The following is a 55,025-nucleotide window of genomic DNA, read 5'->3' on the forward strand; positions in this document are numbered from 1 at the left end:
CGCCGCCGTCATCTTTTCCGATATCTTGAGCCTACCGAACATGGTTCCCCCTGTATCTGGTGGAACCCCAGTGATTCATGGTTGCCGCTGGTTGGCAAGCCCCGCCGAGTCAGATCGAGCGTTCGCCGGTATCAGACGCCGCCGGGCTTTGTGGCGTGCCAAATAAAAGCCCGAGCCGCGATTCGTTGCTCCGCCGTCATGCCCGGACTTGATCCGGGCATCCACGCGGCGCCACCTATCCTATTGTTTCAAATGACTTTTGCGTCCCAGCGCGTGGACCCTCGGGTCAAGCCCGAGGGTGACGACAAAGGGAAACGGGGAATCAAGTTCCCCTAACCGGCGGTCGGCCGATAGCGCCCCATATAGCCCGGCAGCACGCTTTCACACGACACCGGCACCACTCCCAGCTCGGCCAGGCCCGGCTTGCCGCCGCGCACCACATTGTCCGAGCGCATCAAGATCAGCTGGTCCTTGGTCAGCGGCGGCGCGATCGGCAGCAGGCTGAACAAGGCGGCCTGCACGGCGCCGACCGCGAAGGGCAGCGGCACCACCAGACGCTCGCGGCCGGTCTGCTCGTTGACCAGATCCATGATCTCTTTCAGGGTATAGCGGCGCGGCCCGCCCAGTTCATAGACCCGCCCGGCCAGACTGGCATCGTTCAGGGGGCGCACGATCGCCTCGGCGACGTCGCCGACATAGACCGGCTGGAAGGTCGGCCCGCCCGAGCCGAACCAATCGACCTGGCAGCCATCCTCGGTGCAGCGGGCGGAAAAGCCGTCGGCGGTGAAGACCGGCAGCACCGGCGAGATTTGCGCCAGCCGGGCGAAGCGATTGAAGAAATCGTCGTCGGGGCCGAACACCACCGAGGGCCGCACGATGGTGACGGTGGGGAAGATCGCCTGCACCGCTTCCTCGCCGGCGGCCTTGCTGCGGGCATAGGCCGAGGCGGAAGACTTGTCGGCCCCCAGGGCCGACATATGGACGATGGCCTTGACCCCGGCCGCCTTGGCCGCCTCGGCGACGTTGGCCGCGCCCTGGCGGTGGACCGCGTCGAAGGTCTTCTTGCCCGACTCGTACAGAATGCCGACCAGATTGACCACCGCGTCGGCGCCGGCCAATGCGGCGGCGACGCTGGCCGGCTTGGTGACGTCGGCCATGACCGGATTGACCTGGCCGGGATCGCCCATCGGCTTCAGGAAGGCCGCCGCCACCGGATCGCGCACGGCGGCGCGGACGATCCAGCCGGTGGCTGCCAATTTGCGCACCACCTGGCGTCCGATGAAACCCGAACCGCCGAAGACCGTGACCACACGCCGGTTCATGCCGACCTCCCCCTGGATTATGTTTGGGCAAAGGCTATTCGTTTCCGGGCCTTGGCGCAACCGTCAGCACCCGCTTGACCGCCTTCGACGAAAACATCGGAAAAAGTCGGTTGACAGCGGACATCGGCTCGGATATCCCTCTCGACCTCGGCGCGGGGGCAACCCTCGCTGACCACCTGCCCAGGTGGCGGAATTGGTAGACGCGCACGGTTCAGGTCCGTGTGGCAGCGATGTCGTGGAAGTTCGAGTCTTCTCCTGGGCACCATCACTTCCCAAGTAACCAAGACTTGGGATCGCCCCCCGAGGGGCCCTTTGCAAACGGCTCCTCAGGGACAACCTGGAGGGGCCGTTCGCATGTCCATCACCTATCACGTCGGCGACCTTCCGGACGGCCTTGACCTGGGCCCGGTCGTCGCCATCGACACCGAAACCATGGGCCTGTCGCTGGTGCGCGACCGCCTGTGCGTGATCCAGCTGTCGGCCGGCGACGGCAATGCCCACGTCGTCCATTTCCCCAAGCCGGAATACGGCAACTCGCCCAATCTGGTCCGGCTGTTCGCCGACCCGGCGGTGGTCAAGCTGTTCCATTTCGGCCGCTTCGACCTGGCGATGATCCGCCGCCATTTCGGCGTCCAATGCGCGCCGGCCTTCTGCACCAAGATCGCCTCCAGGCTGGTGCGCACCAACACCGATCGCCACGGCCTGAAGGATTTGTGCCGCGATCTGCTGGGAATCGAGCTGTCCAAGCAGCAGCAGACCTCGGACTGGGGCGCGGCCGAGTTGAACGCCGACCAGTTGGCCTATGCCGCCTCGGATGTTTTGTACCTGCACCAGCTGAAGGCCAAGCTGGAAGCCCTGATGGACCGCGAAGGCCGCCGCGAGCTGGCCGAGGCCTGCTTCGCCTTCCTGCCGGCGCGCGCCGACCTGGACCTGGCCGGCTGGGACGAGGAAGACATCTTCGCGCATTGATGCCTGTGGCGCGCCCGTGCCGGGCCAGCGGGTTATGCCTTTGGCGCGCCCGTGCCGGGCGGCTCAGTCGCCGCTCGGGCTTTTGGCACAGTGCGAAGCCCCCTATCGTCACCCCCGGGCTTGACCCGGGGGGCCATCTCCCTCCCCCCCCTGAAATCGGAACTCGGCATGCGGATTTACCTTCCGCTGGCCGGCGGGATTCGTATAGTGATGATCCCGCGCCGGCATTTGGCGCGCCGCTTGCAAGTTGGACCCGACCGCCCATGACCATCGTGCTTCGCGACGGCACCGCCGCGCCCGCCGATATCGCCGCCGCCCGCCGCGTTCTTGACACCGAAGCCCAAGCCCTGGCCGCCCTGGGCGATTCGCTGGGGGCTCCCTTCGTCGCCGCCTGCGACGCGCTGGCTGGCGCGTCGGGCCGGGTGGTGGTGTCGGGCATGGGCAAATCCGGACATGTCGGGCGCAAGATCGCCGCCACCCTGGCATCGACCGGCACTCCGGCCTTCTTCGTCCATCCGGCCGAGGCCAGCCACGGCGACCTCGGCATGATCACCAAGGACGACGCCGTCATCGCCCTGTCCAATTCCGGCGAAACGCCCGAACTGTCCGATATCATCGCCTTCACGCGGCGCTTCGCCATCAGCCTGATCGGCATCACCTCGCGGGCCGACAGCGCCCTGGCCCAGTCCAGCGACGTCGCCCTGATCCTGCCGCCGATCCCCGAGGCCTGCCCCAACGGCCTGGCGCCCACCACCTCGACCACCATGATGCTGGCCCTGGGCGATGCCCTGGCCGTGGCACTGCTGGAACGCAAGAACTTCTCGGCCGCCGATTTCCGCGTCTTCCATCCGGGCGGTCAATTGGGCCGCCGGCTGCTGAAGGTCGCCGACCTGATGCATGGCGGCGACGCGATGCCGCTGGTCGGGCTGGACACCCCGATGGCCGAGACCTTGCTGGTGATGACCACCAAAAGCCTGGGCTGCGCCGGCGTCGTCGATGCCGACGGCCGCCTGGCCGGCATCGTCACCGACGGCGACCTGCGCCGCCACATGAGCGGCCAATTGCTGACCGCCACCGCCGGCCAGGTGATGACCCGGAACCCCAAGACCATCGCCCCCAACCTGCTGGCGGCGGAAGCGCTGCGGGTCCTGAACGAGAAATCCATCACCAGCCTGTTCGTGGTCCAGGGCGGAAGGCCGCAAGGGGTGCTGCATGTCCATGACCTGCTGCGCGCCGGGGTGGTCTAGGGCCGCCGATCATGGATCTTCGGGCCGAATCCGATCTGATGCCCCCCACCCTTCGCGGCAAGGTCCATCCGGTGAAGGGGCCGGCGCACCGCCGCTATTCGCGTTTTGTCTATTTCATGAAGGTGGCGCTGCCGGCCAGCACCGTCGCCCTGCTGGCCCTGGTGATGGTCTGGCCGAAACTGGCGCGCGACGTCGAAAGCTTTCAGATCGGCTTCGCCGCCCTGAAGCCCACCGCCGTCGATGCCCTGTCGATGGTCAACGCCCGCTATCAGGGGCTGGACAACACCAACCGGCCTTATACCCTGACCGCCGACCGGGCGACGGAAGACAGTGCCCGCAGCGGGATCGTCATCTTGGACAATCCCAAGGCGGACTTCATGACGCGGTCGGGCGCCAACGTCTATGTCGAGGCCAAGTTGGGAATCTACCATCAGGCGGAAAAGATTCTCGACCTGGAAGGCGAGGTCAATTTGTACCAGGACCAGGGCAACGAGTTGCATACCGAGGCGGCACGCGTCCATCTCGACAGTTCGGTGGTCGAGGGCAACGCCCCGGTGACCGGAATGGGGCCGAACGGACGCTTGTCCGGCTCGGGCTTCAGGATCGGGGAAGGCGGCCGGCAGATTGACCTGACCGGGCGATCGGCGCTGCAGATGAAGGGGGCCAGGCGGAAATGAACGGGGCATCGCGGGCGGGACTGGTCTTGGCGGCCTGGATGCTGGGCGTGGCCCCAGTGTGGGCGCAGGGCTTCAATCTCAGCCGCAACAACAACGAGGAAATCCAGGTCTATGCCGACGGCGGCATCGAATGGATCAGCGAGGCCCAACGGGTGATCGCGCGAACCAACGCCAAGGCGGTGCGCGGAAGGGTGACGGTCACCGCCGACACCCTGACCGCCTATTACCGCAAGGGCGCCAGCGGCGACGAAATCTGGCGCCTGGACGCCGACGGCAACGTCACCATCGCCACGCCGACCGAAACCGCCACCGGCACCAAGGCGACCTATGACCTGGACAAGGCGATCTTCGTGCTGCGCGGCCAACCGGCCCATCTGGTCACCCCCACCGACACCGTGACCGCCAAGGAAACCATCGAATATTGGGAAAAGGAACGGATGGCCGTCGCCCGCGGCGATGCCGTCGCCACCCAGAAGGGCAAGCAGATCCAGGCCGAGGTGCTGACCTCGCACTTCAAGGAAAATCCCAAGGGTGACCTCGAGATGCGCCGGGCCGACGCCTATCGCAGCGTCATCTTGACCACCCCGCAGGAACAGGTGTTCGGCGAACGCGGCGACTACAATCTGGAAACCGGTGTCGCCACCGTCGCCGGTTCGGTTAGGATCGTCCGGGCCGGCAACGAGCTGAACGGTGAATACGCCCACGTCAACCTGAACACCGGAATCAGCAAGTTGTTTGGCACCGGGCCGGGGGGCCAGGGCGAAGGCCGCGTCAGCGGCACCTTCACGCCGGACAAGAAGGACACCAAGGAACGCCGCGCCGTCTTCCGCGGCCCCGGAGCGAAATCCGGCGACAAGACCGAAAAGGGCGGGCAATGAACTCGATCGAACCGGCCGAACCGACGCTTGAAAGCGGGCACTCGCCCGGGCCGCGCCTGGTCGCCGACCATCAAGGCCTGGTCGCCCGCGGCATCGGCAAAAGCTTCAAGCGCCGCACCGTGCTGGCCGACGTCTCGGTCTCGGTGCAGCGGGGCGAGGCGGTCGGCCTGCTGGGCCCCAACGGCGCCGGCAAGACCACCTGCTTTTATTGCATCACCGGCCTGATCAACCCCGACCAGGGCCAGATCCTGCTGGACGGCCACGACATCACCGACCTGCCGATGTATCGCCGCGCTCGGCTGGGCATCGGCTATCTGCCGCAGGAAGCCTCGATCTTTCGCGGGCTGACGGTCGAGGGCAACATCATGGCGGTGCTGGAAGTGGCCGAACCCGACCGTTCCGAGCGCGAGGCCCGGCTGGATTCGCTGCTGGCCGAGTTCGGCATCGAGCATTTGCGCCGGGCTCCGGCCATGGCGCTGTCGGGCGGCGAGCGCCGCCGCGTCGAAATCGCCCGCGCCCTGGCGTCCCGGCCGCATTTCATCTTGCTGGACGAACCGCTGGCCGGCATCGACCCTATCGCGGTGTCGGACATCCGCGATCTGGTCGGCCACCTCAAGGATCGCGGCATCGGCGTGTTGATCACCGACCACAATGTGCGCGAGACCCTGGATCTGATCGACCGCGCCTACATCTTGCATGACGGCCACGTCCTGATGGAGGGCCGCCCCGCCGAGATCGTCGCGCACGAAGGCGTGCGCCGCGTCTATCTCGGCGAACGATTCAGCCTGTAAGGAGCCCCGCCCCCGATGGCTCTTGGCCCCCGTCTGGATCTTCGGCAAAGCCAATCCCTGGTGATGACGCCGCAATTGCAGCAGGCGATCAAGCTGCTGCAATTGTCGAACATGGAGCTGGACACCTTCATCGACCAGGAGCTCGAGCGCAATCCGCTGCTGGAACGCGAGGATTCCGACCGCGCCGACACCCCCGACGCCCCCGAGCCCGAACAGGCCGCGCCGACATCCGAGCCCGAGCCGATGCTGGACGGCCAGACCCAAGGGGCGGCCGAAGACTCGATGGATGTCGATTACGATAACCTCTACAACAATGACAGCGCCTCGGATCAACCGGATTCCGAGGCGTTCGGCCAGTGGAGCGCCTCGGGCGGGCGCCACGATTTCGACGATGGCGACACCAATTTCGACCAGATGATGGCCGAGTCCATCTCGCTGCGCGACCATCTGGTCGCCCAGCTCAACATGGACATCGCCGACCCCGCCGACCGCCTGATCGGCCTGCATCTGATCGAGATGCTGGACGAGACCGGTTATCTTTCCGGCGACATCGCCGAAATCGCCGGCAAGCTGGATTGCCCGGTCGAGACGGTGGAAGGGGTGCTGAAGCGGGTACAGCGTTTCGACCCCGCCGGCATCTTCGCCCGCTCGCTCAAGGAATGCCTGGCGCTGCAACTGATCGAGAAGAACCGCCTGGACCCGGCGATGGCCGCGCTGCTGGACAATCTGGAAATGCTGGCCCGGCGCGACATGGCCGGACTGATCAAGGTGTGCGGCATCGATTCCGAGGATCTGGCCGAGATGATCGGCGAGATCAAGGCGCTGGACCCCAAGCCGGCCCTGCGCTTCGACCACGTCGTCACCCACACCGTGGTCCCCGACGTGCTGATGCGCCGCACCCCCGACGGCGCCTGGCTGGTCGAGCTGAATTCCGACACCTTGCCGCGCGTGCTGGTCAATTCGCGCTATTACGCCAAGGTTTCCGGCCATTCCCTGAGCCGCGAGGAAAAGACCTATCTGTCGGAACGCTATCAGTCGGCCAACTGGCTGGTGAAGTCGCTGCACCAGCGCGCCACCACCATCTTGAAGGTCGCCACCGAACTGGTCCGCCAGCAAGACGCCTTCTTCCGCCTGGGCGTGCAGCATCTGAAGCCCTTGGTGCTGCGCGATATCGCCGGCGCCATCTCGATGCACGAAAGCACCGTCAGCCGGGTGACCTCGAACAAATACATCGCCACGCCGCGCGGCATCTACGAGCTGAAATATTTCTTCACCCAGGCCATCGGCTCGGCCGACGGCGGCGACGCCCATTCGGCCGAATCGGTGCGCCACCGTATCAAGAGCCTGATCGATGCCGAGGGCAAGGACGTGCTGTCCGACGACCGCCTGGTCGAGATCCTGAAAGGCGAAGGAATCGACATCGCCCGGCGCACGGTGGCAAAATATCGCGAGGGCATGAACATCCCGTCGTCGGTGCAACGGCGGCGAGAGAAGGCGCTGGGCGGCTGATTCCGGGTCGCTTGACTTTGGCCGGGCGGCGGGCCTATGGTCCGACGCGCGCCCCGAGGGCGGTCTCACGCAAGGGCCTGGCCGGGACCGCAAGGCAAGGGCCTGCATCGCAAGGTGAGGGTAGGTTTCCATGGACATTGCCGATCTGATTTCGCCGGCGGCCGTCATTCCCAACTTGCGCGCGACCTCGAAGAAGCAGGCGCTGCAAGATCTGGCGAAAAAGGCCGCCGAGCTGACCGGTCTGCACGAGCGGGCGGTGTTCGACGTCCTGCTGGAGCGCGAACGCCTGGGCACCACCGGCGTCGGCAACGGCATCGCCATCCCGCACGGCAAGCTGTCCAGCCTGACCAAGCTGCACGGCCTGTTCGCCCGCCTGGAGCGCCCGATCAATTTCGAATCCATCGACGAGCAGCCGGTCGATCTGATCTTCCTGCTGTTGGCCCCCGAATCGGCCGGCGCCGATCACCTGAAGGCCCTGGCCCGGGTGTCGCGCCTGCTGCGCGACAAAGGCGTGTGCGAGAAGCTGCGCGGCACCGACAAGGCCGAAGGCCTGTACGCGCTGTTGACCGAATCGCCCGCCAGCCGCGCCGCCTGAAGGCGAAGCCGGCCTGATGCGGAGCCTTTACCACCATCCTCTGTGCCCGTTCTCGCGCAAGGTCCGCCTGGTCCTGGCCGAAAAGAAGCTGGAATTCGACGAGCATGTCGAACGGCCGTGGGAATGCCGGCCCGAATTCGCCGCCCTGAACCCGGCCGCCGAGGTTCCTGTGCTGGTCGAGGAAGGCGGCACCGCGCTGGCCGATTCCACCGCCATCTGCGAGTATCTCGACGAAGCCTTCCGCGAGCCGCCGCTTTTGCCGGCCGAACCGATGGCGCGGGCCGAGGTGCGCCGCCTGGTCGGCTGGTTCGATGCCAAGTTCCACCACGAGGTCACCCGCGGCCTGCTGGGCGAGAAGGTCATCAAGCGCCTGTCGCAAAGCCGGGCCGAGCCGGATTCGCGGGCCATCCGCGCCGCTTTTTCCGCCATCCACGAGCATCTGGACTATATCGGCTGGCTGACCGAGCGCCATTCCTTCCTGGCCGGGTCCAGCCTGTCGATGGCCGACATCGCCGCCGCCGCGCAGCTTTCCTGCATCGATTATATCGGCGACGTGCCGTGGGACCGCCACCACGGCGCCAAGGATTGGTACGCCCGCGTCAAGTCGCGCCCGTCCTTCCGCGCCCTGCTGGCCGACCACCTGCCCGGCGTTCCGCCGCCCCGGCATTATGCCGACCTGGATTTCTAGGACCCTCGCCCTGCTGGCGGGCCTGGCGGCGACATGGCCGGTCCGGGCCGACATCGTCACCCACCTGCCGGCGCAACCGGCCAAGGTGATCGCGCTGACCTTCGACGGCTGCGAGGCCAAGGGCCAGCCGGCCTGGCTGGACGAACGCATCGCTGTCTTCCTGGAAGCCCAGCGCATCCCCGCCACCTTGTTCGTCACCGGCCTGTTCGCCAAGCGCAATGCCGATCGACTGGGCCAGCTTTCCCGCACCGGCCTGATCGAGATCGAGAACCATTCCTGGGACCATCCCCGCCATCTCGAGCATCTGGACCAAGGCGCCATCGCCGCCCAACTGGCCGACACCGACGAGGCCATCCGGGCCGTCACCGGCAGCAAGCCCCGTTTCTTCCGCTTCCCCGGCGGCCATTACGATGCCAAGGCGCTGGCGGCGGTCGAGAACAGCGGCCTCAGCGTCGTCCATTGGAGCTGGGAATCGGGCGACCCCGCCCGCGACCTGACGCCCGAGCGCCTGACCAGTTGGGTGTTGTCGAAGACCCGACCCGGTGACGTGCTGATCTTCCACATCAACGGCCGGGCTCCGGCCACGGCGGTGGCGCTGCCGGCGATGGTCGCCGAGCTGAAACGCCGCGGATTTTCTTTCGCCCGCCTGGACGAGGTGCTGAAATGACCACCATCCGACCGCTGACCGGTGCCGAGCCCGACCATTTCGCCGCTCTTCTGATCGATCTCGATCCGTGGCGGCGGCTGGGCTACAACGCCTTGGCGCTGGCCGATTATCTGGACCGTCCCGACCCGACACTGACCCGCATGACCGTGCCGGGCAAGGGCGTGATCGCCGTGCGCTCGCCGTGGCTTCGCGGGCCTTACATCGAATTGCTGGCGGTGCTGCCCGACGCCCAGGGCCAAGGAATCGGCCGGGCCTTGGTCGAATGGGCGGAGTCTCGGGGTGGCGCCAACCTGTGGGCCTGCGTGTCGGATTTCAACAAAGCCGCCCGCGCCTTCTATGGCCGCCTGGGCTTCGTCGAGGTGGCGCCGCTGCCCGGCCTGGTCACCGCCGGCGAGTCCGAAATCCTGCTTAGAAGACCAAACTAAGCAACGCCGCCGCGCCGAACGCCATCAAGGCCGCGCCCGAGATGTGGTTGAACAGCCGCATGCGCTCGGGCGTGAAGCGAGCCCGGGCGGCGATGGTCATTTCCGTCAGCACCGCCCACCACAGGGCCGAGCCGCAACCGACGCCGGCGATCAGCACCACCGCCTGGACCGGACCCTTCGGGCTGGCGTCGGTGCCGAAGGCGGCGAACACCCCCATGACCCCCAGGATGGTGCCGGGATTGGTCATGGTGATAGCGAAGGTCGACAGGAAATCCTTGACCAGGCCCGGCCCCTTGCCGGGCACCCCGTCCAATTCGTGGGCCGCCGCCCGCCAGGCATTGACGCCAAGGGCCAGCATGAACAGCCCGCCCACCAGCTTCAATCCGTTGGTGAACTGGTCCAGGAACTGCGACACCGCGCCCAGGCCCAGCCCGACGATGCCGCCGAAGATGGTGTCGGCCAGCGCCGCGCCCAGCCCGGCCGCCCACGCCGCCGCCCGGCCGTCGCCCAGCGCCTTTCTGATGCACATCAACCCGACCGGACCGATCGGGGCGGCGACGGCGAAGCCGATGACGATGCCGCGCAGGAAAAGGAACAGATCATCCACCCGAGAGTATCCCGGTCAGAGGAGGGGGCGGCGCCCAAGCCCGCGGAAGCGGGCGCTAAGGCAAAGGGGCTTGCAGCGGTCAATCCTATTGACCGCTGGTATTAAGCAGAATCACAAAGCCACGGCAAGGGCGGTGAATTCGTGGACAGGCGCCACCAGCAGGTCCTGCGCCGCCACCACCGCCAGTTCGCGCCGGCCCAGCCGATGGGTTTCGGCCAGCACGCCGAAAAGCTGGGCCATGGCACGGACCAGCGCCGCCGGGATGGCGATACCGTCCAGCAGGGCGGCCAGCAACAGCGCCGACAACAGATCGCCGGTGCCGTGGATCGGCGGCTGGAAATCCAGCCACGGCGTCACCACCGCCCAGGCGGCGTCGGCCTCGACCGCCAGGCAGCCGACCCCGTCGCCCAGCTTCAGCCCGGTCACCACCACCAGACGCGGCCCCTTGGCCAGCAGCAGCCTTGCTGCCACCACCGCCTGGGCCGGCGTGGCGGCCGGCAATCCGGTCAGGATTTCCAGCTCGAAGCGGTTGGGGGTGACGATGTCGGCCGCCGCGACCAGGCCGCCTTCGAACGACGCCACCAACTCGGGCTGGACATAGACCTTGCCGTCATCGCCCATCACCGGGTCGCACAGATAAAGTGCTCCGGGGCGGCGATCGCGGGCGGCCTTCAGCACCACGTCGGCGGTGCCGGGCTCGCCCAGATAGCCCGACAGCACGGCGCGGCAATCGGCCAGGAAGCCGCCGGCCCGCAAGCCATCGACCAGTTCGGCGACATGGGCCGGCGAATGGGCCTGGCCGGTGAAGCTGCCATGGCCGGGATGGTTGGAAAACTGCACGGTATCGACGGCGATCACCTCGTGCCCCAGGCGCTGCAAGGGAAAACACGAGGCCGAATGGCCGACATGGCCGGCCGCCACCGCCGATTGGAACGAAAGAATCGTCATGCGAAACCCGGTCGTTTGATTCATTTGTTGCGCTGCAACTTGCCTATCCTAAGGCAAATTGCTAGGTTCGCCACCCACCCATTCGGAGGAAATGACCATGGCGACCGTCGCCCGCCCCCGCCGCTCTGTGCTGTACATGCCGGGTTCCAACGCCCGCGCCCTGGAAAAGGCCCGCACGCTGGCCGCCGACGGCCTGATCCTCGACCTGGAAGACGCGGTGTCGCCCGATGCCAAGGACGTCGCCCGCCAACAGGTGTGCGACGCGGTCAAGGCCGGCGGCTATGGCGGGCGCGAGCTTTTGGTGCGCGTCAACGGCCTGGCCACGCCGTGGGGCGCGGCCGACGTCGCGGCGGCCGCCACCTGTGGCGCCCACGGCATCTTGATCCCCAAGGTCGAAAGCGCCGACATGGTCCGCCAGGTCGAGGCGCTGATGGTGGCCAACGGTGCGCCCGCCGACATGGCCATCTGGTGCATGATGGAAACCCCGCGCGGCATGCTGAAGGCCGAGGAGATCGCTGGCTCGACGCCCCGCATGGGCGGCTTCGTCATGGGCACCTCGGACCTGGCCAAGGACCTGCATTGCGCCCACACGGCGATGCGCCTGCCGATGATCACCAGCTTAGGGCTTTGCCTGCTGGCGGCGCGCGCCTGGGGCCTGGCCGCGCTGGACGGGGTCTATCTGGACCTCAACGACGATGCCGGCTTCGAGGCCCATTGCCAGCAGGGCCTGGAGCTGGGCTTCGACGGCAAGACCCTGATCCACCCCAAGACCATCGAGACGGCCAACCGGGTGTTCGCGCCGTCGGAAAAAGAGATCACTTGGTCCAAGACCATCATCGCCGCCCATGCCGAAGCCGCCAAGGAAGGCAAGGGCGTGGTGGTGGTCGAGGGCAAGCTGATCGAGAACCTGCATGTCGAAAACGCCCGGCGCATCGTGGCGTTGTCCGACCAGATCGCAGCACTTGCCGCCGCTTCCGCCTAAGGACATCCCGCCATGAGCACCAAGACCAATTCCGGCAATTTCTTCGAGGATTTCCGCATCGGCCAGGAAATCCGTCACGCCACGCCGCGCACGGTGACCGAGGGCGACATCGCCCTTTACACCGCGCTGTACGGCCCGCGCTTCGCCTTCAATTCCTCGGCCGAGTTCGCCCGCAACATGGGCCTGGAATCGGCGCCGCTGGACGATCTGGCCGCCTTCCACGTCGCCTTCGGCAAGACCGTCCCCGACGTATCTTTGAACGCGGTGGCCAATCTGGGCTATGCCGGCGGCCGCTTCGGCGTGCCGGTGTTTCCTGGCGACACCATCTCGACCGCGTCCACCGTCATCGGCCTGAAGGAGAATTCCAACAAGCAGACCGGCGTGGTCTATGTGCGGTCGATCGGCACCAATCAACGGGCCGAGATGGTCGTCGATTACGTCCGCTGGGTGATGGTGCGTAAGCGCGACGTCGAGGCCGTGGTGCCTGAGCAAAAGGTCCCCGAACTGCCCGGTTCGGTGGCGGCTTCCGATCTGGTCATCCCGGCTGGCCTGACCACCGCTGGTTATGATGTGATCGCCGCCGGCAGCCCCTATCTGTGGGACGATTACCAGGTGGGCGAGAAGATCGACCATGTCGACGGCACCACCATCGAGGAAGCCGAGCACATGATGGCCACCCGCCTGTGGCAGAACACCGCCAAGGTCCATTTCAACCAGCACACCGAGGGTCAGGGCCGCTTCGGCCGTCGCCTGATCTATGGCGGCCACATCATCTCGATCGCGCGCGCGCTGTCGTTCAACGGCCTGGCCAACGCCTTCAAGGTTGTCGCCATCAATGGCGGCCGCCACGTCAACCCGACCTTCGCCGGCGACACCATCTATGCCTGGTCGGAAGTGCTGGAAAAGCTGGACATCCCCGGCCGCACCGATGTCGGCGCCCTGCGGTTGCGCCTGGTCGCCCTGAAGAACCAGCCGGCCGCTGGCTTCACCCTGAAGGGCGAAGACGGCAAGGACGATCCGGCCGTGGTGCTGGATTTCGACTACACCGTGCTGATGGCTCGCAAAGGGTAAAGGGAAAAAGGATCACCACAGAGGCACAGAGAGGCCGCGCCAGAATGTGGCGGCGCAGTCTGGTACGATACCTCTGTGCCTCTGTGGTTTCACTTTTTGCCCGTCGGTTTGACGGGCGGGCGCCTTGGCGCCATACTCGCGGGCATCCTCAATCCCGGACGCCCGCCATGCTGACCGGCCTGCATATCCAGAACTTCCGCCAGTTCCGCGACTTCAAGGTCGAAGGACTGAAGCGCTTCAACCTGATCGTCGGCGATAACGGCGTCGGCAAGTCGGCGCTGCTGGAAGCGGTGTGGCTGTTGGTGAATGAGCAGACCCCGGATATTATCCTCGATATTCTTGCTCTCCGGAATGAGATCTGGGCGATTGGAATTGACGCTAATGGACAAGGTGGTTTGGCCCGCTCACCATTTTCTACTCTAACAACCTGGCCGCCACCTGATCACGCGAGCGAACTTTGCTTTACCATTGGCTATGTCAAAGATGAGTCCACGGCTATTTTGATAAACCTCGGGGAGATGCCGGAGCCCCTCACCGTTACCCTCGACGTCCGAAACTTTCGCTCAGGCTCCGTCCGGATGCGCGTCAAACGAGGAGGCGCGACGGCTCACACATTGGATGTTGCTAGTCAGCAGCAGCCCCAGAGACAAGCCCAGCTAAAGCGCGAAGATAATATCCTGATCCCGGCCTCTGGACTGACCCAAGACACCATCCAATCCTTCTGGGACCGCATCACCCTGACCGAGGCCGAGGATGACATCGATCAGGCGCTGCAATTGCTGGACCCGACCATCCAACGCGTCAGCCTGACCTCGACCGGCCCGGTGGTGAAGCTGAAGGGCGCGCCCGCACCCGTGCCGTTGCGGCGTCTGGGCGAGGGCATGGGGCGACTGTTCGCGTTGGCATTGGGCATGGTCAACGCCAAGGGCGGAGTGATGCTGATAGACGAGATCGAGACCGGCCTGCACCGAGACACCCAGGCCCGCATGTGGCCGTTCCTGTTCACCCTGGCGCGGCGGTTGAACGTGCAATTGTTCGCCACCACCCATTCCTGGGATTGCATCGCCACCTTCGCCGAGGCCGCCAAGGAGACCCCTGACGAGGTGGCGCTGGTGCGCCTGGAACGGTTCGAAGACGACATCCGGGCAGTTCGTTATGACGAAGGTGAACTGCTGGTGGCCTCGGCTCAAGGCATCGAGGTGCGGTAATGGCGATCCGCCCGTCTCGTAAAATGGATCAGGTGCTGTTGGTCGAAGGCGATGACGATTTTCACGTTTTGGCAGCGCTGTGCCGGCATCAAGGCATTCCCGAATCCTTCGAAATCATCAAGAAGGGTGGATACGAGGCGTTACGCGACGGACTGAGTAATGAAATCAAATCGCCTGGCCGCCGAACCTTGGGCATCGTCATCGACGCCGACCAGGACATAGCCGCCCGCTGGCAGTCATTGGCCGGCGCCAGCGCCAAGGCGGGCGTCACCCTGCCCGCCACTCCCGATCCCGCCGGCACCATCGTCGAAACACCCGGCAGCCCGCGCGTCGGCGTGTGGCTGATGCCCGATAACCGCACCACCGGAATGCTCGAGGATTTCGTCGCTTTCCTAGTCCCGGAGGGCGATGCGCTTTTTTCTCGCGCCACCGACACGATCACCGCCATTCCGGCTGACCTGCGCCGGTTTTCCGAAATCCATGCCACCAAGGCCACCATCCACACCTGGCTGGCCTGGCAGGACGAGCCAGGGCGCCCGATGGGGCAGGCGGTGACCAAGCGCATTCTTGATCCGGATTGCTCCCAGGCCGCCGCCTTCGCCCTCTGGCTTCGGCGGCTATTCGGCTAGCCCCACCCACCCGGGCAGGGCACGGGTAGCCTGCCCTGCCAGAAAGTGTGGCTTCGGGTGGTTGACTCTGGCTGCGCCAAGGTCTAAACACTTGCCGCATTGCCGCAAACCGGGTTCCACCCGCACCAGGACTTTCGGGGGCATTTCGCCATGACCACGCGCAACCGGCCGCTGTCGCCGCATCTGCAGATCTACCGCCTGCCCTTGCTGGCGCTGATGTCCATCACCCATCGCATCACCGGCGTCGGCCTGGTGATCGGCCTGCTCGGACTGGCTTGGTGGCTGTGTGCCGCAGCAAGCGGCCCGGAAAGCTTCGCCGCCGCTCAAGGCATCATCGGCGGCTTCTTCGGCAAGCTGTTCCTGTTCGGCTTCACCGTCGCCCTGTTCTTCCATCTCTGCCACGGCGTCCGGCACCTGATCTGGGACACCGGCAAGGGCTTCGAGCTGGACAAGGCCTATCTGTCGGCCCGGATCGCGCTGGGCGCCACCGCCATCCTGACCGTGCTGGCCTGGATCATCTAAGGGAGGAATGACCATGACCTTGCGTTCCCCCATCGGCCGCGCCCGCGGCCTTGGTTCCGCCAAGAACGGTCTGGCCCATCATTGGGGCATCATCGTCACCTCGGTCGGCCTGATCCCGCTGTCCTTGTGGTTCGTCGTCTCGGTCAAGGGCCTGGCCGGCATGGACTATGCCGCCTTCAAGGCGTGGATGGGCCAGGGCTCGCACGCCTCGCTGATGATCGTCACGCTGCTGCTGACCGTCTATCACGCGGTGCTGGGCCTCACCATGGTCATCGAGGACTATGTCGCCTGCGAAGCCAAGAAAGTCGTCGGCCTGATCGCCACCAAGCTGATCGGGGCCATTCTCGCCGTCGGGATGACGGTGTCGATCCTCAAAGTCGCCGTCGGAGGCTAGACCCACATGGCTGCCTACAAGATCATCGACCATACCTACGACGTGGTTGTCGTCGGCGCCGGCGGCGCCGGCCTGCGCGCCACCATGGGCATGGGTATGGCGGGCTTCAAGACCGCCTGCATCACCAAGGTTTTCCCCACCCGCTCGCACACCGTCGCCGCCCAGGGCGGTATCGGCGCCAGCCTTGGCAACATGGCCGAGGATAACTGGAAGTGGCACATGTACGACACCGTCAAGGGGTCGGACTGGCTGGGCGACCAAGACGCCATCGAGTATATGTGCCGCGAGGCGGTGCCCGCCGTGCACGAGCTCGAGCATTTCGGCGTGCCCTTCTCGCGCACGCCCGAGGGCAAGATCTATCAGCGTCCGTTCGGCGGCCACATGTCGAATTACGGCGAGAAGCCGGTGCAGCGCGCCTGCGCCGCCGCCGACCGGACCGGCCACGCCATCCTGCACACGCTGTATTCGCAGTCCTTGAAGCATTCGTGCGAATTCTTCGTCGAATATTTCGCCCTGGACCTGATCATGGATGCCGACGGCTCGTGCCGCGGCGTGGTGGCCTGGAACCTGGACGACGGCAGCCTGCACCGGTTCCGCGCCCACAAGGTGGTGCTGGCCTCGGGCGGCTATGGCCGCGCCTTCTTCTCGTGCACCTCGGCGCACACCTGCACCGGCGACGGCCACGGCATGGTCGCCCGCGCCGGCCTGCCGCTGCAGGACATGGAATTCGTGCAGTTCCACCCGACCGGCATCTACGGTTCGGGCTGCCTGATCACCGAGGGTGCCCGCGGTGAAGGCGGTATCCTCTACAACTCGGCCGGCGAGCGCTTCATGGAGCGTTACGCCCCCACCGCCAAGGACCTGGCCAGCCGCGACGTCGTCAGCCGCGCCATGACCATGGAAATCCGCGAAGGAAGGGGCGTGGGCAAGGACAAGGACCACATCTTCCTGCACCTCGACCACCTGCCGCCCGAGACCCTGGAGCTGCGGCTGCCCGGCATTTCCGAGACCGCGAAGATCTTCGCCGGCGTCGACGTCACCAAGCAGCCGATCCCGGTGCTGCCGACCGTCCACTACAACATGGGCGGCATCCCCACCAACGTCCATGGCGAGGTCCTGCGTCCGACCGCCGCCGACCCCGACGCCACCGTGCCCGGCCTGATGGCCATCGGCGAGGCGGCTTGCGTGTCGGTGCACGGCGCCAACCGTCTGGGCACCAACTCGCTGCTGGACATCGTGGTGTTCGGCCGCGCCGCCGCGCTGCGTGCCGCCGAGACCCTGAAGCCGGGCGAAGCCCACAAGCCGCTGCCCAAGGATGGCGGCGACCTGGCGGTGTCGCGCTTCGATCGTCTGCGCAACGCCAACGGCTCGATGCATACCAGCGAGATCCGCAACGCCATGCAGCGCACCATGCAGATGGACGCCGCGGTGTTCCGCACCTCGAAGTCGCTGGCCGAAGGCTGCGCCAAGATGGATCAGGTCGCCTCGACCCTGCCGCAGATCAAGATCAACGACCGTTCCACCGTGTGGAACTCGGATCTGGTCGAGGCCCTGGAGCTCGAGAACCTGATGGATTGCGCGCTGGCGACCATCGTGTCGGCCGAAGCCCGCCACGAATCGCGCGGCGCCCACGCCCACGAGGATTATCCCGAGCGTGACGACGTCAACTGGCAGAAGCACTCGCTGGCATTGGTCAAGGACGGCAAGGTGAGCCTGGATTATCGTCCGGTCCACACCTACACCCTGACCGACGAAGTCGAGTACATCAAGCCGCAGAAGCGCGTGTACTAAGGCACGGGGGAAGGAGAGAAAACCATGGTCGAATTCGCCCTGCCCGCCAATTCCCGCGTTCAGCCCGGCAAGAGCCACAAGGCCCCGGCCGGCGCCAAGAACGTCAAGGTGTTCAAGATCTATCGCTATGATCCCGACTCGGGTGCCAACCCGCGGCTGGATTCCTACGAGATCGATCTGGATGCCTGCGGACCGATGGTCCTGGACGCCCTGCTGAAGATCAAGAACGAGATCGACTCGAGCCTGACCTTCCGCCGCTCGTGCCGTGAAGGCATCTGCGGTTCGTGCGCCATGAACATCGACGGCACCAACACGCTGGCCTGCCTGAAGCCCATCGAGGACATCAAGGGCGAGGCGGCGATCTATCCGCTGCCGCACATGCCGGTGGTCAAGGATCTGATCCCCGACCTGACCCTGCCTTATGCCCAGTTGGCCTCGGTCAAGCCGTGGATGCAGACCCAGTCGCCGACGCCGCCCGATGGCGAGCGCCTGCAATCGCCGGAAGAGCGCGAAAAGCTCGACGGCCTGTGGGAATGCATCCTGTGCTTCTGCTGCCAGACCAGCTGCCCCAGCTATTGGTGGAACGGCGATCGTTATCTCGGCCCGGCCGTGCTGCTGCAAGCCGCCCGCTGGATCCACGACAGCCGCGACGAGATGACCGGCGAGCGCCTGGACGCGTTGGAAGACTCGTTCAAGCTTTATCGCTGCCACACCATCATGAACTGCACCAAGACCTGCCCCAAGGGCCTGAACCCGGCCAAGGCCATCGGGTCGATCAAGCAAAAGCTGCTGGAACGCAGCGTCTAACCGGTTCTTTCCGGTTATTGCCTTCACGCGGACGGGGTGACCCGTCCGCGTTTTTCTTTTGGGCCGGACAGACGGCGATCATTCCTCGAAATGTTCGCCCCAGCCCTTGGGGGTCAGGGTGAAGCCGTTGGTCGGATAGGCGCCCTGGACCGGTGCCGGTGCGACGTTCATGGGCGCCGCCGACCAATCCGGCTTGCCGGCAATGTCGGCCGGGCTGAGCGGCCGGGAGGATGGTACCATCATGGGGGCGGGCGCCACGGCCTGGGGGGCGGCCCCCTGGGGTGCGACGACATCGGGCGACGGCGCCGTCTTGGCGGCCTTGTCCGCTTGCGCCTTCTTCCAGGCCATGAAGGCCTTCTTGTTGGCCGGGTTGATCGGGACGCCGTCCTTGCCGGCATACCCGGGAACGAAACACTGGAAGGTCGCGATATGGGGAGCCGACATCCGGCATTGCCATTTCAGCGACTTATAAAGGGTCGCCTGCCAGCCCAACCGTCCGCATTCCTCGTCGGCCAGCCCCTGAACCTCGCTCCACGGCGTGTCGGTGGCGTAGCAGATCTCGACCATGCCGAACTTGGCGACCTTGTCTTCGCCCTTGTCGATGCTGACACCGATCTCGCGATCGACGAAGACGGACTGGGCACAGCCGCCCAGCAGCAGGACCAGCGACAGCAAGCTACGGCGAATCATGACCAACCCTCGACAAACCGGCGACGCGATCCCACCTGTTTAACCCAGCGACCTGCAATCCGGAAGCGGCATCAAGTGAAGGCCCGTTGTCGGAACTCAATTCCACATATAAGATTGCCGTCCTTGGTTCGGGTGGGTAGGAGGCCAGTATGTCCGAGAACAAGAAATTTCGCCTGGTGACTCGCAGCGATTTCGACGGCCTGGTGTGCGCCGTGCTGCTGAAGCAGTTGGATATCATCGACGACATCAAGTTCGTGCATCCCAAGGACATGCAGGACGGCGTGATCGACATCGGCCCCAACGACATCACCACCAACGTGCCCTATGTCGAGGGCGTTCACATCGCCTTCGACCACCACCTGTCGGAAACCATCCGCGTCGGCAAGAAGGACAACCACATCATCCATCCCGACGCGCCGTCGGCGGCCCGCGTGGTCTATGACTATTACGGCGGCGCGGTGCGCTTCCCGGCCGCCTGGGACAAGATGATGGAAGAGGTCGACAAGGCCGACAGCGCCCAGTACTCGCTGGACGACATCATCTCGCCGACCGGCTGGACCGTGCTGAACTACATCATGGACGCCCGCACCGGCCTGGGTCGCTTCCGCGAGTTCCGCATCTCGAATTACCAGTTGATGATGAATCTCATCGACTATTGCCGCAACCACACCATCGACGACATCCTGGCCCTGCCCGACGTCAAGGAGCGCACCGACCTGTTCTTCGAGCACGAGGAAAAGGCCAAGGACCAGATCAAGCGCTGCTCGACCGTCTATGGCAACGTGGTGGTCCTCAACCTCAAGGACGAGGAAACCATCTGGGCCTGCAACCGCTTCATGATCTATGCGCTCTATCCGCAGTGCAACATCTCGATCCACGTGATGTGGGGCCTGAAGCAGCAGAACACCGTGTTCGCCATCGGCCATTCCATCGTCAACCGCACCTCGAAGACCAGTGTCGGCGCCCTGTGCCTGACCTATGGCGGCGGCGGTCACGAAAAGGCCGGCACCTGCCAGGTCGAGAATGCCACTTGGCAGGATTCGCTGAAGGAAGTCGTCGGCAAGCTGAACGCCGACGGCTGATTGCCGTAAGACGCATCAAGCCCCGAGCGGCAAGATCGCCGCTCGGGGCTTTTTTTGCCTGTGGCGCGCCCGATCCCGGGCGGCTCAATCGCCGCTCGGGCTTTCTGGCACGGCGCCAAATTCTGACACACAACAAAGCCCGGCGGCGTCTGAGCCGGCCCGGCACGGGCGCGCTTCGCGCATAACACCCCGGCACGGGCGCGCTTCGCGCATAACACCCCGGCACGGGCTACGCCTCGCGCATAAACCACAGATGCTTTTCCCGCGCCCCTGTTTCGTTTATGTTGCGCCGCCATGAGCAAAGGCCCCCTGTTCGTCTACCGCGAGCGGCTGAACGCCGGTGAACTGCGCCCTGATCCGGCGCAGGAACTGGCGATCGAGAAGCTGCAAAGCCTGCACAACGCCCTGGCCCGCTATCGCCCGTCCCAGGGTGAAAGCGGCTGGCTGGCGCGGTTCGGCCTGGGCGGCAAGACCACCAAGGCGATGCTGGACTGGACGCCGGGCGACGCGGTCGGCACCACGCCCCGCCACGGCCTTTACATCTTCGGCGAGGTCGGCCGCGGCAAGTCGATGATGATGGACCTGTTCTTCGAGGCCGCCGACATCGCCGCCAAGAAGCGGGTCCACTTCCACGAATTCATGCGCGACATCCACGCCGAGATCCATCGCTGGCGCCAGGCGGCGCACCGCAAGGAAAGCGACCCGATCCCCAAGCTGGCCCGCACCATCGCCTCGGAAGCCTGGCTGTTGTGCCTGGACGAGTTGCAGGTCACCGACATCGCCGACGCCATGATCGTCGGCCGGCTGTTCCAGTGCCTGATGGATGATGGCGTGGTGGTGGTGATCACCTCGAACCGGGCACCCAAGGACCTTTACAAGGACGGCCTGCAGCGCGAACGCTTCCTGCCCTTCATCGGCCTGATCGAGCAGCAGCTGGATCTTCTAGAGCTCAATTCGGAACGCGACTACCGGCTGGGCCGCAAGCGCGGCCTGCAGGTTTATCACAGCCCGCTGAACGAAGAAGCCGACATGGCGCTGGAACTGGCCTTTTCCCGCCTGACCGAGGGCGCCACTCCGATGCCGCACAGCATCGACGTCAACGGCCGCCAGGTCCGCGTGCCGCTGGCCGCCGTCGGCGTCGCCCGTTTCTCGTTCGGGCAATTGTGCGCCACCGCGCTGGGGCCGTCGGACTATCTGGAACTGGCGGCGCGCTATCACACCCTGGTCCTGTCCGACATCCCGCTGCTGGGTCCCGAGAACAAGGACCAGGCCCGGCGCTTCGTCACCCTGGTTGACGCCCTGTACGAGAAGAAGGTCACCCTGATCTGCTCGGCCGAGGCCCCGCCCGAGACGCTGTACCCCACCGGCATCGGCGCCTTCGAGTTCCAGCGCACGGTGTCGCGCCTGATGGAGATGCAGGCGGAAGATTACGTGCTGAAGCAGCATTTGATTTAGGCGCGAAGCGCGCCCGTGCCGGGCCGGCTCAGACGCCGCCGGGCTTTGTATTATGCCGGTACTTGGCGCTGTGCCAAAAAGCCCGAGCGGCAATTGAGCCGCCCGGGATCGGGCGCGCCACAGGCATAACCCGCGAAGCGCGCCCGTGCCGGGCCGGCTCAGACGCCGCCGGGCTTTGTATTATGCCGGTACTTGGCGCTGTGCCAAAAAGCCCGAGCGGCAATTGAGCCGCCCGGGATCGGGCGCGCCACAGGCATAACCCCTAAACCTCGCCCGGCGCCTTGGTCACCAGGGCCAGGGCGTGGACCGGACCGGTCAGTTCGTCGGCCAGCAGGGAATTGACCAGACGGTGGCGCTCGATTCGGCTCTTGCCGGCGAAGGCGGCCGAAACAACCTGGACGTTGAAATGGGTTTCCCCACCCGGCTTGTGGCCGGCATGGCCGACATGGCGGTTCGATTCATCGACCACCACCAGGATTTCCGGGGAAAGACCCTCGGTCAGCTTACGTTCGATGCTGGCCTTGACCGTCATGTTGACTCCTTGCGCGACAGACAATTGACCCCAATTGGGGGCCAAACCGGCCACCGTCAAGACCGGACCGACATCAGGAACGAATTGACCTCGGCACGCAAGCGCTCGCTTTGCTCACCCAGGGCGTGGGCGGCGGCCAGCAACCCTTCGGCGGCGGCGGCGGTCTGGTCCGAGGCGCCGCGCACCGCGCCGACGCTTTGCGATACCTGATCGGTCCCGGCCGAGGCCAACTGGATGTTGCGGCTGATTTCGCGGGTGGCGGCGGTCTGTTCCTCGACGGCGGCGGCGATCGCCGCCGAAATCTGGCTGATGTCGCCGATGGTGCCGCCCATGGCGCGGATGGTGACCACGGTCTGCTTGGTCTCGCCCTGGATGGCCGATACCTGCTGGCCGATCTCGTCGGTCGCCTTGGATGTCTGGGTGGCCAGGGTCTTGACCTCGTTGGCGACGACGGCGAAGCCCTTGCCGGCGTCGCCGGCCCGGGCGGCCTCGATGGTGGCGTTCAAGGCCAGAAGATTGGTCTGCTGGGCGATGGTGTTGATCAATTGCACCACCTCGCCGATCCGTTCGGCGGCGTGGGCCAGCTTGCCGACCATCTCGTTGGTCCGTTCCGCCTCGTTCACCGCCGCCTGGCTGATGTCGGCCGAGCGCGCCACCTGTGAGCCGATCTCGTCGATCGAGGCGGTCAGTTCCTCGCTGGCCGAAGCCACCGTCTGGACGTTGACCGAGGCCTCCTCGGCGGCCTGGGCGACGCTGGCGGCGCTGGCCGAGCCGTCGGCGGCGGCCGCGCGCATCTCCTCGGCCAGCCGGCGCAATCCCTGGGCGGCTTCGACCACGCCGGCGACGATGTCGCCGACCTTGGCCTCGAACCCATCGGCGATCTTGCGCAATTCCGCCTGACGTTCGACCTGGGCACGTTCTTCGGCGGCATGCCGCTCGGCCTCCATCTGGGTCTTCTGAACGGCATGGTCGCGAAACACCGCCAACGCCTTGACCATCGCCCCGATTTCGTCGCCGCGGTCGCCGTCGGCCACCTCGACGGCAAGGTCGCCGTTGGCCAGCCGATGCATGCGCCCGATCACCGAGGCCAACGGCACCGTGATCTGGCGGATCACCAGAATGGCGATGGCCACGGTGACGGCGATCACCAGCGCGGCAATCCCCGCCAGCCGGGTCATCAGGGCCCGGACCCGCACCGCGACGTCGTCCATATAGATGCCGGTCCCGACCATGATTCCCCATTCGGCCGACTTGCCGGCATAGGACAGTTTGGGCTGGGGCTGATCGGCACCGGGCCGGGGCCACAGATAATTGACGAAGCCGCCGCCGGCATTGGCGGCATCGACCAGTTCCTTGATCGGGCGCCGGCCGCTGGGGTCCTTCATCTCGAGCAGACTCTTGCCGATGATCTCGGCCTTGGGATGGACCAAGGTGGTGCCGTCGCCATCGAACACGAACACGTATTCGGTGCCGTCATAGCGCATGGCCCCGATGGCGGCGAAGGCGCGGGCACGGGCCTCGTCCATGCTGACCCGGCCGGCCTGGGCGTCCTTGTGGAAGGTCGCCAGAATTCCCAAGGCGGTGGTGGTGATGCTTTTGACCTTGGCCTCGCGTTCCTCGATCACCGTCTTTTCGATCAGATCGTGGCTGACCCAGCCCAGGGCCAGGAACGCGACCGTCGAAACGACAATGGGAAGCCAGATCTTGATGGCGATGGGAATGTTGCGAGCTGAGAGCATGAACCCCTCCCGCTGGATGCGGGCCTGTCTGGCCCGTTCGGCATAGAGAAGGAAAGTCTAGCACAAACCGCCAGCCGGGATAATTCTTACGTATTGGCCGTGCGCCGATTCGGCCCGGTTTCGGGCACGTCCGCCGCTCCGTCTGCCCCGCCTTGAAACCATTCGCGCCAACCCTCATTATGGGCGGATGCGCTCAACCAGCACCAAACGCTCCTGGCGGCAAATCCACGACCGGCCCGAGGAGCGGCCCCAGACCAAGGCCTGCGATCACCCCGGATGCGCCCATGTCGGCGAGTACCGGGCGCCGAAGGGGCGCGACCAGTTGGACCAGTATTACTGGTTCTGCCTGGACCATGTGCGGGCCTACAACGCTTCGTGGGATTTCTACAAGGGCATGAGCCCCGACGAGATCGAGGACGAAATCCGCCGCTCGACCACCTGGCAGCGTCCGACCTGGCCGCTGGGGACCAAGACCGGCAATCGCCGCTTCAATTTCGGCATCCACGACCCGCTGGGCGTGTTCGACGATGTCGCCGAGGATTTGGAAAAGGCCCGCACCCGCCCGCCGACACCCGAAGAACTGGCCCTGGCCGAGCTGGAACTGACCGGCCCGGTCACCATCGCCGAGATCAAGGCCGCCTATAAGGTCCTGGTCAAACGCCACCATCCCGACGCCAACAATGGCGACAAGGAATCCGAAGAACGCTTCAAACGCATCAGCCAGGCCTATAAGCTGCTGATGACCGCACTTTCCGCCTGACGCCCCGACCGACAAGGGTAATCCCGATATGACCGCTTCTTCCGCCAGCCCGCTCGCCTCGGACCATCCGCTGGCCGTTCCCGACACCAAGGTCAACGTGCGCGACGCCTTCGGGCTCGACGTCGACCTGGACGTGCCGGCCTTCTCGGTCGGCTCCGAGCATGTGCCCGACCCCGACCCCGCCTATCGCTTCGACCGCGACACCACGCTGGCCATCGTGGCCGGCTTCGCCTTCAACCGCCGCGTCATGGTCCAGGGCTATCACGGCACCGGCAAATCGACCCACATCGAACAGGTGGCGTCGCGGCTGAACTGGCCGTGCATCCGCGTCAACCTGGACAGCCATGTCAGCCGCATCGACCTGATCGGCAAGGACGCCATCGTCTTGAAGGACGGCCAGCAGATCACCGAATTCCGCGAGGGTATCCTGCCGTGGGCGCTGCAGCACCCCTGCGCGCTGGTGTTCGACGAATACGACGCCGGCCGCCCCGACGTGATGTTCGTCATCCAGCGCGTCCTGGAAGTCGAGGGCAAGCTGACGCTGTTGGACCAGAACCGGGTGATCCGGCCGCATCCGGCCTTCCGGCTGTTCGCCACCACCAACACCGTCGGCCTGGGCGACACCACCGGCCTTTATCACGGCACCCAGCAGATCAACCAGGGCCAGATGGACCGCTGGAACATCGTCGCCACCTTGAACTATCTGGAACACGACGCCGAGGTGGCCATCGTCGCCGCCAAGCTGCCGGTTTACCAGACCCCCGAGGGAATGGAGACCGTCAACCGCATGGTGTCGCTGGCCGACCTGACCCGCCAGGGCTTCATGAACGGCGACATCTCGACGGTGATGAGCCCGCGCACGGTGATCACCTGGGCCGAGAACGCCAAGATTTTCGGCGACCTCGCCTTTGCCTTCCGCCTGACCTTCCTCAACAAATGCGACGAGGTCGAGCGGCCGGTGGTGGCCGAATATTTCCAGCGCGCCTTCAATATCGAACTGCCGCAATCGCCCGCCCGGGTGGTGATGTAAGGACCAAACCCGGTGGCGCCAGACCGCACCCATCCCAACAGCGGTCACGACCGCGAGGAAAGCCCGGTCGAGCTGATGAAGCGCTGCACCGCCGGCGTGCTGCGCGCCGTCGCCGGCCGCGCCGACCTGGAAGTGTCCTATGCCGCCGCCGGCTCGTCGGTGCGGGGCGTCGAGGTGCGGCTGCCGGCGCCGCCGCGTACCATGGCGCCGGCCGATCTGGTGCGGCTGCGCGGCACCGCCGACGCCGTGGCGCTTCGCTTTCGCTATCACGACGAGGCCTTGCACGCCGCCCGTATGCCGCCCGGGTCCGAGGCCCGCAAGGTCTATGACGCCGTCGAGCAGGCCCGCATCGAGGCGCTGGGCGCCCGGCGCATGGCCGGCGTCGCCGCCAACATCGAAGGGGTGCTGGAACAGCGCGCGCGCTCGGAAGGGCTGGACCGGGTGACCCGGCGCGAAGAGGTGCCGCTGGCCGATGCCATGCGCCTGATCGCGCGCCAGCATTTCCTGGGTGCCCCGCCTCCGCCCTCGGCGGCGAAGGCCGTCGAGCTGTGGCGGAGCTATGTCGAGGACAAGGTCGGCGCCAGCCTGGACCATTTGAAGGCACTGATCGATTCCGAGGCCGATTTCGCCGGCGGCCTGAAAAGCCTCCTGACCCAGCTGGAATTGTTCGCCGACAACGAGCTGGAAGACGAGCGCCAGGAAAGCGAGGACGACACCCAGGAAGCCCGCGAGGGCCAGTCCGCCGGCCAGTCCGACCAGGACAAGGAGTCCGAGGGCCAGGGCTCGCAAGCGGAAGGCCAGCCGCAGGCCGCCCCCGGCGCCGCCGAGGGCGACGGCCAGCAAGACGGGCTGGAAAGCGGTGAAGAGCTGACCATGGCCGGCGCCGGCACCGAAGAGCCGGGCGGCCCCAGCCGGCGCAATTCGATGTTCGCCGATGGCGGCCGCGATCCGGCCAACCGGCCCTATCGCCCCTTCACCACCAAGTTCGACCAGGTGGTCGCCGCCGAGGATCTGTGCGAGCCCGAGGAACTGACCCGCCTGCGCGCCCAGCTCGACAACCAGTTGGCCCATCTGCAGGGCGTGGTCTCGAAGCTGGCCAACCGGCTGCAGCGCAAATTGATGGCCCAGCAGACCCGGTCGTGGGATTTCGACCTGGAAGAAGGCATCCTGGACACCGGCCGCCTGGCCCGCATCGTCGCCAACCCCACCCATTCGCTGTCCTTCAAGTTCGAGAAGGAAACCGAGTTCCGCGACACCGTGGTCACCTTGCTGATCGACAATTCCGGCTCGATGCGCGGCCGCCCGATCACCGTGGCGGCGATGAGCGCCGAGATTCTGGCCCGCACCCTGGAACGCTGCGGCGTCAAGGTCGAGGTGCTGGGCTTCACCACCCGGGCGTGGAAGGGCGGCCAGGCCCGCGAGATGTGGCAGGCCGAGGGCAAGCCGGTCCATCCCGGCCGCCTGAACGATCTGCGCCACATCGTCTACAAGGCGGCCGACGCGCCGTGGCGGCGCGCCCGGCGCAACATGGGCCTGATGCTGCGCGAAGGCATCTTGAAGGAGAACATCGACGGCGAGGCGCTGCTGTGGGCGCACGATCGCCTGCTGGGCCGACCCGAGCAGCGGCGGATCCTGATGGTGATCTCGGACGGCGCCCCGGTCGATGATTCGACCCTTTCGGTCAATCCCGGCAATTTCCTGGAAAAGCACCTGCGCGAGGTGATCGAGTTCATCGAGACCCGCTCGGGCGTCGAACTGATCGCCATCGGCATCGGCCACGACGTCACCCGCTATTACCGCCGCGCCGTCACCATCATGGATGCCGAGGAACTGGGCGGCGCCGTCATGCGCCAGTTGACGGCGCTGTTCGACGAGGGCGAGCCGAGCAAAGCCCGCCTTGGCGGGCGCCTGGGCCGTTGAGGCCCCGCGAGCTTATGCGAGCGAAAGCCAAGCCGCCAGCGGCGGCGCCCGGCGACTGAGGGCACGAACAAATCTAAAGCCCGCCTTGGCGGGCGCGGCTGGACATCGGCGCCGCGCGTCCCTATAAACTTGACTGAATTACGGTATGACCGCCTCGGGTCCGCCAGCCTTCCGGTTGGCGGGCTTTTTTTCGCCCCACTCCGTCAATCCCAAGTCCCGCACGATCGCCCGGGCCTCGGCCACTTCGTGGGCGTTGGCCGGCCGCCTGAGTTTGGCGTGCTGCCCGGCCCGGTGGGCGGGTTCGTAATCATCCAGAAGCTGGACCGGAACCCCGGCCGGCAGCCAGCCCAGGGCGTCCCGGGTGGCGGCCAGGCCGTCGGGCAACACCCGGTGGCGGACCAGCACGCCATGGTCGGGATCGGACGGCGCCATCGGCCCGACCTGATCCAGCATCGCCGCCACCGCCGCCCGCGAGGCCGCGACATAACCGTTGATCCCGGCCAATTGGCGGGCGGTGCGGTCACAGCCGAACTTGATTTCCGGGCGGAAACTGGCGATGCGCCCGGCCAGCGCCGCCAAGGCCTCGGGCCCGTCGAAGGCGGTCGAGACCCAGGCCAGCCTGGTGGTCAGGCCGGGCGACAGGTCCAGCGCCTCGGCCAATTGCTCGGCGACATGGGCGGGATGGACCAGGTCCAGCCGCCAGATCCCCGCCGCCTGCTGATCGGCCAGGATGGCGGCCAGTTGGGCCGCATCGACCGCGCGCCCCACCCCGTCTCGGTTGGCCACCGGCGTCGGGCAGAACAGGCAGGCCAGCGAGCAGCCGGCGAACACCAGCCGGCCCGGCCCCAACTCGGCGATGCGGACCAGCCGGCCGACCCGGCAGCCGGGCTTGGTGGTTTCCCGGGTGCGATCGGCGCCGCAGCGGCGGGCGCAGGTGGTGCAGCGGGTGAAGCTCATGGCCGCACCATAGCACGAATCGCTTTACAGCATCGCCCGCCCCGGCCAATAGTCAGGGCGCGTCAGGGGGAAAAGCGCACGTGATCGACGTTCGGCCGGTCATCTATGTCAATGGCATCCTGCTGCTGGTTCTGGCCGGGGCAATGGGCCTGCCTGCCCTGATCGATTGGGTCGGCGGCGACAATGATTGGCGGGGTTTCGCCATTTCCGCCGCCCTGACCATGCTGGTGGGAGCGGCGATGATGCTGGCCACCTATAGCAGCGAGCGGCCCAAATTCACCACCCGCCAGGCCTTCTTGCTGACCACCACCGCCTGGTTCGGCATGGCCCTGTTCGGGGCGCTGCCCTTCACCTTCTCCAGCCTGAAGATGAGCTATACCGACGGCTTCTTCGAGGTGGTGTCGGGCCTGACCACCACCGGGGCGACGGTGATCGTCGGGCTGGACCAGGCCCCCAAGGGCATCTTGCTGTGGCGCGCTTTGGTCAACTGGCTGGGCGGCGTCGGCATCATCGTCATGGCCGTCGCCGTGCTGCCGTTCCTGGGCATCGGCGGCATGCAGCTGTTCAAGATGGAAAGTTCGGACAAGTCCGACAAGGTCCGCGCCCGCACCTCGCAGGTGGCCGGCGGCATCGTCCAGGTCTATGCCGTGCTGACCCTGATCTGCACCGGGCTGCTGTGGCTGGCCGGCATGAACTTCTTCGATTCGGTCTGCCACGCCATGTCGGCCCTGGCCACCGGCGGCTTTTCCACCTCGGACGCCTCGCTGGCCACCTGGGACATCCCGGCGGTCCACTGGATCCTGACCCTGTTCATGGCCCTGGGCGGCGCCACCTTGGCCCTGTTCGTGGCGCCGTGGCAGCGGCCGGGCTGGAACCCGCTGAAAGACAGCCAGACCCAGTGGTACATGACCTTCCTGGCCTTCTTCTCGGCCCTGTTGACCCTGTGGCAATGGGGAATCAACGACATGGAGCCGGGTGACGCCCTGCGTCACGCCACCTTCAACGTGGTGTCGATCACCACCACCACCGGCTTCGTCTCGACCGATTACAGCCTGTGGGGCGGCTTTCCCCAGGTGGTGTTCTTCTTCCTGTGCTTCATCGGCGGCTGCACCGGCTCGACATCCGGGGCGGTCAAGGTGTTCCGCTGGGAAGTGCTGTTCGGCATGGCCGGCATCCATCTGCGCCGCCTGCTGCATCCGCACGGAGTGTTCGTCATCAATTTCAATCGCCGCCTGATTTCCGAGGCGGTGGTCGATTCGGTGCTGGGTTTCGTGGTGATGTATTTCCTGACCTACGCCGTCTTCACCTTCCTGCTGGCGGTGGCCGGCCTGGACTTCGTCACCGCCCTGACCGGCTCGGCGGCGGCGCTGGGCAATATCGGCCCCGGCCTGGGCGATGTGATCGGCCCGGCCGGCACCTACAAGCCGCTGCCCGATATCGCCAAGTGGCTGCTGTCCATCGAGATGATCATGGGCCGCCTGGAGCTGTTCACCGTCATCGCCTTGTTCTCGCGTTCGTTCTGGCGAGGCTAGCGGCCGATGATCGTCGATCCCCGCCCCGTCCTGACCCTGGTTGGCAAGATCCTGTGCGGTCTGGCCGCCACCATGCTGATCCCCGCCGCCTTCGACTGGAAGGCCGGCCATGCCGAATGGCAGGCCTTCACCACCGCCGCCTTCGTCACATTGCTGTGTGGCCTGGCCCTGGCGCTGGGCATGCGGACGCCACGCCGGAGCTTGTCGATCCGCCAGGCCTATCTGACCGCCGCGGCCTGCTGGCTGGTGCCGACCTTCTTCGCCGCCCTGCCCTTCCTGTGGGGCGAGGCGCAATTGCCGGTGGTCGATGGCTGGTTCGAGGCGGTCAGCGGCATTACCGGCACCGCCTCGACGGTGCTGGTCGGCCTGGATCGCCTGCCGCCCGGCCTGCTGCTGTGGCGCGGGCTGCTGCAATGGATGGGCGGCATCGGCATGATCGTCATGGCGGTGGCGGTGCTGCCGGGCTTGAATGTCGGCGGCATGCAGATGTTCCGTATCGAGGTGCTGTCCGGCCAGGACCGCGCCACCCCGCGCGCCGCCCGGATCGGCAGCACCATCGTCGGCGTCTATGTGCTTCTGACCGTGACCTTGTACCTGGCCCTGTGGGCCGCCGGCATGGGCCGGTTCGAGGCGCTGGTCCACGCCATGACCACCCTGTCGACCGGCGGCTTTTCCACCCGCGACGCCCAATTGGCCCATTTCGATCGCGCCTCGATCGACCTGATCGTCGCCATCGGCATGGTGGTGGGCGGCCTGCCGTTCCTGATGTTCTCGACCCTGGCCCAGGGCGACTGGCGCCGGGCGATGCGCAACCAGCAGGTCCACTGGTATCTGGGGCTACTGCTGCTGGGCGGGCTGGCGGTGACCCTGTGGCTGGTCAACAGTCGCGGCTATGGAATCGGCTCGGCCATACGCTACGGCTTCTTCACCGTCGCCTCGGTGATGACCGGCACCGGGCTGACCACCATCGATTTCAGCGACTGGGCCGGCATGCCGGTGGCCATCTTGTTCCTGCTGACCTTCGTCGGCGGCTGTTCGGGCTCGACGGCGGCCGGCATCAAGGTGTTCCGCTTCCAGTTCCTGTTCGCCAACGCGCTGATGCAGGTGCGCCAGTTGCTGCGGCCCCACGCCGTGCTGGTGCCCACCTTCAACAAGAAGCCCATCGCCAAGGACGTGCTGGGCTCGGTGATGGGTTTCCTGTTCGTCTATGCCCTGTCGTTCGCCGTGCTGGCCATGCTGCTGGCCCTGCTGGGGCTGGATTTCGTCACTGCGCTGTCGGCCTCGGCCTCGGCCATATCCAATCTGGGCCTGGGCCTGGGCGAGGTGATCGGCCCCGGCGGCACCTATGCGCCGCTGGACGATCTGGCCAAGCTGTTGCTGGCCGGCGGCATGCTGCTGGGCCGCCTGGAAATGTTCATCCTGCTGGTCCTGGTGGTCCCGGCCTTCTGGGAGGATTAGTTTTGCGCGAAGCGCGGCCCGTGCCGGCCCCCCTCAGACGCCGGGCGGGCTTGGCGCGAGGCGCCTAAACCCCCATCATACGGTCCGGCCCCAGCACCGAATCCGACAGCACCGGATAGCGGCCGCGCGGGCTGAACAGCTGATAATGCCACCATTCATTCCGGTAAAAATCCCAGCCGGCACTGGTCATGATGCCCAACAGCAGATGGCGGTTGCGCTGGGCGTCCGGCCCGATGTCCTGATTGCCGTGATGCGACAGGGCCGAGAATTCGTCGAAGCCGGTGCCCATGTCCAGCTCGGCGCCGCTGGCATCGTCCACCAGGGTCAGATCGACCGCCGCCCCCATGGAATGGGGCGAGCCCCGGCGCGGATCGGCCAGGAAACCCGGCAGCGGCGTGTGGTTCCACAGCACCCATTGCGCTTCCGACGGCCGGAAGGCATCCAGCACCTTGACCCGCAGGCCCAGCGGCCGGGCCAGTTGGCAGACGCGGGCCAACAGCGGGGCGGCGTCGGCATGCAGGAAGCAGCCGGCATCGGCCAGATAGACCGGGCGACGGGTGAAATTGTCGGGCGTCGCATAGGCCAGGGCGATGTCCAGCCCCAGCGCTTCGGCATCGACGCGCACCAGCGGCAGCATGGGTTTTCCTTTCAACTGACGGCGCGGACGGGCAGTATAGCCGCCCCGTTCACTGCCCGCGACGCCCATGCTGGTCCTTGCCTTCGATTCCGCGACGTCCGCCTGCTCCGCCGCCCTGTGGGCCGACGGCGCCGTGCTGGCCCGGCGTTTCTCCGCCATGGCCCGCGGCCAGTCGGAAGCGCTGGTGCCGATGATCGCCGAGGTGCTGGCCGAGGCCGGCAAGACCATGGCGGACATCGACCTGGTGGCGGTGACGGTGGGGCCGGGCGCCTTCACCGGCATCCGCATCGGCCTGGCTACCGCCCGCGCCCTGGCCCTGGCCGCGGCCAAGCCGGTAGCCGGCATCACCACCCCCGAGGCGGTGGCCGCCGCCGTTCCCACCCCCTTGCGTGACGGACGCACCATCCTGGTGGTGCTGGATTCCCGGCGCGAGGAATTGTGGATCCAGCCCTTCGCCCCCGACCTGACGGCCTTGGAATCCCCCAGCGCGGCCAATCCGGCCCAGATCGCCGCACGTTTCGCTGGCGTGCCTTTGGTGCTGGCCGGCGATGGCGCTGACCTGGTGCGCGACCTGCTGCCGGGGGCGATCGTCGCCGAAGGCGCCGGCGCCCCCGACGCCGCCATCGTCGCTGTATTGGCCGCCGGCCATTGGGCCGCCGGCACCCATTTGGCCGCCGAGCCGCTCTATCTGCGTCCCCCCGACGTCACCATGCCCGCCGGTTGCCTGCCGGCATGAATATCGAGCTGATCCCCGCCGCCCTGGTCCATGCCGAATTGCTGGCCGGCATGCACGCCATCTGCTTCGCCGAGCCGTGGTCGGCCGGCTCGATGGCCGAGATTTTGGCGATGCCCGGTGCGAGCGGCCTGATCGCCGTCGAGGGCGGATCATTGTTGCCGTCCACCGAGCCCCCAGGCCCGGCCGGCTATGTCTTGTGGCGGGTGACGGCGGACGAGGCCGAGATATTGTCGATCGCCGTGCTGCCGCCGTGGCGCCAGGCCGGCCTGGGCTCGCGCCTGGTGCGCGTAGCCATCGACGATTCCCGCGCCCGCCAAGCCGAGAAGATGTTCCTGGAAGTGGCCGCCAACAACCAATCGGGTCTGGCCCTTTACGACCGGATGGGGTTCCAGCGGGTCGGCATCCGCAAGAAATATTACGGTGATCTTGACGCGGTGGTGATGCGCCGTGATCTGGATGCGCCCTAGGTATTAATACGCATCATTTCTTGCGAATGATCAATTGATGGACACCTTCCGGGCCTTCGCCGTCTTCGGCGACCATCGCGACGATTTCGTGTCCCAGTTCCGCGACCGATCGTGGAACATTGCCCAAAGGCTCTTTTCCCCTCAGCCTGACTTCGACCAATTCGCCCGACACCATCCGTTCGACCAGCAACTTGGTCCGGACGAAGGTCATGGGGCAGACCTCGCCAGTGATGTCAAGATAGTAGTTGATCTTCTCAGTCATGCGAGAACCGCCATTTATATTTCAGCAATGGTTATTGCGTGGACAGGGCAAAACAACTATATACCTCGACAATCTAGTTCCAGGAGGCGTCTTCTCTCATGTCAGAACGTTCCCCCTCCAGCGATTTGCTGGGTCTGACCACCGAAATCGTTGCCGCTCACGTCGCCAACAACACCGTGGCGGTGTCCGATTTGCCGCAGTTGATTCACGAAGTTTACCGCACGCTGGCCTCGGTGGGTAGCGCGCCGTCGGTGCCCGAACGCCCGCAGCCGGCGGTGGCGGTGAAGAAGTCGGTGAACCCCGACTTCATCATCTGCCTGGAAGACGGCAAGAAGCTGAAGATGCTGAAGCGTCACCTGAAGACCGCCTACAACATGACGCCCGAGGATTACCGCGAGCGTTGGGGCCTGCCGGCCGACTATCCGATGGTGGCGCCGAACTATGCCGCGCACCGCTCGACCCTGGCCAAGAAGATCGGCCTGGGCACCAAGCCGCGCAAGCGCCCGGCTCGTCGCGCCTAGTGTCCTGCCCGCGAAGTATTCGCGGACAAGCAGGCCTCCCGGTGGCGGCCTGAGGTGACAAAACGATGTCGGCGCCGCGGGCGGTTTCGCTCGCGGCGCCTTTCGTCTATCATGCGCCCCGGGACCGTCTTACGCCCGGAACCGCCCATGAAGGACCGCCATGATTTCGCGAATTGAACAGCGCTGCATCGACAAGGGCATGAAGATGACCGACCAGCGTCGGATCATCGCCCGCGTTCTGTCGGAATCGGCCGACCATCCCGATGTCGAGGAGGTTTATCGCCGCTCGACCGAGATCGACCCGCACATCTCGATTGCCACCGTCTACCGCACCGTCCGCCTGTTCGAAGAGGCCGCGATCCTGGAGCGCCACGATTTCGGCGACGGCCGCGCCCGTTACGAGGAAGCGGCCAACGAGCATCACGACCACCTGATCGATATGCAATCGGGCAAGGTGATCGAGTTCACCAGCCCCGAGATCGAGGCCTTGCAGCGCGAGATCGCGCGGCGCCACGGCTACAAGCTGGTCGGCCACCGTCTCGAACTTTACGGCGTGGTCACCCCGGCCGACAAAGAACCGTCATGACCGAGACCGACGCCGAATCCTCGCGCCTGGAAGTCCGCCTGGCCGCCAACCAGGAAGAGATCGCCGCCGCCCAGGCGCTGCGCTACCGCATCTTCTATGACGAGATGGGGGCCAAGCCGACCGCCGAGATGGCGGCCAGGGGCTCGGATTTCGACGATTTCGACGACATCTGCGACCATCTGCTGGTGCTGGACCCGGCCCGCGGGTCGGGCGGGCGCGCGGTGGTCGGCACCTACCGGCTGATCCGCCGCGAGGTGGGCGAGGCCAATGGCCGCTTCTATACCGCCGGCGAGTACGACATTTCCAAGATCCTGGCCAAGGGCGGCAAGTTCATGGAGCTGGGCCGCTCGTGCGTCGATATCGATTACCGCACCGGCACCACCATGCAGGTCATGTGGGCCGGCATCGCCAATTATGTCTGGGACCGTGGGATCGAGTTGATGTTCGGCTGCGCCTCGCTGCCCGGCACCGACCCCAGCCAATTGGCCACCCAGCTGTCTTATCTGCACCATTTCCACCTGGCCCCCGACGACATCCGCCCGCGCGCCCTGCCCGAGCTTTATGTCGACATGAACCTGGTCGACAAGGACAGTCTGAACCCGCGCCGGGCGCTGGCCTCGCTGCCGCCGCTGGTCAAGGGCTATCTGCGCCTGGGCGGCTTCGTCGGCGACGGCGCGGTGATCGACCACCAATTCAACACCACCGACGTCTGCGTCATGGTCAAGACAGAGCTGGTCACTGCCAAATACGCCAAGCATTACGATCGTACCGCCCGCGACGTCATGGCGCCTTCGTGATCGGACAACGATGACCAGTACCTTCCTGTCGGTCTGCCGCCTGCTGGCCTTCGTCGCCTGGACGCTGCTGCTGCTGCCGCCCTATCTGGTGCTGCTGGCGGTGGGCTGGCGCGGCTATATCCGCTATGTCCGCGCCTATTTCCGCATGGTCAACCGCCTGGTCGGCTTCGACATCGTGGTGCGCGGCCGCATCGAGACGACCCGGCCGGCGCTGTTCATCGCCAACCATGCCAGCTATCTCGACATCATCGTGCTGGGCTCGCTGATCGACGCCAATTTCGTCGCCAAAAGCGAAGTGGCCAACTGGCCGGGCTTCGGCTTCCTGTCGCGCATCGCCCAGACGGTGTTCGTCGACCGCAAGCGCGGCGGCACCGCGCGCGAGCGCGACCTGCTGCAATCCTGCCTGAATGCCGGCCGCTCGCTGATCTTGTTCCCCGAGGGCACCTCGAACGACGGCAACCGGGTGCTGCCGTTCAAAAGCTCGCTGTTCGCGGTGGCCGAGGACGCGGCGCGCACCGGCCAGATCCTGCCGGTGCAGCCGGTGTCGGTGGCCTATACCCGCCTGGACGGGCTGCCGCTGACCCGGGCGATGCGGCAATTCTATGCCTGGTACGGCGACATGACCCTGGCCGGCCACCTGCCGGCCGCCCTGGGCCTGGGCCGGGTGACCATCGAGGTGACCTTCCACCCGGTGGTGACCATCGCCGATTTCCCCGACCGCAAGGCCCTGGCCAACCATTGCCACGATGTCATCTCGCACGGGCTGGTCACCGCACTGGCCGGACGCGTCGAGGCGTGACCATGGACCAGTGGATTCTTGACTCGATGGCCGGCGATGCTGTTTCCTAACCTGCAGATGGGGCCGCATTCCGCGGCCGAACGGCTGTGACCAAGAAGCTTTTCGTCAAGACCTACGGCTGCCAGATGAACGTCTACGATTCCGCCCGCATGGCGGACGTGTTGGCGCCGCTGGGTTATGCCCCGACCGACGGCCCGGAACAGGCCGACATGGTCATCCTCAATACCTGCCACATCCGCGAGAAGGCATCCGAGAAGGTATTCTCGGAACTGGGCCGTTTGCGTCTTTTGCGGGCCGAGCGCGGCCAGCCGATGATCATCGCCGTCGCCGGCTGCGTCGCCCAGGCCGAGGGCGAGGAGATCCTGCGCCGCGCCCCCTTCGTTGACATCGTGCTGGGGCCGCAGACTTATCACCGCCTGCCCGAGATGGTGGCGCAAGCTGCGCGCGCCGGGGGCGCGGTGCTGGATACCGAATTCCCGCCCGAGCCGAAATTCGACTTCCTGCCCGCCCCCCAGGCCGACGGCGCCGCCGCCTTCTTGTCGGTGCAGGAAGGCTGCGACAAGTTCTGCACCTTCTGCGTGGTGCCCTATACACGGGGCGGCGAATATTCGCGCCCCGCCAGCGCCATCCTGGACGAGGCCCGCGAATTGGCCCGGCAAGGGGTGGTCGAGCTGACCCTGTTGGGCCAGAACGTCAATGCCTGGACCTCGGACGGCTGGGGCCTGGGCCGGCTGATCCGCGAGGTCGCCGCCATCGACGGCATCAGCCGGCTTCGTTACACCACCTCGCATCCGCGCGACATGGATGACGACCTGATCTTGGCCCATGCCGAAGTGGACGCGCTGATGCCGTTCCTGCATCTGCCGCTGCAATCGGGTTCGAACCGCATCCTGGAGGCGATGAACCGCCGCCACGACCGCGACACCTACCTGCGCCTGGCCGAGCGGCTGAAGATTGCCCGGCCCGACCTGGCGCTGGCCTCCGACTTCATCGTCGGCTTCCCCGGCGAGACCGATGCCGATTTCGCCGATACCCTGGACATCGTCCGCCGGATCGGTTTCGTGCAGACCTATTCCTTCAAATATTCGGCCCGCCCCGGCACCCCGGCCGCCAACCTGCCGAACCAGGTCCCCGAGCCGGTCAAGGAAGAGCGGTTGGCCGAACTGCAGGCCCTGCTGCTCGAACAGACCAAGGCCTTCAACCAGGCCTGCGTCGGCAAGCGGATGAGCGTGCTGCTGGACCGCCCCGGCCGCCGCCCCGGCCAGTTGGTCGGCCGCAGCCCCTATATGCAGCCGGTCCATGTCGACGATGTCGGCGATCGCCGCGGCCAGGTGGTCGAGGTCGAAATCGCCGAGGTCCACCCCAACTCGCTGAAGGCGGTCGCAATCGCCGCGGAAAGGAAACGGGCGTGACCAAGCCAGCCATCGCCCCGCCCGCCTTGGTGCTGCGCGAATTCGCCGACAACGCCCTGCTGCAGATTCTGTTCGGCCCCCACAATGCCAATCTCGGCCGCATCGAGCAGGTGCTGGGCGTCGCCGTCAACACGCGGGGCAACAGTGTCGAACTGTCCGGCCCGCCCGAGGTCGCCGCCGAGGCGGCCCGCGCGCTGGACGATCTGTACGCCCTGGCCGGGCGCCAGGGCCACCTGGAAACCGCCGACGTCGATGCCGCCCTCAGGATGACCCGGCGCGCCGCCGCCTCGTCCGCCCCCGATCTGGTCCTGCGCACCAGGAAGCGCCACATCGCGCCGCGCACCCCGGTCCAGGCCGATTATCTGGAAGCGCTGGGCCGCGATTCGCTGGTGTTCGGCCTGGGCCCGGCCGGCACCGGCAAGACCTATCTGGCGGTGGCCAAGGCGGTGTCGATGATGCTGGAAGGCCAGGTCGATCGCATCGTGCTGTCACGCCCGGCGGTCGAGGCCGGCGAGCGGCTGGGCTTCCTGCCCGGCGACCTGAAGGACAAGGTCGATCCCTATCTGCGCCCGCTGTACGACGCCCTGCACGACATGCTGCCGGGCGACCAGGTGATGAAGAAGCTGACCACCGGCGATATCGAGGTGGCGCCGCTGGCCTTCATGCGCGGGCGCACCCTGGCCAATTCCTTCGTCATCCTGGACGAGGCGCAAAACACCACCACCATGCAGATGAAGATGTTCCTGACCCGCATGGGCGAGCATTCGCGCATGGTGGTGACCGGCGACCTGTCGCAGACCGACCTGCCGCCCGGCACCAAGTCGGGCCTGAAGGACGCCCTGGAAATCCTGGACGGCGTGCCCGGCGTGTCGTTCGTCACCTTCACCGACCGTGACGTGGTGCGCCACGATCTGGTCACCCGCATCGTGCGCGCCTATGACCGCGCCGAACGCAAGCGCAAGGACCCCAAGGCATGAGCGAAACCGCCATCGACGTCGCGGTGAGCATCGAGGACGAAGGCTGGAGCGAGGCCCTGCCCGGGGCGGTGGAACTGTGCCGCACCATGGCCGCCGCCGCCCTGCAGGAAGGCGCCGGCGAGCTGGACGGCCCGGCGGTCGAGATCAGCATCGTGCTGACCGACGATGCCCAGGTGCAGGAACTGAACCGCGACTGGCGCGGCCAGGACAAGCCGACCAATGTGCTGAGCTTCGCGGCGCTGGACGACCTTGACGCACCGCCGGCTCCGATCGGCGCGCCGATCCTGTTGGGCGACGTGGTGCTGGCGCTCGAGACCTGCCGGCGCGAAGCGGACGAACAGGGCAAAAGCCTGGCCCATCACACCGCCCATCTGGTGGTGCATGGCGTGCTGCACCTGTTGGGCTGGGACCACGAGGAGGACGAGGTGGAGGCCAACGAGATGGAGCGCCTGGAAACCAAGGTCCTGGCCGCGTTCGGCATCGCTGACCCTTATGCGCAGGCCGAGGGCGAACGGCGATGAACGACCCGCACCCTCCGCAGCCCCGGAATGGCGGGGCGCACGAGACCAATCCGGCCGCGACCTCGGCGGTCGATGACAGCCTGTTCCAGACCTTCCGCGCCTGGGTGCGCCAGTTGCGCCGCTCGAAGGGCGCCGAGACGGTGCGCGAGGCGCTCGAGGAACTGATCGAGGACCGCGACGATTCCGGCGTTCCCATCGACGACCACGAACGGGTCCTGTTGGGCAACATCCTGCATCTTCGGGACGTCACCGCCTATGACGTCATGGTGCCGCGCGCCGACATCGTCGCCGTCGAGGCCGAAAGCGGGCTGGCCGAACTGACCGAATTGTTCACCCGCTGCGGCCATTCGCGCCTGCCGGTCTATCGCGGCACCCTGGACGACGTCATCGGCATGGTCCACCTGAAGGACCTGATGGCGGTGATGCGGGTCGACAAGCCGTTCGAACTGCACCGCATCGTCAGGCGCGTGCTGTTCGTGTCGCCGGCCATGCGCGCCACCGACCTTTTGCTGGAAATGCGCCTGAAGCGCACCCACATGGCGCTGGTGGTCGATGAATATGGCGGCATCGACGGCCTGGCCACCATCGAGGACGTGGTCGAACAGATCGTCGGCGAGATCGAGGACGAACACGACCGCGCCACCGACCCCGACATGGTGGTCCGCCCCGACGGGGTGATCGAGGCCGACGCCCGCACGCCGCTGGCCGAGTTCGAGGACGTGGTCGGCCAGGTGCTGACCGACGAGGAACGCGACGACGTCGATACATTGGGCGGCCTGGTGTTCTTCATCGCCGGCCGGGTGCCGGCGCGCGGCGAGTTGATCAACCATCCGTCGGGGCTGGAATTCGAGGTCACCGACGCCGACCCGCGCCGGGTCAAGTGGCTGAGGGTGCGCCGCATCGTCGCCGCCGACGCGACCGAGGAATCCTGATGAATACCGCCGCCTGCGCCCTGGCTCGCGCCACCCCTGGCGGGTTCGGCTGGGCCGGGGCGGGGGCGGCCTGGCTGTCGGCCCTGACCGGCTGGCGTCGGCGCGGCCTGACCCTGGCCTTGGGTTTGCTCGCCACCTTGTCGCTGCCGCCCCTGGGCCTGTGGCCGGTCTTGCTGCCGTCCTTGTGCGGCCTGGTCTGGCTGCTGGCCGGCGCCCGCTCGCGCTTCGCCGCCTTCGGCACCGGGTGGTGGTGGGCCTGGGGCTTCTATTCCGTCGGCTTCTATTGGATCGGCAACGCCATGCTGATCGAGGCCGACCGCTTCGCCTGGATGATCCCGTTCGCCACCATCGGGCTGGCCGGGGTGCAGGCGCTGGCCATCGGATCAGCCACCTGGGCGGTGCATCTGTTGAAGCTGGCCGGCCTGGCCCGCATCCTGGCCCTGGCCGGTACCTGGACCTTGGCCGAATGGCTGCGCACCTGGGTCGGCACCGGATTTCCGTGGAATCCCATCGGCTCGATCTGGGACGCGGTGCCGGCGGTGGCCCAGGCCGCCTCGGTGCTGGGCGTGCTGGGGCTGGGGACGCTTTCGCTCCTGATCTTCACCCTGCCGGCCTTGGCCGCCGATTTCCGCCCGACCCGCCACAAGCTGGCGGCGCTGATCGCGGCAGGCCTGCTGCTGGCCGGCCTGTGGGCGGCCGGCGGGGCGCGTCTGGCGGCCAATCCCACCGAAGCGGTCGATGGCATCCGGTTGCGCCTGGTCCAGGCGGCCATCTCCCAAAGCCACAAATGGAAGGACGAGCTGCGCGAGGCGCATCTGCTCGACCATCTGAACCTGTCGCGCGGGCCGGGCTTCGACCAGGTCACCCATGTCGTCTGGCCGGAAACGGCCGCGCCTTACTTCCTGGATCTCGACGACCGTCACCGGGCGCTGGTGGCCAGCGCGGCGCCGCTGGGCGGCATGGTCCTGACCGGGGCGCCGCGTGTCACCCCCCGGGGCGTCGAGCCGGTGACCCTGTGGAACAGTCTGATGGCCATCGACGCCGCCGGCCAGGTCCTGGGACTTTACGACAAGGTCCATCTGGTGCCGTTCGGCGAATACGTGCCGCTGCGCGCCGTGCTGCCCATCGCCAAGATTACCCATGGCGGCATCGACTTCTCGCCCGGGACGGGGCCGGTGACCTTGTCGCTGCCCGGTCTTCCGCCGTTCGCGCCGTTCATCTGCTACGAATCGGTGTTTCCCGGCGCGATCGCCGACCGCGGCGGCACGCGGCCGCTCTGGCTGCTGACCGTCACCAACGACGCCTGGTTCGGACGCTCGGCCGGCCCGTACCAGCATCTGGCCGCCGGTCGCATGCGCGCCATCGAGGAAGGCGCACCGCTGGTGCGCGCCGCCAATACCGGCATCTCGGCGGTGATCGACCCGGTGGGTCGCACCGTCGCCCGTCTCGACCTCGGCCAGCGCGGTATCGTCGATTCCATCCTGCCCCAGGCCGCCGCCCCTACTTTGTTCTCGCGGTGGGGAAACGGCGCCGCGTTGGCTTTGGCCCTATCTTTGGTCATAATTGGCTTTTTCCTGCGGCGCATGGAATCTATAGAGCGCTAACAATCGGCTGACGGGTCTGTTCCCGCCGCCCTCTCCCGGTTGACTTGCATACAAATTGGTCCGTATTGTATGGTCATCGCCTCGCGGCACAATATTTCATCAAGTCAGGGATTGAGAACCGATGGTCACAGCTCCGCGCAATGCAAAGACAGGCCCGCGCAAGGGCGGCAATCGCGGCCGCACACCCTCGGGCAAGCCGAACCCGATCGACGTCCATGTCGGCGCCCGCGTCCGGCTGCGCCGCACCCTTCTCGGCATGAGCCAGGAAAAGTTGGGCGAGGCCCTGGGCCTGACCTTCCAGCAGGTCCAGAAGTACGAGCGTGGCGCCAACCGCGTCGGCGCCAGCCGTCTGTTCGACCTGTCTCGCGTCCTCGACGTGCCGGTCAGCTTCTTCTTCGACGACATGGACGACCAGTTGAAGGAGCAAAGCCCGGCGCTGATCGCCGGCATCGGCGAACTGGCCGAGTTGCCGGCCCATTTCGAGCACGATCCCATGGCCAAGCGCGAAACGCTTGAGCTGGTCAGGGCCTATTACCGCATCACCGACCCGCAGGTCAGGAAGCGGGTTTACGAGCTGGCCAAGGCGCTGGCCGAGGTCGCCGGAGCCTGAACCGGGCATCGAGGGCGGGGCCGACACCCCGCCCTTTTCGATAAGGCTTGACGAAGCCTCTCCCCGCCTGCCACAAGAGCGACCCTGGGGTGCGTGCCGCGCGTCCCACGTGGAGATTTGTGACCGCTTGCCGCCACGAAAAACACCGGCTAAGTGGGTGCATCGCTGATGTCGGTCAAGGCGGCCGGTCCGGTGCCCCTGGTCCAATACACTGGAACTAGGAGGGCTTGCCCCGTGTCGAAGAAGAATTTCCTGTTCACGTCCGAATCCGTTTCTGAAGGCCATCCCGACAAGGTGTCCGACCGCATCTCCGACGCCGTCGTCGATGCCTTCTTGGCCGCCGACCCCTTTTCGCGCGTCGCCGTCGAGACCTTGACCACCACCAACCTGATCGTGCTGGCCGGCGAAGTGCGCGGCCCGGCCTCGGTCAATGCCGCCCTGATGGAAGATATCGCCCGTCACGCCGTCAAGGATATCGGCTACGAGCAGGACGGCTTCCACTGGAAGAACGCCCAGGTCCAGGTCCATGTCCACCAGCAATCCGCCGACATCGCCGTCGGCGTCGATTCGGCCGGCGACAAGGATGAAGGCGCCGGCGACCAGGGCATCATGTTCGGCTATGCCTGCAACGAGACCCCGGTCTTGATGCCGGCCCCGATCTATTACGCCCACGAGATCCTGAAGAGCCTGGCCGAGGCCCGTCACTCGGGCGCCCAGCCGCTGCTGGGTCCGGACTCGAAGTCGCAGGTCACCTTGGAATATCGCGACGGCAAGCCGGTGCGCGCCACCTCGGTGGTGGTGTCGACCCAGCACGATGCCAGCCTGTCCCAGGCCGACGTCCGCGAGATCGTCCGCCCGCACGTCCTGGACGTGCTGCCGGAAGGCTGGATGTGCCCGGAAGAGACCTTCTACGTCAACCCGACCGGCCGTTTCGTCATCGGCGGCCCGGACGGCGATTGCGGCCTCACGGGGCGTAAGATCATCGTCGACACCTACGGCGGCGCGGCCCCCCATGGCGGCGGCGCCTTCTCGGGCAAGGATCCGACCAAGGTCGATCGTTCGGCCGCATATGCGTCGCGCTATCTGGCCAAGAACGTCGTCGGCGCCGGCCTGGCCGACAAGTGCGTCATCCAGCTCAGCTACGCCATCGGCGTGTCCAAGCCCCTGTCGGTCTATGTCGATACCTACGGCACTGGCCGCGTCGACGAGGACAAGCTGTCCAAGGTTCTGCAGGAACTGATGGATCTCAGCCCGCGCGGCATCCGTACCCATCTGGCCCTCAACAAGCCGATCTACGCCCGCACCTCGGCTTACGGCCATTTCGGCCGCAATCCGGACGCCGACGGCGGCTTCTCGTGGGAGAAGCTGGATCTGGTCGATCAGTTGAAGCGCGCCTTCTGACGCCTGATGAGCGATCATCCTGAAAATGCGCGGGTCCCCACCAAGGACCCGCGTTTTTTTGGCCGACGCAGCGGCAAGCGCCTGCGTCCGGCGGCGCTTGACCTGTTGGCCAACCTGCTGCCTCGCCTGGCTGTCACCGCGCCGACCGAAGGCCAGACCGTCGACCCCAAGGCCCTGTTCGACCCGGCCCCGGCCCAGCTGTGGCTGGAAGTCGGCTTCGGCGGCGGCGAGCATGTCGCCGCCCAGGCGCGGGCCTATCCAGGAATCGGCATCATCGGCTGCGAGCCGTTCAAGAACGGCATCGCCAGCCTGCTGACCCACATCAAGACCGGCGAGATCACCAATGTCCGCATCTTCGCCGACGATGCGCGCCGCCTGTTGCCGTCCTTCCCCGATGCCTGCCTGAACCGGGTGTTCGTGCTGTTCCCCGACCCCTGGCCCAAGACCCGCCATGCCGAGCGCCGCTTCATCGGCCCGGACAATCTGGACCTGTTGGCCCGCCTGATGGAAGACGGCGCCGAGCTGCGCGTCGCCTCGGACGACCCGGTCTACCAGGATTGGGCCACCCACCAATTGCGAGCCCACCCGGCCTTCACCGAACTGCAGGTGACCACCGACCGTTCGCTGCTGCCGCCCGATTGGCCAGCGACCCGTTACGAGCAGAAATGCCTGGCCGGCCGGCCGCCGGTCTTCTTCCGCTTCGCCAGGAAGGCGCGGGTGTAGAGAATCCTTGCAATCGATCCCGACTCCCCCGATATTCCCGCCGGGAGATCGGCGCGGACGGACCCGTCGCCAACCCGGTCAGGTCCGGAAGGAAGCAGCCGTAACGATTTCCGGTCCGGGTCGTGTCCGGTCTCCCACCTGAAAAGCCGCCCCCCTCGGGGCGGCTTTTCGGGTTTTTTGCGCGAGGCGCATGCCCGTGCCGGGCCGGCTCAGTCGTATTATGCGCGGGGCGCTGCCCGTGCCGGGCCGGCTCAAACGCCGCCGGGCTTAAAAGAAATGGCGACTAGCGTTCGGCCAGCAGGGCCTTGACCGTCGCCACCGCTTCCTCGCCCACCCAATCATAGGCCCCCTCGCCGCGCCACACCTCGCGGCCCTCGGCATCGATCAGGATCGAGGTCGGCAGCAGCGCGCCGGCGAAGTCGCCGGGCGGAGCATTATAGATCGCCAGCGCACTCAGCCCGGCATGGTCGAACCAGCGTTTGACGATGGCCGCGCCGCCCTTGTCCAGCGAGATCGCCACCACCTGGAAGCCGTCGCCGCCCAGCTTGGCCTGCAGCCGATCCAGCGACGGCATCTCGGCCACACAGGGCGGGCACCAGGTCGCCCACAGATTGACCAGCACCACCCGACCCTTGAAGCGGGCGAGGTCAAGCCGCGCCCCGGTGTGGTCGGTGAAGGCGAACCGGGGCGCTGCCTTGCGCTTGCCCGGCGGTGCCGCCGCGATCAATGCTTCCGAGACGCTTGGGTTGCTTGGCCGTTCGGTGTAGCTTGTGCCCAGCACGGCCACCGCCACGCCCGCAGCCACCGCCAGCAACAGCGCCAGGGCGGCCCAGGGGAGGCCAATGCCCGAATTGCCCGACTTCATCGTTTCAAGGTCCTTGCATGTCCACTGAAAAGCCCAACCAGCCCGCCGCGTCCTCGATGTGGGGCGGCCGCTTCGCCGTCGGCCCGGCGGCGATCATGAGCCGAATCAACGCCTCGATCGATTTCGACAAGCGTCTTTACGCCCAAGACATCCGGGGCTCGCAGGCCCATTGCCGGATGCTGGTGCGCCAGAAGATCCTGACCGAAGCCGATGGCGACGCCATTGTGCAGGGCTTGGAACAGGTTCGGCAAGAGATCGAAAGCGGCCAGTTCCGTTTCAGCCACGAGTTGGAAGACATCCACATGAATGTCGAGGCCCGCCTGGCCGAGCTGATCGGCGAGGCGGCCGGCCGGCTGCACACCGCGCGCTCGCGCAACGATCAGGTCGCCACCGACTTCCGCCTGTGGGTCAGGGACGCCATCGACGGCATGGACGGCGCCCTGAAAGGCCTGCAGCAGGCCCTGATCACCCGGGCCGAGGAACATGCCGCCACCGTGATGCCCGGCTTCACCCACCTGCAGGCGGCCCAGCCAGTCACCTTCGGCCATCACATGCTGGCCTATGTCGAGATGATCGGCCGCGATCGCGGCCGCCTGGCCGACGCCCGCGTCCGCCTCAATGAATGCCCGCTGGGCTCGGCGGCGCTGGCCGGCACCTCGTTCCCGATCGACCGCCATTTCACCGCCGCCCAGCTGGATTTCGCCGCCCCCATGAACAATTCGCTGGACGGCGTGTCCGACCGCGATTTCGCGCTGGAATTCATGGCGGCCTGCTCGATCTGCGCCGTCCACCTGTCGCGCCTGGCGGAAGAGTTGGTGATCTGGACCTCGGCCCAGTTCCGCTTCGTCACCCTGTCCGACGCCTTCACCACCGGCTCGTCGATCATGCCGCAAAAGCGCAACCCCGACGCCGCCGAGCTGATCCGCGCCAAGACCGGACGGGTGATCGGCGACCTCAACGCCCTGCTGATCGTCATGAAGGGCCTGCCGCTGGCTTATTCCAAGGACATGCAGGACGACAAGGAACCGGTGTTCGAGGTGGCCGACACCATGGAACTGTCCATCGCCGCCATGACCGGCATGATCGGCGACATGAAGGTCAACACCCTTATCCTGAAGGCCGCCGCCGGGGCCGGCTTCACCACCGCCACCGACATCGCCGATTGGTGCGTGCGCGAATTGAAAATGCCGTTCCGCCGCGCCCACCATGTCGCCGGATCGCTGGTCAAGCTGGCGGAATCCAAGGGCTGCGACATCGACCAGCTGTCCCTGGACGAGATGCAATCGGTCGAGCCCGGCATCACCGAACAGGCCCGCGCCGTGCTGGCGGTCGATCATTCGGTGGCCAGCCGCGTCTCGTTCGGCGGCACCGCGCCGCTGCGCGTGCGCGAACAGGTGGCCGCCGCCCGGGCCAAGTGGCTGGAAGGCGGCGCCCGATGAACCGCCGCACCCTGCTGGCCGCCCTGGCCGGTGCCCTGGCCTGTGCCCCCCTCGCCGCCTGCGGCCGGCGCGGTTCGGTGATCCCGCCCGAGGGCTCGACCTATCCGCGCCACTATCCTAACGTCAGGTTCCCCAGCGAGAAGAAGACAGAACAACCGTCCGAGAACGAGCCCGAGGACCAAAAATGAACCATTTCGACTATATCAACGGCCGCCTGCATGCCGAGGGCGTGCCGCTGGACACCATCGCCGCCCAGGTGGGGACGCCGTTCTATTGCTATTCCACCGCGACCCTGGTCCGCCATTACACGGTGTTCGCCGAGGCCCTGTCCAAGGCCGGCCTGGACGCCACCATCTGCTTCGCCCTGAAGTCGAACCCCAACATCGCCGTGGTGCGCACCCTGGCCGAGCTGGGCGCCGGCGCCGACGTGGTGTCGGAAGGGGAATTGCGCCAGGCCCTGGCCGCCGGCGTGCCGCCGTCGCGCATCGTCTTCTCGGGCGTCGGCAAGACCCGGCGCGAGCTGGAATTCGCCGTCGCCAAGGGCATCATGCAGATCAACGTCGAGTCCGAACCCGAACTCGAGGCGCTGTCCGACATCGCCGCGGCGCGCGGCGTCCGCATGCCGATCGCGCTGCGCGTCAACCCGGACGTTGACGCCGGCACCCATGCCAAGATCACCACCGGCAAGAAGGAAAACAAGTTCGGCATCGAATGGACCCGCGCCCACGAGGTCTATCGCAAGGCCCAGTCCCTGCCGGGGATCGAGGTGGTGGGCATCGCCTGCCATATCGGCTCGCAATTGACCGATGTCGCGCCCTTCCGCGAGGCCTTCCTGCGGGTGCGCGACCTGGTGGCGATCCTTCGGGCCGACGGCATCGACATCCGCCGCCTGGATTTGGGCGGCGGCCTGGGCGTGCCCTACGAGAACGAGACCCCGCCCCATCCCGACCTTTATGCCGAGGCGATCCGCGCCACCCTGGGCGACCTGGGCTGCCGCATCGTGTTGGAACCGGGCCGCCTGCTGGTCGGCAATGCCGGCATCATGGTGTCGCGGGTGGTCTATATGAAGGAAGGGGCGACCCGGACCTTCGCCATCGTCGATGCCGCCATGAACGATTTGATGCGCCCGGCCCTTTACGACGCCCACCATGCCATCTTGCCGGTGGTCCAGCCCGACCCCAAGGCCGGCATCATCGCCGTCGATGTGGTCGGCCCGGTGTGCGAGACCGGCGACACCTTCGCCCGCCAGCGCCCGTTGCCGCCCTTGGCCGAGGGCGACCTGCTGGTGTTTCGCACCGCCGGCGCCTATGGCGCGGCGATGTCGTCGACCTATAATTCCCGGCCGCTGATCCCCGAGGTGCTGGTCAAGGGCGATCAGTTCGCCATCGTCCGCGCCCGGCCGTCCTATGAAGAGATGCTGGCGCTGGAAAGCCTGCCCGACTGGTTCGGCTAAGGGCTGATGAAGGCGGCGACCACGGACCTTGCCGCTCCGACCCGCTGGCTGGCGGCGGCGCGGCTGGTCCTGTGGCTGGAAGCGGTATGGCCGCGCCTGGTGGCCCTGGCCTCGCTGGCGGCCGCCTTCGCCGCGCTGGTCCTGTTCGACGCCTTGCCGCGTCTGCCCGGCGGGGTCCATCTGGCGGTGCTGGTTTCCTTCGCCGTCACCGCCGCCTGGATCAAGCTTGATCTGATCCGTCACTGGCCACGCCCGACCCTGGACCAGGCGGCGCGACGCCTGGAACAAGACAGCGGCCTGCCCCACCGCCCGCTGGCGGCGCTGACCGACCGGCCGGTCGGCGGCGATTGCCTGCTTTGGGCCGATCATCGCCGCCGCGCCGCCCACGCCCTAACCGCCTTGCGGCTGGCGCCCCCTCGGTCCGACATGGCGGCGCGCGACCCCTATGGCTGGCGGGCCGGCGCCCTGCTGCTGCTGGTCGTCGCCCTGGCCGGCGGCACCGGCGAGGTTTGGGCCCGCCTGGGCCGGGCGGTGTCGCCGCCGGTCCTGCCCGGCACCCTGGCCCCCGAGCGCCTCGATGTCTGGCTGACCCCGCCGGCCCATACCGGCATTGCCCCACTGTCGCTTGGCCCCGGCCAGCGGGTGACGGTCCCGGCCGGCAGCCGGGTGATGGCCAGCGCCACCGGCGGCTGGGGCGGCCTGAGCCTGGCGGCCGACGGCCATCGCCTGGATTTCGAGCCGATGGGCGACGGTGAAAGCCGGGCCGAGACGGCGCTGACCCACAGCGGGCGGCTAATGATCCGGCAATGGGGCTTCGAGCTGGCCGGCTGGCAGGTCGATACCGTCGCCGACGCCCTTCCCTCCATTTCCTTCACCGAACCGCCGCAGGCGGCCGAGCGCGGCCGGCTGCGGGTGGCGGTGTCGGCGTCGGACGATTACGGGCTGGGCCGGATATGGCTGGAAATCCGCCGCGCCGGGCTGGACCACCAGGCCGAACCGCTGCTGGTGCCGCTGCCGCTGGCCGGCACCCAGCCCAGAAATGTGCAGATGGACAGCTGGCACGATTTGTCGGCCCATCCGTGGGCCGGCCTGCCGGTGACCCTGCGCCCGCTGGCCGCCGATTCCGTCGGCCAGACCAGCGGCGGCGAATGGGTGGCGATGACCCTGCCGGAACGCGCCTTTCGCCATCCCGGCGCCCGCGCGGTGATCGAGCAGCGCCGCCAATTGACCCTGTCGACCGTGCGGGTGCTGGACGTGGTGGTGGCCCTGGACGCCATCAGTGCCGATCCCGCCCGGTTCGGCGATGACGTTGTGGCCTTCCTGGCCCTGCGCGTCGCCCGCCACGCCCTGCTGGACGAGAATCACGACCCGGCCGAGTTGCAGGACCTGTTGTGGAACGCCGCGCTGCGCATCGAGGATGGCGACCTGGCCGCCGCCGAGCGCAGCCTGGAAGAGGCGCGGCGCGCCGTCGAGCAGGCGGTCGCCGAAGGCGCGCCCTCCGGGCGGATCGATCAATTGCTGAGCGCCTTCCAGGCGGCGATGGAGCGCTGGCTGCGGGCGATGACGGCCCGCAGCCCCCAGGGCGGCGGCCCCATGGACGATGCCGCGCGGGTGGTCGATGCCGAAGACCTGGCGGCGATGCTGGAGGCTGCGCGCGAGATGGCCCGCAACGGCGCCCACGAGGCGCTGGCGGCGTTACTGAAGGACCTGTCCGATCTGCTGCAATCCATCGAGCGCGGCGACGACACCGCCCCGCCGGTCGAGGGCATGGCCGAGCTGCAGGCGGTAATCCGCCGCCAGCAGGCCCTGCTGGATTACAGCCACCGCCAAAGCCAGGCGCCGGCAGCGGCGTCCGGGGCGGCCTCGGCCCAGGGCCAGGAGCAGGTGGCCCGCGCCCTGGCCGAGGCGGCCTCCAAGCTGGCCGGATCGCTGGGCCAAGCGATGCCCGGCCTGGACCAGGCCGGCGAGTCCATGGGCCTGGCCGCCCAGGCCTTGCGCGCCGACGATTGGAAGCAGGCCGCCCAGGCGCAGAACCAGGCGCTTGACCTGTTGCGTCAGGGGGCGGCGGCGGCAGAGCGGATGGCCATGGGCGGCGCCCGGCCCGGCGGCCGCGATCCGCTGGGCCGCCCGGCCCCCGGCCATGCCGACGACGGCACCACCCGGGTTCCCCACCGCGCCGAGCTCAACAAGTCGCAGCGCATCCTGGATGAATTGCGCCGGCGCTCGGCCGACCCCGCCCGCCCGCCGGGCGAGCGCGACTATCTGCGCCGCCTGCTGCGGCAATTCTGACACCTCTGCCCTGAACCCTTGTCGAAACTGGCCGGCCCGCCCATGTGCTAGGGTGTTGACATGATGGCACGACGACCTGGGGGCGGTCGGGGAGGGGCGAGATGTTCCACCACCTATGGTCACGGTTGTTCGGCGGTGCCGGACACCGCAAATCGTCGTCGGCGGGCGCACCCGCTTCCGACGGTGCCGGTTCCGCCAAGCCCGAGAAACAAAGGCGCCTGTCCCCGTTCGAGCAGGCGGTCCAGGCGCTGGCGGCGCGGCCCGATGGCGGTGCCGGCCGGGTCCGCGCGGTGTCGCTGGGCGATTTCCGCGAAGCCGTCGGCGACAAATGGCCGCGGCTGGCCGACAAGGTGGCGATCATCGTCGACAACCTGATCCGTCGCTATATCGGGGCCGGCAACGCTTGGCAGCGCCACGGCGAAGATTCCTGGCTGCTGGCCTTCACCGCGATCGATGCCGACGAGGCCCGGCGGATCGTCACCCTGATCGCCCAGGAAATCAGCCGCCACCTGCTGGGCGAGGGCTGCGTCGGCGGCGAACGTCCGCTGGCGTCGGCGGCCTGTCTGTCGGCCGGCAAGACATTGTCCGCCGACGGCCGCGTCGATGGCCGGGTGGTCCAGACCGCCCTGGCCGAAACCCACGCCTTCGTCGAGCATCTGGACCCCAATGCCGCCGACCCCGGCTGGCAACGGATGGAGGCGCCGGCCCATCGGGTGGTCGATGCCCAGCCCTGGACGCCGATCGTGGTGGCCAAGAAGCATCTGGTCCCGTCACCCTGGCAGAGTGTCGGCGCCCTGACCGGCGAGACCCGCCTGTCGCTGTTGTGGCGGCCGACCTGGGTGGCCTCGAGCGAGGCGATTTCCGCCTATTGCGCCCGGGTGGTCCGCGTCGATGGCCCGGCAAGCCCCCCGCTGGAAGGCGGCCAGGCCTACCCCGAGGGCGACGATGCCACCGCCTTCGCGATCGACCGCTTCGTCACCGCCAACGCCATGCGCGACCTCAAGACCGCGCTGGCGGCCGGCCGCGCCGGCACGGTGATCGTGCCGCTGTGCTGGAGCTCGTTGCGGCTGGATCGCCGCGCCGCCCTGCTGCCCCTGTTCGCCGAGCTTCAGGCCGACGAACGCCAGCGCCACCTGTCGCTGGAAGTGTTCCGCATTCCCGACGACGCCGAACCCCAAGCGGTGGCGGAAGTCACCCGCTTCCTGCAGGGCCTGTGCGGCGACGTGCTGTTAAGGGTGCGGGTGTCGTCGGACCTGCTGTGCCGGGTCGATGAATTGGGCGGGGCCAAGGTCGGGCTGGACCTGTCCGAACTGCGCGACGAGGAACGGATGAACGACCAGCGCCTGCTGCAGACCCTGGAAAGCCTGCAATGCAGCGCGACCCAGGCCGGCGCCGGCTGCTATCTGTGGAGCGCCAGGCGCCGCAACGTCGTCGGCGAGGTGGTCGGCTCGGGCTTCGACATGGTCAACGGCCCCGGCCTGATGAAGGATGTCGGCCGACCGGCTGCGGTGGTGCCGGCCCCGCGCCAGCGCTTCGTCAACTCCGATTGACGGGGCGGACCAGAAGCAGGAAAACCACCAGCGCGCCGCAGGCCATCACCGCCGCCAGGCTGGTCAAGGCCCGGGTCGAATGGTCGAACAAGGCGGCATGCAGCCAGCCGGCGGTGCCGCCCAGCACCATCTGGACGAAGCCGACCAGGGCCGAGGCCGACCCGGCCATGCGCGGATGCGGCGCGATGGCCCCGGCGGTGCTGTTGGGCAGCACCAGGGCGGCGGCCAGGAACAGCACCATCATCGGCAGCAGCACCGCCTGGAAGGTCTGGACGTTGCTCCAGGACAGCCCGGCCGCCACCAGCCCGGCGGCGGCACACAGGATTGCGCCGATCAGCACGGTGCGGTCCAGACCGATCCGCCCGGTCCAGCGCCCGGCGACGAAGCCGCCGACGATATAGCCCGAGATGACGATGGCGAAGCCGAAGCCGAAGAAGGCCGGGGCCAGACCCATGACGTCGATCAGCACGAAGGACGAGGCCGAGATGAAGGTGAACATCGCCCCGAAGGTGAAGGCCACCGTCAGGGTGTAGCCCAGCACCAGCCGATCGGTCAGCAGGGCGCGGTAATTGCCCAGCATGCGGATCGGCGAAAGCGCGTGCGGGTCCTTGTGGGCGTTGGTCTCGTCCAGCCAGCGCCACACGCCCGCCAACAGCACCAGGCCGAACACGGTCAGCAGCACGAAATTCGAGCGCCAGCCGAACAAGGTGTGGAACCAGCCGCCGGCGATGGGGGCGGCGAACGGGGCCAGCGCCATGGCCGAGGCCATGTAGGACAGCACCTTGGCCGCCTGTTCGCGCGGATAGACGTCGCGCACCACGGCGCGGCCGACCACCGGGCCGCAGCAGGCGCCCAAGGCCTGCAGGAAGCGTGAGGCGATCAGCGCCTCGATCGAGGGTGCCAGCATGCAGGCCAGCGAGCCGGCCAGATAGATCACCACGCCGGCCATCAGCACCGGCCGGCGACCGAAGCGGTCGGACAGCGGGCCATAGATCAGCATCGCCGTGGCGAAACCGGCCAGGAACACCGACAGCGTCAGCTGCACCATCTCGACGCTGGTGTGGAAATCGCGCGCCATGTCGGGCAGCGAGGCCAGATAAAGATCGGTCGAGATCGGCCCGAAGGCGACCAGCCCGGTCAACAATGCGGCGACGGGAAACGAGGTCGGGGCCGGGCGGCCGGTGTTGATGGTCATGGAACCGGGATCTGAATGTCTGACTTGGTGAGTGGCACATTAGGTCCGTGCAAAAGTCCCTCGCTTCGCTCGGTGTACTTTTGCACGTTGATTCAAAGGGAGAAAAGTACACCGAGGCGAAGCCGAGGGACTTTTTCACGGGGACACATTACCCGATCAGGTGCAGCCCCGCACCGTGTCTTTTCAGCCAGCCGCGCGCGCGGGCCGCATCGGGAGTCAAGGACGCCACCACATTCCAGAAGGCCGGCGAGTGGTTCATCTCGACCAGATGGGCCAATTCGTGCGCCACCACATAGGCCAGCACCCATTCCGGCGCCATCACCAGCCGCCAGGAAAAGGACAGATCGCCACGGCTCGAACAGCTGCCCCAACGTGACCTGGTGTCGCGGATGGTCAGCCGCCCGGCCCGACGTCCCAGCCGGGCCGAAAGTTCGCCGACATGGCGGGCGATGATTGCTTTGGCCTGATTGCGCAGGAAGGCGGTGACCCGGCGCGGCACCTGTTCGGCCAGGCCCGACACGCACAGCTCGGCCGTTTCGATCCACACGCCGCGGCGGGCGGCGGGGCAATGGCGGATGAGATGGGGTTCGCCCAGGATGTCCACGGATTGGCCGGGCTCGAGCGACTGGCTGGCCGGTAGCCGGGCCAGGCGTTCGGCCACCCAGGCCCGATGGGCCAGCAGGAAGCGTTCGGCGTCGGCGCGAGACGCGCGGGGCGGCAGCACCAGCACCACGCCGCGCAGCGGGTCGATGCGGATGGCGGTGCGCTTGGCCAGGGCCGAGCGGCGCACGGTCACCGCAACCACCCGGCCGCCCAGATCCAGCGCGATGGTGGCGCTTTCGGCTATTCGGGCCACGTCACGATGTGCCGCGACAAGGGTCCGGCGCGGTTTTCCGCCACCGCCCGGCCGCGCACCGAAATGCCGGCGCGGTGCACGGTTTCCGGGTCGCCCGACACCAAAGGGTGCCACCAGGGCAGGCTTTTGCCCTCGCTCAGCAGGCGATAGGCGCAGGTGGACGGCAGCCAGCGCAGCTTCAGGACCTCGTTGGCCGACAGCTTGACGCAATCGGGAACGTGTTCCTTGCGGTGCGGGTAGTTGCCGCACCGGCAGGTGCCCAGATTCAACAGGCGACAGGCGACTTCGGTGTAATGGATGTCGCCCGTATCCTCGTCTTCCAGCTTATGCAGGCAGCACTTACCGCACCCGTCACACAGGGACTCCCACTCGGTCCTGCTCATCAAGTTCATGGGCTTTGTCCGCCAGAACGGTGAGCTTGTCATGCGTCCGGATGAAGTCGCGGACATGGGGATAGATCTCCTCGCGCCAGCGGCGCCCGTTGAACACACCGTAATGGCCGACCTTGGCC

The 55,025-nt window shown here is 66.9% G+C and carries 58 protein-coding genes, 1 tRNA gene and 1 other RNA gene (1 of these 60 running past the window's edge); 46 read left to right on the forward strand and 14 right to left on the reverse strand.

Going from position 1 to position 55,025, the window contains the following annotated elements:
- Positions 1–332: 332 nt before the first annotated feature.
- Positions 333–1,322, reverse strand: a complete 990-nt coding sequence (locus A6A05_RS01165) for a complex I NDUFA9 subunit family protein (protein ID WP_068496647.1) — start codon at positions 1,320–1,322, stop codon at positions 333–335.
- Between the two features lie 178 nt (positions 1,323–1,500).
- Between A6A05_RS01165 and A6A05_RS01170 the strand changes: the two genes are divergently transcribed.
- From A6A05_RS01170 to A6A05_RS01220, 11 genes are all read left to right on the forward strand, one after another.
- Positions 1,501–1,587: transfer RNA gene (locus A6A05_RS01170), tRNA-Leu, on the forward strand.
- Between the two features lie 89 nt (positions 1,588–1,676).
- Positions 1,677–2,291 (forward strand): ribonuclease D, encoded by a 615-nt coding sequence (locus tag A6A05_RS01175; protein ID WP_068496649.1) that lies wholly within the window; start codon positions 1,677–1,679, stop codon positions 2,289–2,291.
- 263 nt (positions 2,292–2,554) lie between these two features.
- Positions 2,555–3,538 (forward strand): KpsF/GutQ family sugar-phosphate isomerase, encoded by a 984-nt coding sequence (locus A6A05_RS01180; protein WP_068496652.1) that lies wholly within the window; start codon positions 2,555–2,557, stop codon positions 3,536–3,538.
- A gap of 11 nt (positions 3,539–3,549) precedes the next feature.
- Positions 3,550–4,215, forward strand: coding sequence for an LPS export ABC transporter periplasmic protein LptC (gene lptC, locus A6A05_RS01185; RefSeq protein WP_068496654.1), 666 nt, complete (start codon positions 3,550–3,552; stop codon positions 4,213–4,215).
- Positions 4,212–5,093 carry an LptA/OstA family protein gene (locus A6A05_RS01190; protein ID WP_068496655.1) on the forward strand — a complete coding sequence of 294 codons (882 nt, stop codon included), beginning with the start codon at positions 4,212–4,214 and terminating at the stop codon, positions 5,091–5,093. The genes lptC and A6A05_RS01190 overlap by 4 nt, the downstream gene beginning before the upstream one ends.
- Positions 5,090–5,884, forward strand: coding sequence for an LPS export ABC transporter ATP-binding protein (lptB, locus tag A6A05_RS01195; RefSeq protein ID WP_068496657.1), 795 nt, complete (start codon positions 5,090–5,092; stop codon positions 5,882–5,884). The genes A6A05_RS01190 and lptB overlap by 4 nt, the downstream gene beginning before the upstream one ends.
- Before the next feature lie 15 nt (positions 5,885–5,899).
- On the forward strand, positions 5,900–7,393 hold the full coding sequence (gene rpoN, locus A6A05_RS01200) for an RNA polymerase factor sigma-54 (RefSeq protein ID WP_068496658.1): 1,494 nt from the start codon (positions 5,900–5,902) through the stop codon (positions 7,391–7,393).
- A 130-nt stretch (positions 7,394–7,523) separates the two neighbouring features.
- Positions 7,524–7,988, forward strand: a complete 465-nt coding sequence (ptsN, locus tag A6A05_RS01205) for a PTS IIA-like nitrogen regulatory protein PtsN (protein ID WP_068496661.1) — start codon at positions 7,524–7,526, stop codon at positions 7,986–7,988.
- 16 nt (positions 7,989–8,004) lie between these two features.
- Positions 8,005–8,676: a glutathione S-transferase family protein gene (locus A6A05_RS01210; RefSeq protein WP_068496663.1), complete on the forward strand. Its 672-nt coding sequence runs from the start codon at positions 8,005–8,007 to the stop codon at positions 8,674–8,676.
- Entirely contained in the window at positions 8,657–9,343 is a 687-nt protein-coding gene (locus A6A05_RS01215) for a polysaccharide deacetylase family protein (RefSeq protein WP_068496665.1), read from the forward strand. The genes A6A05_RS01210 and A6A05_RS01215 overlap by 20 nt, the downstream gene beginning before the upstream one ends.
- Positions 9,340–9,768, forward strand: coding sequence for a GNAT family N-acetyltransferase (locus A6A05_RS01220; RefSeq protein ID WP_068496667.1), 429 nt, complete (start codon positions 9,340–9,342; stop codon positions 9,766–9,768). Before A6A05_RS01215 ends, A6A05_RS01220 begins: the two co-directional genes overlap by 4 nt.
- On the opposite strand, the gene A6A05_RS01225 is transcribed toward A6A05_RS01220, so the two are convergent.
- Together A6A05_RS01225 and pdxY are read right to left on the reverse strand one after the other, a co-directional pair.
- Complete coding sequence (locus tag A6A05_RS01225; RefSeq protein ID WP_082910595.1) at positions 9,752–10,375, reverse strand: LysE family translocator; 624 nt, start codon at positions 10,373–10,375, stop codon at positions 9,752–9,754. The genes A6A05_RS01220 and A6A05_RS01225 overlap by 17 nt on opposite strands.
- A 111-nt stretch (positions 10,376–10,486) precedes the next feature.
- Positions 10,487–11,323 (reverse strand): pyridoxal kinase PdxY, encoded by an 837-nt coding sequence (pdxY, locus tag A6A05_RS01230; protein ID WP_068496780.1) that lies wholly within the window; start codon positions 11,321–11,323, stop codon positions 10,487–10,489.
- Positions 11,324–11,420: 97 nt separating this feature from the next.
- Between pdxY and A6A05_RS01235 the strand changes: the two genes are divergently transcribed.
- The 8 genes from A6A05_RS01235 to A6A05_RS01275 all read left to right on the forward strand — a co-directional run bounded on the left by A6A05_RS01235 (position 11,421) and on the right by A6A05_RS01275 (position 18,727).
- Positions 11,421–12,305: an HpcH/HpaI aldolase/citrate lyase family protein gene (locus A6A05_RS01235; RefSeq protein ID WP_068496782.1), complete on the forward strand. Its 885-nt coding sequence runs from the start codon at positions 11,421–11,423 to the stop codon at positions 12,303–12,305.
- Positions 12,306–12,317: 12 nt separating this feature from the next.
- Positions 12,318–13,376: a MaoC family dehydratase gene (locus tag A6A05_RS01240; protein ID WP_068496669.1), complete on the forward strand. Its 1,059-nt coding sequence runs from the start codon at positions 12,318–12,320 to the stop codon at positions 13,374–13,376.
- A 167-nt stretch (positions 13,377–13,543) separates the two neighbouring features.
- On the forward strand, positions 13,544–14,584 hold the full coding sequence (locus A6A05_RS19820; protein ID WP_172822155.1) for an AAA family ATPase: 1,041 nt from the start codon (positions 13,544–13,546) through the stop codon (positions 14,582–14,584).
- The gene (locus tag A6A05_RS01255) at positions 14,584–15,213 is read left to right on the forward strand and encodes a DUF3226 domain-containing protein (protein WP_068496674.1); all 630 of its coding nucleotides are present in this window, start codon (positions 14,584–14,586) and stop codon (positions 15,211–15,213) included. Before A6A05_RS19820 ends, A6A05_RS01255 begins: the two co-directional genes overlap by 1 nt.
- Positions 15,214–15,363: 150 nt before the next feature.
- Positions 15,364–15,735, forward strand: coding sequence for a succinate dehydrogenase, cytochrome b556 subunit (gene sdhC, locus A6A05_RS01260; RefSeq protein WP_068496676.1), 372 nt, complete (start codon positions 15,364–15,366; stop codon positions 15,733–15,735).
- 13 nt (positions 15,736–15,748) lie between these two features.
- Positions 15,749–16,129: a succinate dehydrogenase, hydrophobic membrane anchor protein gene (gene sdhD / locus A6A05_RS01265; RefSeq protein ID WP_068496784.1), complete on the forward strand. Its 381-nt coding sequence runs from the start codon at positions 15,749–15,751 to the stop codon at positions 16,127–16,129.
- A 6-nt stretch (positions 16,130–16,135) separates the two neighbouring features.
- A complete protein-coding gene (gene sdhA, locus A6A05_RS01270; RefSeq protein ID WP_068496678.1) occupies positions 16,136–17,920 on the forward strand; it encodes a succinate dehydrogenase flavoprotein subunit in 1,785 nt (594 codons plus the stop codon).
- 24 nt (positions 17,921–17,944) lie between these two features.
- Positions 17,945–18,727: a succinate dehydrogenase iron-sulfur subunit gene (locus tag A6A05_RS01275; RefSeq protein ID WP_068496679.1), complete on the forward strand. Its 783-nt coding sequence runs from the start codon at positions 17,945–17,947 to the stop codon at positions 18,725–18,727.
- Between the two features lie 78 nt (positions 18,728–18,805).
- Here the strand turns inward: A6A05_RS01275 and A6A05_RS01280 are convergent, their stop codons facing one another.
- On the reverse strand, positions 18,806–19,417 hold the full coding sequence (locus A6A05_RS01280) for a hypothetical protein (RefSeq protein ID WP_068496682.1): 612 nt from the start codon (positions 19,415–19,417) through the stop codon (positions 18,806–18,808).
- A gap of 149 nt (positions 19,418–19,566) precedes the next feature.
- On the opposite strand from A6A05_RS01280, the gene A6A05_RS01285 reads away from it, so the two are divergent.
- Both A6A05_RS01285 and zapE read left to right on the forward strand, forming a co-directional pair.
- Positions 19,567–20,499, forward strand: coding sequence for an exopolyphosphatase (locus A6A05_RS01285; protein WP_068496684.1), 933 nt, complete (start codon positions 19,567–19,569; stop codon positions 20,497–20,499).
- A 294-nt stretch (positions 20,500–20,793) separates the two neighbouring features.
- Positions 20,794–21,954 (forward strand): cell division protein ZapE, encoded by a 1,161-nt coding sequence (zapE, locus tag A6A05_RS01290; RefSeq protein ID WP_068496687.1) that lies wholly within the window; start codon positions 20,794–20,796, stop codon positions 21,952–21,954.
- 262 nt (positions 21,955–22,216) lie between these two features.
- Here zapE and A6A05_RS01295 read toward each other — a convergent pair whose 3' ends face one another.
- Both A6A05_RS01295 and A6A05_RS01300 read right to left on the reverse strand, forming a co-directional pair.
- On the reverse strand, positions 22,217–22,486 hold the full coding sequence (locus A6A05_RS01295) for a BolA family protein (protein ID WP_068496689.1): 270 nt from the start codon (positions 22,484–22,486) through the stop codon (positions 22,217–22,219).
- Positions 22,487–22,542: 56 nt separating this feature from the next.
- Complete coding sequence (locus A6A05_RS01300; RefSeq protein ID WP_068496691.1) at positions 22,543–24,225, reverse strand: methyl-accepting chemotaxis protein; 1,683 nt, start codon at positions 24,223–24,225, stop codon at positions 22,543–22,545.
- Positions 24,226–24,412: 187 nt separating this feature from the next.
- On the opposite strand from A6A05_RS01300, the gene A6A05_RS01305 reads away from it, so the two are divergent.
- Genes A6A05_RS01305 through cobT form a run of 3 tightly spaced genes read left to right on the forward strand, consistent with a single transcriptional unit; the run spans position 24,413 to position 27,935 of the window.
- A complete protein-coding gene (locus tag A6A05_RS01305) occupies positions 24,413–24,985 on the forward strand; it encodes a J domain-containing protein (protein WP_068496693.1) in 573 nt (190 codons plus the stop codon).
- A gap of 28 nt (positions 24,986–25,013) precedes the next feature.
- Positions 25,014–26,015: a cobaltochelatase subunit CobS gene (gene cobS / locus A6A05_RS01310; RefSeq protein WP_068496695.1), complete on the forward strand. Its 1,002-nt coding sequence runs from the start codon at positions 25,014–25,016 to the stop codon at positions 26,013–26,015.
- 12 nt (positions 26,016–26,027) lie between these two features.
- Positions 26,028–27,935 (forward strand): cobaltochelatase subunit CobT, encoded by a 1,908-nt coding sequence (gene cobT, locus A6A05_RS01315; RefSeq protein WP_082910598.1) that lies wholly within the window; start codon positions 26,028–26,030, stop codon positions 27,933–27,935.
- A gap of 138 nt (positions 27,936–28,073) precedes the next feature.
- Here the strand turns inward: cobT and A6A05_RS01320 are convergent, their stop codons facing one another.
- Positions 28,074–28,892, reverse strand: coding sequence for a radical SAM protein (locus A6A05_RS01320; protein WP_068496697.1), 819 nt, complete (start codon positions 28,890–28,892; stop codon positions 28,074–28,076).
- Between the two features lie 80 nt (positions 28,893–28,972).
- Between A6A05_RS01320 and A6A05_RS01325 the strand changes: the two genes are divergently transcribed.
- Together A6A05_RS01325 and A6A05_RS01330 are read left to right on the forward strand one after the other, a co-directional pair.
- Entirely contained in the window at positions 28,973–30,424 is a 1,452-nt protein-coding gene (locus tag A6A05_RS01325; protein WP_068496698.1) for a TrkH family potassium uptake protein, read from the forward strand.
- Positions 30,425–30,430: 6 nt separating this feature from the next.
- Positions 30,431–31,882, forward strand: coding sequence for a TrkH family potassium uptake protein (locus tag A6A05_RS01330; RefSeq protein WP_245644123.1), 1,452 nt, complete (start codon positions 30,431–30,433; stop codon positions 31,880–31,882).
- Positions 31,883–31,946: 64 nt separating this feature from the next.
- On the opposite strand, the gene ddpX is transcribed toward A6A05_RS01330, so the two are convergent.
- Positions 31,947–32,519 (reverse strand): D-alanyl-D-alanine dipeptidase, encoded by a 573-nt coding sequence (ddpX, locus tag A6A05_RS01335; protein WP_068496700.1) that lies wholly within the window; start codon positions 32,517–32,519, stop codon positions 31,947–31,949.
- Positions 32,520–32,586: 67 nt separating this feature from the next.
- Between ddpX and tsaB the strand changes: the two genes are divergently transcribed.
- On the forward strand, positions 32,587–33,255 hold the full coding sequence (gene tsaB, locus A6A05_RS01340; protein WP_068496702.1) for a tRNA (adenosine(37)-N6)-threonylcarbamoyltransferase complex dimerization subunit type 1 TsaB: 669 nt from the start codon (positions 32,587–32,589) through the stop codon (positions 33,253–33,255).
- Positions 33,252–33,722 carry a GNAT family N-acetyltransferase gene (locus tag A6A05_RS01345; protein ID WP_068496704.1) on the forward strand — a complete coding sequence of 157 codons (471 nt, stop codon included), beginning with the start codon at positions 33,252–33,254 and terminating at the stop codon, positions 33,720–33,722. Before tsaB ends, A6A05_RS01345 begins: the two co-directional genes overlap by 4 nt.
- A gap of 13 nt (positions 33,723–33,735) precedes the next feature.
- On the opposite strand, the gene A6A05_RS01350 is transcribed toward A6A05_RS01345, so the two are convergent.
- Entirely contained in the window at positions 33,736–33,984 is a 249-nt protein-coding gene (locus A6A05_RS01350) for a sulfurtransferase TusA family protein (RefSeq protein WP_068496706.1), read from the reverse strand.
- 98 nt (positions 33,985–34,082) lie between these two features.
- On the opposite strand from A6A05_RS01350, the gene A6A05_RS01355 reads away from it, so the two are divergent.
- The 13 genes from A6A05_RS01355 (at position 34,083) to ffs (ending at position 45,007) form a co-directional block, all read left to right on the forward strand.
- Entirely contained in the window at positions 34,083–34,505 is a 423-nt protein-coding gene (locus A6A05_RS01355) for a Ros/MucR family transcriptional regulator (protein WP_068496709.1), read from the forward strand.
- 160 nt (positions 34,506–34,665) lie between these two features.
- Positions 34,666–35,091, forward strand: a complete 426-nt coding sequence (locus tag A6A05_RS01360) for a Fur family transcriptional regulator (RefSeq protein WP_068496711.1) — start codon at positions 34,666–34,668, stop codon at positions 35,089–35,091.
- The gene (locus tag A6A05_RS01365; RefSeq protein WP_068496714.1) at positions 35,088–35,888 is read left to right on the forward strand and encodes a GNAT family N-acetyltransferase; all 801 of its coding nucleotides are present in this window, start codon (positions 35,088–35,090) and stop codon (positions 35,886–35,888) included. The genes A6A05_RS01360 and A6A05_RS01365 overlap by 4 nt, the downstream gene beginning before the upstream one ends.
- Positions 35,889–35,898: 10 nt before the next feature.
- A complete protein-coding gene (locus A6A05_RS01370) occupies positions 35,899–36,687 on the forward strand; it encodes a lysophospholipid acyltransferase family protein (protein WP_068496716.1) in 789 nt (262 codons plus the stop codon).
- A gap of 86 nt (positions 36,688–36,773) precedes the next feature.
- Complete coding sequence (miaB, locus tag A6A05_RS01375) at positions 36,774–38,099, forward strand: tRNA (N6-isopentenyl adenosine(37)-C2)-methylthiotransferase MiaB (protein ID WP_068496718.1); 1,326 nt, start codon at positions 36,774–36,776, stop codon at positions 38,097–38,099.
- On the forward strand, positions 38,096–39,076 hold the full coding sequence (locus A6A05_RS01380) for a PhoH family protein (RefSeq protein ID WP_082910599.1): 981 nt from the start codon (positions 38,096–38,098) through the stop codon (positions 39,074–39,076). The genes miaB and A6A05_RS01380 overlap by 4 nt, the downstream gene beginning before the upstream one ends.
- Positions 39,073–39,597, forward strand: a complete 525-nt coding sequence (gene ybeY, locus A6A05_RS01385) for an rRNA maturation RNase YbeY (RefSeq protein WP_068496720.1) — start codon at positions 39,073–39,075, stop codon at positions 39,595–39,597. Before A6A05_RS01380 ends, ybeY begins: the two co-directional genes overlap by 4 nt.
- On the forward strand, positions 39,594–40,529 hold the full coding sequence (locus A6A05_RS01390; RefSeq protein ID WP_068496721.1) for a hemolysin family protein: 936 nt from the start codon (positions 39,594–39,596) through the stop codon (positions 40,527–40,529). The genes ybeY and A6A05_RS01390 overlap by 4 nt, the downstream gene beginning before the upstream one ends.
- Positions 40,529–42,133, forward strand: coding sequence for an apolipoprotein N-acyltransferase (gene lnt, locus A6A05_RS01395; protein WP_082910600.1), 1,605 nt, complete (start codon positions 40,529–40,531; stop codon positions 42,131–42,133). Before A6A05_RS01390 ends, lnt begins: the two co-directional genes overlap by 1 nt.
- Before the next feature lie 121 nt (positions 42,134–42,254).
- Positions 42,255–42,743 (forward strand): helix-turn-helix domain-containing protein, encoded by a 489-nt coding sequence (locus A6A05_RS01400; protein WP_068496724.1) that lies wholly within the window; start codon positions 42,255–42,257, stop codon positions 42,741–42,743.
- Positions 42,744–42,977: 234 nt separating this feature from the next.
- Positions 42,978–44,144 (forward strand): methionine adenosyltransferase, encoded by a 1,167-nt coding sequence (metK, locus tag A6A05_RS01405; protein ID WP_068496726.1) that lies wholly within the window; start codon positions 42,978–42,980, stop codon positions 44,142–44,144.
- A 6-nt stretch (positions 44,145–44,150) separates the two neighbouring features.
- Positions 44,151–44,867 carry a tRNA (guanine(46)-N(7))-methyltransferase TrmB gene (gene trmB / locus A6A05_RS01410; RefSeq protein ID WP_068496728.1) on the forward strand — a complete coding sequence of 239 codons (717 nt, stop codon included), beginning with the start codon at positions 44,151–44,153 and terminating at the stop codon, positions 44,865–44,867.
- 41 nt (positions 44,868–44,908) lie between these two features.
- An RNA gene (gene ffs, locus A6A05_RS01415) (signal recognition particle sRNA small type) lies at positions 44,909–45,007 on the forward strand.
- 143 nt (positions 45,008–45,150) lie between these two features.
- Here the strand turns inward: ffs and A6A05_RS01420 are convergent.
- Entirely contained in the window at positions 45,151–45,732 is a 582-nt protein-coding gene (locus A6A05_RS01420; RefSeq protein WP_068496730.1) for a TlpA family protein disulfide reductase, read from the reverse strand.
- Positions 45,733–45,749: 17 nt separating this feature from the next.
- On the opposite strand from A6A05_RS01420, the gene argH reads away from it, so the two are divergent.
- The 5 genes from argH (at position 45,750) to A6A05_RS01445 (ending at position 52,463) form a co-directional block, all read left to right on the forward strand.
- Positions 45,750–47,171, forward strand: coding sequence for an argininosuccinate lyase (gene argH / locus A6A05_RS01425; RefSeq protein WP_068496732.1), 1,422 nt, complete (start codon positions 45,750–45,752; stop codon positions 47,169–47,171).
- Positions 47,168–47,359: a hypothetical protein gene (locus A6A05_RS01430; protein WP_068496734.1), complete on the forward strand. Its 192-nt coding sequence runs from the start codon at positions 47,168–47,170 to the stop codon at positions 47,357–47,359. Before argH ends, A6A05_RS01430 begins: the two co-directional genes overlap by 4 nt.
- Complete coding sequence (gene lysA / locus A6A05_RS01435; RefSeq protein ID WP_068496736.1) at positions 47,356–48,624, forward strand: diaminopimelate decarboxylase; 1,269 nt, start codon at positions 47,356–47,358, stop codon at positions 48,622–48,624. Before A6A05_RS01430 ends, lysA begins: the two co-directional genes overlap by 4 nt.
- Before the next feature lie 6 nt (positions 48,625–48,630).
- Positions 48,631–50,913, forward strand: a complete 2,283-nt coding sequence (locus A6A05_RS01440) for a DUF4175 domain-containing protein (protein WP_068496738.1) — start codon at positions 48,631–48,633, stop codon at positions 50,911–50,913.
- A 101-nt stretch (positions 50,914–51,014) separates the two neighbouring features.
- Positions 51,015–52,463 carry a hypothetical protein gene (locus tag A6A05_RS01445; RefSeq protein WP_156520840.1) on the forward strand — a complete coding sequence of 483 codons (1,449 nt, stop codon included), beginning with the start codon at positions 51,015–51,017 and terminating at the stop codon, positions 52,461–52,463.
- Here A6A05_RS01445 and A6A05_RS01450 read toward each other — a convergent pair.
- From A6A05_RS01450 to A6A05_RS01465, 4 genes are all read right to left on the reverse strand, one after another.
- The gene (locus A6A05_RS01450) at positions 52,450–53,658 is read right to left on the reverse strand and encodes a multidrug effflux MFS transporter (RefSeq protein WP_068496743.1); all 1,209 of its coding nucleotides are present in this window, start codon (positions 53,656–53,658) and stop codon (positions 52,450–52,452) included. The genes A6A05_RS01445 and A6A05_RS01450 overlap by 14 nt on opposite strands.
- Before the next feature lie 148 nt (positions 53,659–53,806).
- Positions 53,807–54,514: a M48 family metallopeptidase gene (locus tag A6A05_RS01455; protein WP_068496745.1), complete on the reverse strand. Its 708-nt coding sequence runs from the start codon at positions 54,512–54,514 to the stop codon at positions 53,807–53,809.
- Positions 54,502–54,897, reverse strand: a complete 396-nt coding sequence (locus A6A05_RS01460) for a YcgN family cysteine cluster protein (protein WP_425411930.1) — start codon at positions 54,895–54,897, stop codon at positions 54,502–54,504. Before A6A05_RS01460 ends, A6A05_RS01455 begins: the two co-directional genes overlap by 13 nt.
- Positions 54,866–55,025, reverse strand: partial view of a polyhydroxyalkanoate depolymerase gene (locus tag A6A05_RS01465; protein ID WP_068496749.1) — the 3' end only. Its footprint extends 1,124 nt past the window's final position; 160 of the gene's 1,284 nt are visible here — the last part of the coding sequence; its start codon lies beyond the right edge, outside the window; the stop codon is at positions 54,866–54,868. Before A6A05_RS01465 ends, A6A05_RS01460 begins: the two co-directional genes overlap by 32 nt.

The organism is Magnetospirillum moscoviense (assembly GCF_001650635.1).
Taxonomy (GTDB): domain Bacteria; phylum Pseudomonadota; class Alphaproteobacteria; order Rhodospirillales; family Magnetospirillaceae; genus Magnetospirillum; species Magnetospirillum moscoviense.

What these genes read in the sequence shown, in the direction of transcription:
- A6A05_RS01365 (WP_068496714.1), top strand. Translation starts at nt 35,088, where the DNA reads ATGACCGAGACCGACGCCGAATCCTCGCGCCTGGAAGTCCGCCTGGCC.
- A6A05_RS01220 (WP_068496667.1), top strand. Translation starts at nt 9,340, where the DNA reads ATGACCACCATCCGACCGCTGACCGGTGCCGAGCCCGACCATTTCGCC.
- sdhD (WP_068496784.1), top strand. Translation starts at nt 15,749, where the DNA reads ATGACCTTGCGTTCCCCCATCGGCCGCGCCCGCGGCCTTGGTTCCGCC.
- ptsN (WP_068496661.1), top strand. Translation starts at nt 7,524, where the DNA reads ATGGACATTGCCGATCTGATTTCGCCGGCGGCCGTCATTCCCAACTTG.
- A6A05_RS01350 (WP_068496706.1), bottom strand. Translation starts at nt 33,984, where the DNA reads ATGACTGAGAAGATCAACTACTATCTTGACATCACTGGCGAGGTCTGC.
- sdhA (WP_068496678.1), top strand. Translation starts at nt 16,136, where the DNA reads ATGGCTGCCTACAAGATCATCGACCATACCTACGACGTGGTTGTCGTC.
- zapE (WP_068496687.1), top strand. Translation starts at nt 20,794, where the DNA reads ATGAGCAAAGGCCCCCTGTTCGTCTACCGCGAGCGGCTGAACGCCGGT.
- A6A05_RS01215 (WP_068496665.1), top strand. Translation starts at nt 8,657, where the DNA reads ATGCCGACCTGGATTTCTAGGACCCTCGCCCTGCTGGCGGGCCTGGCG.
- A6A05_RS01460 (WP_425411930.1), bottom strand. Translation starts at nt 54,897, where the DNA reads ATGAGCAGGACCGAGTGGGAGTCCCTGTGTGACGGGTGCGGTAAGTGC.
- A6A05_RS01180 (WP_068496652.1), top strand. Translation starts at nt 2,555, where the DNA reads ATGACCATCGTGCTTCGCGACGGCACCGCCGCGCCCGCCGATATCGCC.
- A6A05_RS01370 (WP_068496716.1), top strand. Translation starts at nt 35,899, where the DNA reads ATGACCAGTACCTTCCTGTCGGTCTGCCGCCTGCTGGCCTTCGTCGCC.
- A6A05_RS01330 (WP_245644123.1), top strand. Translation starts at nt 30,431, where the DNA reads ATGATCGTCGATCCCCGCCCCGTCCTGACCCTGGTTGGCAAGATCCTG.
- A6A05_RS01420 (WP_068496730.1), bottom strand. Translation starts at nt 45,732, where the DNA reads ATGAAGTCGGGCAATTCGGGCATTGGCCTCCCCTGGGCCGCCCTGGCG.
- trmB (WP_068496728.1), top strand. Translation starts at nt 44,151, where the DNA reads ATGAGCGATCATCCTGAAAATGCGCGGGTCCCCACCAAGGACCCGCGT.
- A6A05_RS01190 (WP_068496655.1), top strand. Translation starts at nt 4,212, where the DNA reads ATGAACGGGGCATCGCGGGCGGGACTGGTCTTGGCGGCCTGGATGCTG.
- cobS (WP_068496695.1), top strand. Translation starts at nt 25,014, where the DNA reads ATGACCGCTTCTTCCGCCAGCCCGCTCGCCTCGGACCATCCGCTGGCC.
- A6A05_RS01400 (WP_068496724.1), top strand. Translation starts at nt 42,255, where the DNA reads ATGGTCACAGCTCCGCGCAATGCAAAGACAGGCCCGCGCAAGGGCGGC.
- A6A05_RS01285 (WP_068496684.1), top strand. Translation starts at nt 19,567, where the DNA reads ATGTCCGAGAACAAGAAATTTCGCCTGGTGACTCGCAGCGATTTCGAC.
- A6A05_RS01175 (WP_068496649.1), top strand. Translation starts at nt 1,677, where the DNA reads ATGTCCATCACCTATCACGTCGGCGACCTTCCGGACGGCCTTGACCTG.
- A6A05_RS01360 (WP_068496711.1), top strand. Translation starts at nt 34,666, where the DNA reads ATGATTTCGCGAATTGAACAGCGCTGCATCGACAAGGGCATGAAGATG.
- A6A05_RS01210 (WP_068496663.1), top strand. Translation starts at nt 8,005, where the DNA reads ATGCGGAGCCTTTACCACCATCCTCTGTGCCCGTTCTCGCGCAAGGTC.
- A6A05_RS01240 (WP_068496669.1), top strand. Translation starts at nt 12,318, where the DNA reads ATGAGCACCAAGACCAATTCCGGCAATTTCTTCGAGGATTTCCGCATC.
- A6A05_RS01165 (WP_068496647.1), bottom strand. Translation starts at nt 1,322, where the DNA reads ATGAACCGGCGTGTGGTCACGGTCTTCGGCGGTTCGGGTTTCATCGGA.
- A6A05_RS19820 (WP_172822155.1), top strand. Translation starts at nt 13,544, where the DNA reads ATGCTGACCGGCCTGCATATCCAGAACTTCCGCCAGTTCCGCGACTTC.
- A6A05_RS01280 (WP_068496682.1), bottom strand. Translation starts at nt 19,417, where the DNA reads ATGATTCGCCGTAGCTTGCTGTCGCTGGTCCTGCTGCTGGGCGGCTGT.
- lysA (WP_068496736.1), top strand. Translation starts at nt 47,356, where the DNA reads ATGAACCATTTCGACTATATCAACGGCCGCCTGCATGCCGAGGGCGTG.
- A6A05_RS01300 (WP_068496691.1), bottom strand. Translation starts at nt 24,225, where the DNA reads ATGCTCTCAGCTCGCAACATTCCCATCGCCATCAAGATCTGGCTTCCC.
- lnt (WP_082910600.1), top strand. Translation starts at nt 40,529, where the DNA reads ATGAATACCGCCGCCTGCGCCCTGGCTCGCGCCACCCCTGGCGGGTTC.
- A6A05_RS01305 (WP_068496693.1), top strand. Translation starts at nt 24,413, where the DNA reads ATGCGCTCAACCAGCACCAAACGCTCCTGGCGGCAAATCCACGACCGG.
- A6A05_RS01390 (WP_068496721.1), top strand. Translation starts at nt 39,594, where the DNA reads ATGAACGACCCGCACCCTCCGCAGCCCCGGAATGGCGGGGCGCACGAG.
- A6A05_RS01345 (WP_068496704.1), top strand. Translation starts at nt 33,252, where the DNA reads ATGAATATCGAGCTGATCCCCGCCGCCCTGGTCCATGCCGAATTGCTG.
- A6A05_RS01450 (WP_068496743.1), bottom strand. Translation starts at nt 53,658, where the DNA reads ATGACCATCAACACCGGCCGCCCGGCCCCGACCTCGTTTCCCGTCGCC.
- pdxY (WP_068496780.1), bottom strand. Translation starts at nt 11,323, where the DNA reads ATGACGATTCTTTCGTTCCAATCGGCGGTGGCGGCCGGCCATGTCGGC.
- lptB (WP_068496657.1), top strand. Translation starts at nt 5,090, where the DNA reads ATGAACTCGATCGAACCGGCCGAACCGACGCTTGAAAGCGGGCACTCG.
- rpoN (WP_068496658.1), top strand. Translation starts at nt 5,900, where the DNA reads ATGGCTCTTGGCCCCCGTCTGGATCTTCGGCAAAGCCAATCCCTGGTG.
- ybeY (WP_068496720.1), top strand. Translation starts at nt 39,073, where the DNA reads ATGAGCGAAACCGCCATCGACGTCGCGGTGAGCATCGAGGACGAAGGC.
- A6A05_RS01295 (WP_068496689.1), bottom strand. Translation starts at nt 22,486, where the DNA reads ATGACGGTCAAGGCCAGCATCGAACGTAAGCTGACCGAGGGTCTTTCC.
- A6A05_RS01430 (WP_068496734.1), top strand. Translation starts at nt 47,168, where the DNA reads ATGAACCGCCGCACCCTGCTGGCCGCCCTGGCCGGTGCCCTGGCCTGT.
- A6A05_RS01235 (WP_068496782.1), top strand. Translation starts at nt 11,421, where the DNA reads ATGGCGACCGTCGCCCGCCCCCGCCGCTCTGTGCTGTACATGCCGGGT.
- ddpX (WP_068496700.1), bottom strand. Translation starts at nt 32,519, where the DNA reads ATGCTGCCGCTGGTGCGCGTCGATGCCGAAGCGCTGGGGCTGGACATC.
- A6A05_RS01320 (WP_068496697.1), bottom strand. Translation starts at nt 28,892, where the DNA reads ATGAGCTTCACCCGCTGCACCACCTGCGCCCGCCGCTGCGGCGCCGAT.
- tsaB (WP_068496702.1), top strand. Translation starts at nt 32,587, where the DNA reads ATGCTGGTCCTTGCCTTCGATTCCGCGACGTCCGCCTGCTCCGCCGCC.
- A6A05_RS01255 (WP_068496674.1), top strand. Translation starts at nt 14,584, where the DNA reads ATGGCGATCCGCCCGTCTCGTAAAATGGATCAGGTGCTGTTGGTCGAA.
- A6A05_RS01440 (WP_068496738.1), top strand. Translation starts at nt 48,631, where the DNA reads ATGAAGGCGGCGACCACGGACCTTGCCGCTCCGACCCGCTGGCTGGCG.
- argH (WP_068496732.1), top strand. Translation starts at nt 45,750, where the DNA reads ATGTCCACTGAAAAGCCCAACCAGCCCGCCGCGTCCTCGATGTGGGGC.
- A6A05_RS01275 (WP_068496679.1), top strand. Translation starts at nt 17,945, where the DNA reads ATGGTCGAATTCGCCCTGCCCGCCAATTCCCGCGTTCAGCCCGGCAAG.
- lptC (WP_068496654.1), top strand. Translation starts at nt 3,550, where the DNA reads ATGGATCTTCGGGCCGAATCCGATCTGATGCCCCCCACCCTTCGCGGC.
- A6A05_RS01355 (WP_068496709.1), top strand. Translation starts at nt 34,083, where the DNA reads ATGTCAGAACGTTCCCCCTCCAGCGATTTGCTGGGTCTGACCACCGAA.
- sdhC (WP_068496676.1), top strand. Translation starts at nt 15,364, where the DNA reads ATGACCACGCGCAACCGGCCGCTGTCGCCGCATCTGCAGATCTACCGC.
- A6A05_RS01445 (WP_156520840.1), top strand. Translation starts at nt 51,015, where the DNA reads ATGTTCCACCACCTATGGTCACGGTTGTTCGGCGGTGCCGGACACCGC.